The organism is Kocuria sp. KH4 (genome assembly GCF_053711175.1).
The window spans coordinates 1-53,473 of sequence record NZ_JBSJYX010000026.1; the positions used below are offsets into that span (position 1 = coordinate 1).

64 protein-coding genes, 2 pseudogenes and 1 riboswitch (1 of these 67 cut by a window edge) are annotated in these 53,473 nt (G+C 68.7%); of the genes and pseudogenes, 29 read left to right on the top strand and 37 right to left on the bottom strand.

All coding sequences use genetic code 11. From position 1 onward, the window contains the following. Window positions 1-82 precede the first annotated feature (82 nt). The 4 genes from ACWCOM_RS15720 to ACWCOM_RS15735 all read right to left on the bottom strand — a co-directional run bounded on the left by ACWCOM_RS15720 (window position 83) and on the right by ACWCOM_RS15735 (window position 4,826). Window positions 83-493 carry an excalibur calcium-binding domain-containing protein gene (locus ACWCOM_RS15720; protein WP_454549690.1) on the bottom strand — a complete coding sequence of 137 codons (411 nt, stop codon included), beginning with the start codon at window positions 491-493 and terminating at the stop codon, window positions 83-85. Between the two features lie 253 nt (window positions 494-746). Beyond that, the gene (gene chrA, locus ACWCOM_RS15725; RefSeq protein ID WP_454549691.1) at window positions 747-2,162 is read right to left on the bottom strand and encodes a chromate efflux transporter; all 1,416 of its coding nucleotides are present in this window, start codon (window positions 2,160-2,162) and stop codon (window positions 747-749) included. A 91-nt stretch (window positions 2,163-2,253) separates the two neighbouring features. Then, window positions 2,254-3,171 (bottom strand): sulfite exporter TauE/SafE family protein, encoded by a 918-nt coding sequence (locus ACWCOM_RS15730; RefSeq protein WP_454549692.1) that lies wholly within the window; start codon window positions 3,169-3,171, stop codon window positions 2,254-2,256. A 347-nt stretch (window positions 3,172-3,518) separates the two neighbouring features. Beyond that, a complete protein-coding gene (locus tag ACWCOM_RS15735; RefSeq protein ID WP_454549693.1) occupies window positions 3,519-4,826 on the bottom strand; it encodes a glycoside hydrolase family 26 protein in 1,308 nt (435 codons plus the stop codon). 325 nt (window positions 4,827-5,151) lie between these two features. Between ACWCOM_RS15735 and ACWCOM_RS15740 the strand changes: the two genes are divergently transcribed. The 4 genes from ACWCOM_RS15740 (at window position 5,152) to ACWCOM_RS15755 (ending at window position 10,692) form a co-directional block, all read left to right on the top strand. Continuing rightward, window positions 5,152-6,744 carry a Mur ligase family protein gene (locus ACWCOM_RS15740; RefSeq protein ID WP_454549694.1) on the top strand — a complete coding sequence of 531 codons (1,593 nt, stop codon included), beginning with the start codon at window positions 5,152-5,154 and terminating at the stop codon, window positions 6,742-6,744. A gap of 1,046 nt (window positions 6,745-7,790) precedes the next feature. Next, the gene (locus tag ACWCOM_RS15745) at window positions 7,791-9,095 is read left to right on the top strand and encodes a cation:proton antiporter (RefSeq protein ID WP_454549695.1); all 1,305 of its coding nucleotides are present in this window, start codon (window positions 7,791-7,793) and stop codon (window positions 9,093-9,095) included. 313 nt (window positions 9,096-9,408) lie between these two features. Next, window positions 9,409-10,203, top strand: coding sequence for an ANTAR domain-containing protein (locus ACWCOM_RS15750; RefSeq protein ID WP_454549696.1), 795 nt, complete (start codon window positions 9,409-9,411; stop codon window positions 10,201-10,203). Window positions 10,204-10,476: 273 nt separating this feature from the next. Further along, window positions 10,477-10,692: a hypothetical protein gene (locus ACWCOM_RS15755; protein WP_454549697.1), complete on the top strand. Its 216-nt coding sequence runs from the start codon at window positions 10,477-10,479 to the stop codon at window positions 10,690-10,692. A 273-nt stretch (window positions 10,693-10,965) separates the two neighbouring features. Here the strand turns inward: ACWCOM_RS15755 and ACWCOM_RS15760 are convergent, their stop codons facing one another. After that, window positions 10,966-11,370 carry a hypothetical protein gene (locus ACWCOM_RS15760; protein ID WP_454549698.1) on the bottom strand — a complete coding sequence of 135 codons (405 nt, stop codon included), beginning with the start codon at window positions 11,368-11,370 and terminating at the stop codon, window positions 10,966-10,968. A gap of 300 nt (window positions 11,371-11,670) precedes the next feature. On the opposite strand from ACWCOM_RS15760, the gene ACWCOM_RS15765 reads away from it, so the two are divergent. Both ACWCOM_RS15765 and ACWCOM_RS15770 read left to right on the top strand, forming a co-directional pair. After that, on the top strand, window positions 11,671-11,814 hold the full coding sequence (locus tag ACWCOM_RS15765; RefSeq protein WP_454549699.1) for a hypothetical protein: 144 nt from the start codon (window positions 11,671-11,673) through the stop codon (window positions 11,812-11,814). 115 nt (window positions 11,815-11,929) lie between these two features. Then, window positions 11,930-12,295 (top strand): antibiotic biosynthesis monooxygenase family protein, encoded by a 366-nt coding sequence (locus ACWCOM_RS15770; protein ID WP_454549700.1) that lies wholly within the window; start codon window positions 11,930-11,932, stop codon window positions 12,293-12,295. A gap of 218 nt (window positions 12,296-12,513) precedes the next feature. Here the strand turns inward: ACWCOM_RS15770 and ACWCOM_RS15775 are convergent, their stop codons facing one another. The 4 genes from ACWCOM_RS15775 to ACWCOM_RS15790 all read right to left on the bottom strand — a co-directional run bounded on the left by ACWCOM_RS15775 (window position 12,514) and on the right by ACWCOM_RS15790 (window position 15,832). Then, window positions 12,514-13,557, bottom strand: coding sequence for a methionine synthase (locus tag ACWCOM_RS15775; RefSeq protein WP_454549701.1), 1,044 nt, complete (start codon window positions 13,555-13,557; stop codon window positions 12,514-12,516). After that, window positions 13,554-14,573, bottom strand: a complete 1,020-nt coding sequence (locus ACWCOM_RS15780; RefSeq protein WP_454549702.1) for a DUF1852 domain-containing protein — start codon at window positions 14,571-14,573, stop codon at window positions 13,554-13,556. The genes ACWCOM_RS15775 and ACWCOM_RS15780 overlap by 4 nt, the downstream gene beginning before the upstream one ends. Before the next feature lie 101 nt (window positions 14,574-14,674). Then, window positions 14,675-14,938, bottom strand: a complete 264-nt coding sequence (locus tag ACWCOM_RS15785; RefSeq protein WP_454549703.1) for a hypothetical protein — start codon at window positions 14,936-14,938, stop codon at window positions 14,675-14,677. A 5-nt stretch (window positions 14,939-14,943) separates the two neighbouring features. After that, window positions 14,944-15,056, bottom strand: a riboswitch (SAM riboswitch). A gap of 482 nt (window positions 15,057-15,538) precedes the next feature. Next, window positions 15,539-15,832 carry a hypothetical protein gene (locus ACWCOM_RS15790; RefSeq protein ID WP_454549704.1) on the bottom strand — a complete coding sequence of 98 codons (294 nt, stop codon included), beginning with the start codon at window positions 15,830-15,832 and terminating at the stop codon, window positions 15,539-15,541. A 190-nt stretch (window positions 15,833-16,022) separates the two neighbouring features. On the opposite strand from ACWCOM_RS15790, the gene ACWCOM_RS15795 reads away from it, so the two are divergent. Continuing rightward, on the top strand, window positions 16,023-16,145 hold the full coding sequence (locus ACWCOM_RS15795) for a DUF4193 family protein (RefSeq protein WP_454549705.1): 123 nt from the start codon (window positions 16,023-16,025) through the stop codon (window positions 16,143-16,145). Window positions 16,146-16,484: 339 nt separating this feature from the next. Here the strand turns inward: ACWCOM_RS15795 and ACWCOM_RS15800 are convergent, their stop codons facing one another. The 5 genes from ACWCOM_RS15800 to ACWCOM_RS15820 all read right to left on the bottom strand — a co-directional run bounded on the left by ACWCOM_RS15800 (window position 16,485) and on the right by ACWCOM_RS15820 (window position 19,656). Continuing rightward, window positions 16,485-17,048 carry a hypothetical protein gene (locus tag ACWCOM_RS15800; protein ID WP_454549706.1) on the bottom strand — a complete coding sequence of 188 codons (564 nt, stop codon included), beginning with the start codon at window positions 17,046-17,048 and terminating at the stop codon, window positions 16,485-16,487. After that, window positions 17,045-17,428 (bottom strand): hypothetical protein, encoded by a 384-nt coding sequence (locus tag ACWCOM_RS15805; protein ID WP_454549707.1) that lies wholly within the window; start codon window positions 17,426-17,428, stop codon window positions 17,045-17,047. The genes ACWCOM_RS15800 and ACWCOM_RS15805 overlap by 4 nt, the downstream gene beginning before the upstream one ends. A 133-nt stretch (window positions 17,429-17,561) precedes the next feature. Beyond that, window positions 17,562-18,290, bottom strand: coding sequence for a GAF and ANTAR domain-containing protein (locus tag ACWCOM_RS15810; RefSeq protein WP_454549708.1), 729 nt, complete (start codon window positions 18,288-18,290; stop codon window positions 17,562-17,564). A gap of 467 nt (window positions 18,291-18,757) precedes the next feature. Then, a complete protein-coding gene (locus tag ACWCOM_RS15815; RefSeq protein WP_454549709.1) occupies window positions 18,758-19,192 on the bottom strand; it encodes a hypothetical protein in 435 nt (144 codons plus the stop codon). Between the two features lie 275 nt (window positions 19,193-19,467). After that, window positions 19,468-19,656 carry a CsbD family protein gene (locus ACWCOM_RS15820; protein WP_454549710.1) on the bottom strand — a complete coding sequence of 63 codons (189 nt, stop codon included), beginning with the start codon at window positions 19,654-19,656 and terminating at the stop codon, window positions 19,468-19,470. 626 nt (window positions 19,657-20,282) lie between these two features. On the opposite strand from ACWCOM_RS15820, the gene ACWCOM_RS15825 reads away from it, so the two are divergent. The 4 genes from ACWCOM_RS15825 (at window position 20,283) to ACWCOM_RS15840 (ending at window position 23,682) form a co-directional block, all read left to right on the top strand. Continuing rightward, complete coding sequence (locus ACWCOM_RS15825; RefSeq protein WP_454549711.1) at window positions 20,283-21,518, top strand: GAF domain-containing SpoIIE family protein phosphatase; 1,236 nt, start codon at window positions 20,283-20,285, stop codon at window positions 21,516-21,518. 134 nt (window positions 21,519-21,652) lie between these two features. Further along, a complete protein-coding gene (locus ACWCOM_RS15830; RefSeq protein WP_075872997.1) occupies window positions 21,653-22,150 on the top strand; it encodes a DUF1990 family protein in 498 nt (165 codons plus the stop codon). A 164-nt stretch (window positions 22,151-22,314) separates the two neighbouring features. Further along, window positions 22,315-22,569, top strand: coding sequence for a hypothetical protein (locus ACWCOM_RS15835; RefSeq protein WP_176337443.1), 255 nt, complete (start codon window positions 22,315-22,317; stop codon window positions 22,567-22,569). 621 nt (window positions 22,570-23,190) lie between these two features. Next, on the top strand, window positions 23,191-23,682 hold the full coding sequence (locus tag ACWCOM_RS15840) for an excalibur calcium-binding domain-containing protein (protein ID WP_454549712.1): 492 nt from the start codon (window positions 23,191-23,193) through the stop codon (window positions 23,680-23,682). Between the two features lie 357 nt (window positions 23,683-24,039). Here the strand turns inward: ACWCOM_RS15840 and ACWCOM_RS15845 are convergent, their stop codons facing one another. The 6 genes and pseudogenes from ACWCOM_RS15845 to ACWCOM_RS15870 all read right to left on the bottom strand — a co-directional run bounded on the left by ACWCOM_RS15845 (window position 24,040) and on the right by ACWCOM_RS15870 (window position 26,541). Continuing rightward, on the bottom strand, window positions 24,040-24,786 hold the full coding sequence (locus tag ACWCOM_RS15845; RefSeq protein ID WP_454549713.1) for a hypothetical protein: 747 nt from the start codon (window positions 24,784-24,786) through the stop codon (window positions 24,040-24,042). 19 nt (window positions 24,787-24,805) lie between these two features. Further along, on the bottom strand, window positions 24,806-24,931 hold the full coding sequence (locus tag ACWCOM_RS15850) for a hypothetical protein (RefSeq protein ID WP_454549714.1): 126 nt from the start codon (window positions 24,929-24,931) through the stop codon (window positions 24,806-24,808). Between the two features lie 33 nt (window positions 24,932-24,964). After that, window positions 24,965-25,138, bottom strand: coding sequence for a hypothetical protein (locus ACWCOM_RS15855; protein ID WP_290468143.1), 174 nt, complete (start codon window positions 25,136-25,138; stop codon window positions 24,965-24,967). 130 nt (window positions 25,139-25,268) lie between these two features. After that, window positions 25,269-25,505, bottom strand: a pseudogene (locus ACWCOM_RS15860) (IS5/IS1182 family transposase); the annotation flags it as partial. Between the two features lie 359 nt (window positions 25,506-25,864). Beyond that, window positions 25,865-26,020 carry a hypothetical protein gene (locus ACWCOM_RS15865; RefSeq protein ID WP_154676747.1) on the bottom strand — a complete coding sequence of 52 codons (156 nt, stop codon included), beginning with the start codon at window positions 26,018-26,020 and terminating at the stop codon, window positions 25,865-25,867. Window positions 26,021-26,316: 296 nt separating this feature from the next. Then, the gene (locus tag ACWCOM_RS15870; RefSeq protein ID WP_136341466.1) at window positions 26,317-26,541 is read right to left on the bottom strand and encodes a hypothetical protein; all 225 of its coding nucleotides are present in this window, start codon (window positions 26,539-26,541) and stop codon (window positions 26,317-26,319) included. A gap of 833 nt (window positions 26,542-27,374) precedes the next feature. Here ACWCOM_RS15870 and ACWCOM_RS15875 point away from each other — a divergent pair. After that, window positions 27,375-28,229 (top strand): DUF2382 domain-containing protein, encoded by an 855-nt coding sequence (locus ACWCOM_RS15875; protein WP_454549715.1) that lies wholly within the window; start codon window positions 27,375-27,377, stop codon window positions 28,227-28,229. Between the two features lie 155 nt (window positions 28,230-28,384). Here the strand turns inward: ACWCOM_RS15875 and ACWCOM_RS15880 are convergent, their stop codons facing one another. Next, on the bottom strand, window positions 28,385-29,059 hold the full coding sequence (locus ACWCOM_RS15880; RefSeq protein WP_217905554.1) for a hypothetical protein: 675 nt from the start codon (window positions 29,057-29,059) through the stop codon (window positions 28,385-28,387). Between the two features lie 241 nt (window positions 29,060-29,300). Between ACWCOM_RS15880 and ACWCOM_RS15885 the strand changes: the two are divergent. From ACWCOM_RS15885 to ACWCOM_RS15910, 6 genes and pseudogenes are all read left to right on the top strand, one after another. After that, window positions 29,301-29,851, top strand: a pseudogene (locus ACWCOM_RS15885) (transposase); the annotation flags it as partial. A gap of 366 nt (window positions 29,852-30,217) precedes the next feature. Beyond that, window positions 30,218-30,574 (top strand): hypothetical protein, encoded by a 357-nt coding sequence (locus tag ACWCOM_RS15890; protein ID WP_047801998.1) that lies wholly within the window; start codon window positions 30,218-30,220, stop codon window positions 30,572-30,574. Further along, the gene (locus tag ACWCOM_RS15895; RefSeq protein WP_454549716.1) at window positions 30,571-30,873 is read left to right on the top strand and encodes a hypothetical protein; all 303 of its coding nucleotides are present in this window, start codon (window positions 30,571-30,573) and stop codon (window positions 30,871-30,873) included. Before ACWCOM_RS15890 ends, ACWCOM_RS15895 begins: the two co-directional genes overlap by 4 nt. A gap of 712 nt (window positions 30,874-31,585) precedes the next feature. Continuing rightward, window positions 31,586-32,017 (top strand): general stress protein, encoded by a 432-nt coding sequence (locus ACWCOM_RS15900; protein WP_062737277.1) that lies wholly within the window; start codon window positions 31,586-31,588, stop codon window positions 32,015-32,017. A 135-nt stretch (window positions 32,018-32,152) separates the two neighbouring features. Beyond that, window positions 32,153-33,166 (top strand): hypothetical protein, encoded by a 1,014-nt coding sequence (locus tag ACWCOM_RS15905; RefSeq protein ID WP_454549717.1) that lies wholly within the window; start codon window positions 32,153-32,155, stop codon window positions 33,164-33,166. A 326-nt stretch (window positions 33,167-33,492) separates the two neighbouring features. Next, window positions 33,493-34,275, top strand: a complete 783-nt coding sequence (locus tag ACWCOM_RS15910; RefSeq protein WP_176337463.1) for a hypothetical protein — start codon at window positions 33,493-33,495, stop codon at window positions 34,273-34,275. Between the two features lie 92 nt (window positions 34,276-34,367). Here ACWCOM_RS15910 and ACWCOM_RS15915 read toward each other — a convergent pair whose 3' ends face one another. The 10 genes from ACWCOM_RS15915 to ACWCOM_RS15960 all read right to left on the bottom strand — a co-directional run bounded on the left by ACWCOM_RS15915 (window position 34,368) and on the right by ACWCOM_RS15960 (window position 42,671). After that, a complete protein-coding gene (locus tag ACWCOM_RS15915; RefSeq protein WP_047801992.1) occupies window positions 34,368-34,613 on the bottom strand; it encodes a hypothetical protein in 246 nt (81 codons plus the stop codon). Between the two features lie 338 nt (window positions 34,614-34,951). Then, window positions 34,952-35,629 carry a PepSY domain-containing protein gene (locus ACWCOM_RS15920; RefSeq protein WP_454549718.1) on the bottom strand — a complete coding sequence of 226 codons (678 nt, stop codon included), beginning with the start codon at window positions 35,627-35,629 and terminating at the stop codon, window positions 34,952-34,954. Between the two features lie 42 nt (window positions 35,630-35,671). Beyond that, window positions 35,672-36,265 carry a recombinase family protein gene (locus ACWCOM_RS15925; RefSeq protein ID WP_454549719.1) on the bottom strand — a complete coding sequence of 198 codons (594 nt, stop codon included), beginning with the start codon at window positions 36,263-36,265 and terminating at the stop codon, window positions 35,672-35,674. Between the two features lie 516 nt (window positions 36,266-36,781). Further along, on the bottom strand, window positions 36,782-38,110 hold the full coding sequence (locus ACWCOM_RS15930) for a hypothetical protein (RefSeq protein ID WP_454549720.1): 1,329 nt from the start codon (window positions 38,108-38,110) through the stop codon (window positions 36,782-36,784). A 65-nt stretch (window positions 38,111-38,175) separates the two neighbouring features. Continuing rightward, window positions 38,176-39,168, bottom strand: coding sequence for a glycosyltransferase (locus ACWCOM_RS15935; protein WP_454549721.1), 993 nt, complete (start codon window positions 39,166-39,168; stop codon window positions 38,176-38,178). Window positions 39,169-39,280: 112 nt separating this feature from the next. Then, window positions 39,281-40,102, bottom strand: a complete 822-nt coding sequence (locus ACWCOM_RS15940; RefSeq protein WP_454549722.1) for a hypothetical protein — start codon at window positions 40,100-40,102, stop codon at window positions 39,281-39,283. A 423-nt stretch (window positions 40,103-40,525) separates the two neighbouring features. After that, a complete protein-coding gene (locus ACWCOM_RS15945; protein ID WP_454549723.1) occupies window positions 40,526-40,702 on the bottom strand; it encodes a hypothetical protein in 177 nt (58 codons plus the stop codon). Between the two features lie 347 nt (window positions 40,703-41,049). Then, window positions 41,050-41,205, bottom strand: a complete 156-nt coding sequence (locus ACWCOM_RS15950; RefSeq protein WP_154676747.1) for a hypothetical protein — start codon at window positions 41,203-41,205, stop codon at window positions 41,050-41,052. Window positions 41,206-41,457: 252 nt separating this feature from the next. Continuing rightward, on the bottom strand, window positions 41,458-42,345 hold the full coding sequence (locus ACWCOM_RS15955) for an SDR family oxidoreductase (RefSeq protein ID WP_454549724.1): 888 nt from the start codon (window positions 42,343-42,345) through the stop codon (window positions 41,458-41,460). Between the two features lie 74 nt (window positions 42,346-42,419). Further along, window positions 42,420-42,671: a hypothetical protein gene (locus ACWCOM_RS15960; protein WP_454549725.1), complete on the bottom strand. Its 252-nt coding sequence runs from the start codon at window positions 42,669-42,671 to the stop codon at window positions 42,420-42,422. An 88-nt stretch (window positions 42,672-42,759) separates the two neighbouring features. On the opposite strand from ACWCOM_RS15960, the gene ACWCOM_RS15965 reads away from it, so the two are divergent. The 4 genes from ACWCOM_RS15965 (at window position 42,760) to epsC (ending at window position 44,315) form a co-directional block, all read left to right on the top strand. Further along, the gene (locus ACWCOM_RS15965) at window positions 42,760-42,894 is read left to right on the top strand and encodes a hypothetical protein (protein WP_454549726.1); all 135 of its coding nucleotides are present in this window, start codon (window positions 42,760-42,762) and stop codon (window positions 42,892-42,894) included. A 102-nt stretch (window positions 42,895-42,996) separates the two neighbouring features. Continuing rightward, a complete protein-coding gene (locus ACWCOM_RS15970; RefSeq protein ID WP_454549727.1) occupies window positions 42,997-43,152 on the top strand; it encodes a tyrosine-type recombinase/integrase in 156 nt (51 codons plus the stop codon). A 204-nt stretch (window positions 43,153-43,356) separates the two neighbouring features. Then, window positions 43,357-43,608 carry a hypothetical protein gene (locus tag ACWCOM_RS15975; RefSeq protein WP_075870946.1) on the top strand — a complete coding sequence of 84 codons (252 nt, stop codon included), beginning with the start codon at window positions 43,357-43,359 and terminating at the stop codon, window positions 43,606-43,608. A gap of 194 nt (window positions 43,609-43,802) precedes the next feature. Continuing rightward, window positions 43,803-44,315, top strand: a complete 513-nt coding sequence (epsC, locus tag ACWCOM_RS15980) for a serine O-acetyltransferase EpsC (protein ID WP_454549728.1) — start codon at window positions 43,803-43,805, stop codon at window positions 44,313-44,315. Between the two features lie 35 nt (window positions 44,316-44,350). Here the strand turns inward: epsC and yczR are convergent, their stop codons facing one another. After that, on the bottom strand, window positions 44,351-45,754 hold the full coding sequence (gene yczR / locus ACWCOM_RS15985) for a MocR-like transcription factor YczR (protein WP_454549729.1): 1,404 nt from the start codon (window positions 45,752-45,754) through the stop codon (window positions 44,351-44,353). A gap of 108 nt (window positions 45,755-45,862) precedes the next feature. On the opposite strand from yczR, the gene yczE reads away from it, so the two are divergent. Next, window positions 45,863-46,558 carry a membrane protein YczE gene (gene yczE, locus ACWCOM_RS15990; RefSeq protein WP_454549730.1) on the top strand — a complete coding sequence of 232 codons (696 nt, stop codon included), beginning with the start codon at window positions 45,863-45,865 and terminating at the stop codon, window positions 46,556-46,558. Here the strand turns inward: yczE and ACWCOM_RS15995 are convergent. After that, window positions 46,544-47,125 carry a GNAT family N-acetyltransferase gene (locus tag ACWCOM_RS15995; RefSeq protein ID WP_454549731.1) on the bottom strand — a complete coding sequence of 194 codons (582 nt, stop codon included), beginning with the start codon at window positions 47,123-47,125 and terminating at the stop codon, window positions 46,544-46,546. The genes yczE and ACWCOM_RS15995 overlap by 15 nt on opposite strands. 141 nt (window positions 47,126-47,266) lie before the next feature. Here ACWCOM_RS15995 and ACWCOM_RS16000 point away from each other — a divergent pair, with 141 nt between their 5' ends. From ACWCOM_RS16000 to ACWCOM_RS16020, 5 genes are all read left to right on the top strand, one after another. Then, entirely contained in the window at window positions 47,267-47,752 is a 486-nt protein-coding gene (locus ACWCOM_RS16000) for a GNAT family N-acetyltransferase (protein ID WP_454549732.1), read from the top strand. 193 nt (window positions 47,753-47,945) lie between these two features. After that, window positions 47,946-48,353 carry a class I SAM-dependent methyltransferase gene (locus ACWCOM_RS16005; RefSeq protein ID WP_454549733.1) on the top strand — a complete coding sequence of 136 codons (408 nt, stop codon included), beginning with the start codon at window positions 47,946-47,948 and terminating at the stop codon, window positions 48,351-48,353. Window positions 48,354-48,371: 18 nt separating this feature from the next. After that, complete coding sequence (locus ACWCOM_RS16010) at window positions 48,372-48,584, top strand: hypothetical protein (RefSeq protein ID WP_454549734.1); 213 nt, start codon at window positions 48,372-48,374, stop codon at window positions 48,582-48,584. A 94-nt stretch (window positions 48,585-48,678) separates the two neighbouring features. Next, window positions 48,679-49,188 (top strand): serine O-acetyltransferase, encoded by a 510-nt coding sequence (locus tag ACWCOM_RS16015; RefSeq protein WP_454549735.1) that lies wholly within the window; start codon window positions 48,679-48,681, stop codon window positions 49,186-49,188. A 164-nt stretch (window positions 49,189-49,352) separates the two neighbouring features. Further along, the gene (locus ACWCOM_RS16020; protein WP_454549736.1) at window positions 49,353-49,520 is read left to right on the top strand and encodes a hypothetical protein; all 168 of its coding nucleotides are present in this window, start codon (window positions 49,353-49,355) and stop codon (window positions 49,518-49,520) included. A gap of 46 nt (window positions 49,521-49,566) precedes the next feature. Here the strand turns inward: ACWCOM_RS16020 and ACWCOM_RS16025 are convergent, their stop codons facing one another. Then, a complete protein-coding gene (locus ACWCOM_RS16025) occupies window positions 49,567-50,103 on the bottom strand; it encodes a GNAT family N-acetyltransferase (protein ID WP_454549737.1) in 537 nt (178 codons plus the stop codon). Window positions 50,104-50,636: 533 nt separating this feature from the next. Here ACWCOM_RS16025 and ACWCOM_RS16030 point away from each other — a divergent pair. Continuing rightward, window positions 50,637-51,059 (top strand): hypothetical protein, encoded by a 423-nt coding sequence (locus ACWCOM_RS16030; RefSeq protein WP_454549738.1) that lies wholly within the window; start codon window positions 50,637-50,639, stop codon window positions 51,057-51,059. A gap of 54 nt (window positions 51,060-51,113) precedes the next feature. Here the strand turns inward: ACWCOM_RS16030 and ACWCOM_RS16035 are convergent, their stop codons facing one another. The 3 genes from ACWCOM_RS16035 to ACWCOM_RS16045 all read right to left on the bottom strand — a co-directional run. Continuing rightward, a complete protein-coding gene (locus ACWCOM_RS16035) occupies window positions 51,114-51,509 on the bottom strand; it encodes a hypothetical protein (RefSeq protein WP_454549739.1) in 396 nt (131 codons plus the stop codon). Window positions 51,510-51,709: 200 nt separating this feature from the next. Continuing rightward, window positions 51,710-53,323 (bottom strand): hypothetical protein, encoded by a 1,614-nt coding sequence (locus tag ACWCOM_RS16040; protein ID WP_454549740.1) that lies wholly within the window; start codon window positions 53,321-53,323, stop codon window positions 51,710-51,712. Further along, window positions 53,320-53,473, bottom strand: partial view of an ABC transporter ATP-binding protein gene (locus tag ACWCOM_RS16045; RefSeq protein WP_454549741.1) — the 3' portion only. 470 nt of this gene lie beyond the right edge of the window; only the last 154 of its 624 coding nucleotides appear in the window; its start codon lies beyond the right edge, outside the window — the gene reads right to left on this strand; the stop codon is at window positions 53,320-53,322. Before ACWCOM_RS16045 ends, ACWCOM_RS16040 begins: the two co-directional genes overlap by 4 nt.

The window sequence follows — 53,473 nt, forward strand, 5'->3', positions numbered from 1 at the left end:
GGGGCCGGGGCCCCGCGCCGTGGTCGTTCCCCTCCGGCTCCCTGCTCGGGGCCAGGACGGGGGCCGTGCCGCCGGGGGTGGGTCAGGGGCGCACGCTGCGGCGGCGAGCGCACAGCACGCCACCGGCGGCGGCACCGAGTCCGGCCAGGCCGAGGGCGGCGACGCCGGTGCCGGACTCCTCCGGGGCGGTGGACACCCCGGTGTCCGCGCCGCCGACGGGCATCTGCTCGATCTGCGGGTCGGTGGGGACGTCACCGACCGGCGGCAGCGGGACGTAGGCGTAGTCGGGGTTCTCGCAGGCGGTCCCGTCGGCGTCGGAGTCCAGCTGCGGCGTGTAGCGGGGGTCCCCGGCCGGGATGTTGTAGACGCCCGCGGCCGCGGCGGCGTCACAGCTCTCGAACAGCGGGAACGACAGGGCGGAGGCCGGGGCTGTGGTCAGCGCGGAAAATCCGACCGCAGCGATCAGGGCGGCGCCGGCAGCACTTCTTCTCATGGGTCTCTCGACTTTCGTGAGCAGCGATGGGGTTCGCACCGTACCCATGAATTGGCTCACAGTCGCGAAGGCAAGGGCAAAAATGCCTTTGTGACGAGGCGGTATGCCGCGGGAGCGCCCGCAGCGGTGCCGGATCGTCCTCGGCGCGGACTGCCTTGCGGCCGCGCCGTGGGATGCCGACAGGGCGGCTCGTCCCCCGGACCGGTGACAGCACCGTACGGCGCGGAGGTCCGTCGCAAGAGCGCGTCGGCTGTCAGAGGAGGATCCCGGCCAGTCCGATGACCAGACCGGTGGCGGCGCACACCCCGAGGGTGCGCAGCACCGACCACTTGAGCCGGAAGACCGTCACCATCGCCGCGAGGGTGATGACCACGGCCACCGGCTGCAGACTGCCCGCGTCGGGGACCTCGAGGTGGATCGGCCCCCAGGTCAGGGGTGTGGTGGTGGCGAAGAGGGTGTGGACGGCGAAGTAGACGGCCAGGTCGGCGATCACCCCCACCACCGCGGCGGTGATCCCGGTCAGGGCGGCCGAGAGGGACCGGTTGCCGCGCAGGCGTTCCACGTAGGGCGCGCCGAGGAAGATGAACAGGAAGCAGGGCACGAACGTGACCCAGGTCGTCAGCAGCGACGCCAGCACGGCCGCGACCCAGGGGTCCAGGGTGCCGGGGTCGCGGAAGGCGCCGAGGAAGGCCACGAACTGCACGACCATGATCAGCGGCCCGGGGGTGGTCTCGGCCAGGGCCAGGCCGCGCACCATCTCCCCGGGCCCCAGCCACCCGTAGGTCGCCACGGCCTGCTGGGCCACGTAGGCCAGCACCGCGTAGGCCCCGCCGAAGGTGACCAGGGCGGTGCCGGAGAAGAACAGGCCCTGCTGGGTGAACACGCTCTCCGGGCCCGTCAGCAGGGCGGCGAGGCCGACCGGGGCGAGCCACAGCGGGATCCCCGCCCCCAGCACGAGGGCGGCCCGGCGGGCGGAGGGGCGGGTCCGGTGCAGGGCGTCGTCGGAGATCACCGGTGCCGGGCCGTCGGCGGTGTCCTCCTTCGCCGGAGCGGCCATGACGGCCGGGCGCACCCGGCCGATCCCCCAGCCGACGGCCGCGGCGGCGGCCACGACCACGGGGAAGGGAACGTCGAGGACGGCAAGGGCCAGGAACGACGCCACGGCCAGGGCCACCAGGGCGGGGTGGTGCAGGGCGCGCCGGGCGACCTTGCGCACGGCCTGGGCGACGATGGCCAGCACTGCCGGGGCCAGCCCCGCGAACAGCGCGATGACGACGGCGGTCTCCCCGAAGGCCGCATAGATCGCCGAGAGGAGCAGCAGGGCCACGACCCCGGGCAGGACGAACAGGGTCCCGGCGATGAGTCCGCCGCGGGTGCCGTTGAGCAGCCAGCCGATGTAGATTGCCAGTTGCTGCGCCTCGGGCCCGGGCAGCAGGGTGCAGTAGGACAGGGCGTGCAGGAAGCGGCGTTCCCCGATCCAGCGGTGCTCGTCCACCAGGGATCGTTGCATGACCGCGATCTGCCCGGCCGGGCCGCCAAAGGTCTGCAGCGAGATCGTGAACCACACCCGGGTGGCCTCCCGCAGCGGGACCAGGTCGTGGACCCGCCCCGCGGCGACTGACCTGTGCTCGGCGGCGGGTCGACGGCTGGGTGGCGGCGTCGCGGTCATGGGGCGGTCCTTCCACTGCGCAGGAACGACGGAGGTGGTCGGGGACCGCCTCGATGTTCGAGGCGGTCCCCGGGACGGCATCCGGCCGGGCTCAGCCTCGCACGGAGCTGATCGCGCGCTCCTCGATGCGCTCCTGGACGCGGGTGCGGATCTCCCGCCGCACGGCCCAGACGATGAGCGCGACCCAGGCCGCGAGCAGTGCCCAGAGGAGGACGGCGCCCGTGGTGGACCCGAGCAGGGCCTGTACGGTGTCGGTGTTGACGAGGGTGCGGGTGTTGGTGAGGATGATCAGCCCGCCGGCGGCCACGGCGAGCACACGCGGGGCGAGATGGCGCACCAGCCAGGCGGCGATCGGGGCGGCCACCACGCCGCCGGCCAGCAGCGCGAGCACCCAGGCGAAGTCGATGCCGGCGGCCCCCAGCCCGGTGAGGAAACCGAGGGAGGCGCCCAGGGCCACGACGAACTCGGAGGTGTCGATGGAGCCGACGACCTTGCGGGGGGCGATCTTGCCCGAGGCCAGCAGGGTCGGGGTCCCCACCGGCCCCCATCCGCCGCCGCCGATGGCGTCCAGGACCCCCGCCACGACGGCCAGCGGAACGAGCAGGCGCTTGCGGAGGGTGCCCGTGAACACCGGCCGGGAGGTGGGCAGGCGCAGGAACCGGTAGAGGACGTAGATGCCCAGTCCCAGCAGGAGGGTCGAGACGATCGGCTTGGCCGCGTCCCCGTCGAGGCTCACCAGGACGTGGGCGCCGACGAACGCGGCGATCCCGCCGGGCACGGCCATGATCCCGACCACCCGCCAGTCGACGTTGCCGAACTTCCAGTGCGCGGCCCCCGAGACCAGCGTGGTGCCGACCTCGGACAGGTGCACGACGGCCGAGGCGGAGGCCGGGGCGATGCCGGCCAGCAGCAGCAGGGACGTGGAGGTCACCCCGTAGGCCATGCCCAGGGAGCCGTCGACCAGTTGGGCGAAGAAGCCGATCACGGCCAGGACGATGAGAGCACGCATGCGCAACCTTCCAGAGGAACAGAGTGGACGTCCGACCCCGCGGTCAGCCACCAGAGGAAACGCCCGGAGTCACGGCACCGAGCTGAGGGCGACGCTAGACGTTTCCTGCGGCCAGAGGTAGGCCCGGAGTAACCGGATGTCACTTGTCAAACTGTTACGCCTCCCGCCCGTAGAGTGCCCACACCGTGCGCGCACCCGCCGTCGGAGCCCTGGACGCCGGGCCGCAGCACGGCAAGCGGTGCAGAAGACGGAATCCCACGGAGACGTCCGGTCACGGAGAAGGCCGCCGCCCCGGCAGGGGCGACGGCCTTCAGCGCAGAACCGGCACGGAACAAGCCGGGTCAGGGTCAGGGGCAGGGACGCTTGGCCAGCTCGTTGGCCAGGGCGGTGGCGGAGGTGGTGGTGGAGTTGATCCGCCAGTCGGTCTCCTTGTTGTAGTGGAACCACACCAGACCGGTCACACCGGGTTCACGGGCCAGGTAGTACACCAGGTCGGCGTTCCACTTCGCCTTGGAGCCGCCGGCCTCAGCACTGGCGGTCTCGGCGACGATGATCTCCTTGCCCGGCGCGATTCGCCGCATCTCGGACAGACCCCAGCCGAAGAGCTCCCACGGGTGCTGCCAGGAGGACCAGGACTGGGAGGTGCCCCAGTTGTAGCCGTCCAGGGCGACGGTGTCGACGTAGGCGTCGCCCGGGTAGAGCCCGTCCAGGGGCGTGGAGCCCCAGTAGGGCACGTTGGGGTTCCACACCCACTCCACGTTGGACGCCCCGGCCTTGGTGAAGATGTCGTGAACGTGGCGCCAGGCCGCGACGTAGTCCCCGGTCCCGTTGCCGTTGACCCCTTCGGACCACGGGTACCAGTTGCCGTTCATCTCGTGCCCGAAGCGCAGCATCACCGGGTTGCCCCAGCTGGCCAGCCGCTTCGCCCAGTCGGTGATGTAGGCGTCGTGGTCCCCGGCGGCGATCCGGTCCAGGGAGTAGGCCGGCTGGTTCAGCCCCCCACCCCAGACCCACGGCTCCCAGGTCAGCAGGGTGGTGGCCCCGGCCGAACGGGCCTGCTCGAGCTCCCAGTACGGCACCGGCTGCTTGAAGTCCTTGTAGGCCAGGATCATCGCCGGCTTCTCCCCGGTCAGCGACGCCACCTCGGCCAGCTCGGACGAGGCTCCTGAGCCGCCGGGGGTCCCGACGCCGAAGCGCATCGGGCAGGTGCGCACCGCCGGGGAGGTGGTGGTCGACGCCGTGGTGGCCGTCGCGGTGGCCGTGGTGGTCAGAGCGGCCGTCGAGACGGTGAAGGCCGAGGCCGGCGCGGTGGGGCGGGAGGCGGTGGTGAGACCCACCGATGCGGTTCCCTCGGTGGGGGTGAGGGAGTCCTCGGAGTGCAGGTGCGCGGAGGGTGGCACGGGCGAGTCCGCCGAGGCCTGGGGAACCGGCAGGAAGGCGCTCTTCCTGGCCTGACCGCCGGCCTTGGCCGACACGGACTGCGCCGTCGGTCCGGTGGCAGACAAGACCGTGGCGGAAGAGTCCGTGGCCGAGGACGCCGTGGTGGAGGGCGCCGGGGTCGGCGCGGCCTGCGGGGCGGCGTCGGTGGCCGGGGCCAGGGTCAGCGCCGCCACCGCGGCGAGGGCCGCCAGGGACAGCAGAGGGGTACGAGACATGGATGTTCTCCTTGCCCGGGGGCATGCAGGCACGCACGACCGCCGGAGCGTCAAAAGGGGGGAGGGGGAGGGAACGCTCAGCCGTTCCGTTCCCTATTGTGAACTATCTCGGGGGTGCAGGGAAGTCTCGCCGCTGCGCGGGACGCCACACATCGTCGGAGCGATTGACCGCGCTACCGAGGGACACCGGGAACGACTCCCCGAGATTCCCCACGGGCAGGCCTGAGCAGATTCATACGTGTGCTGATGTTTTCTGCGGCGAGGATATGCTGACCGGGTGAGTCTTCCTGCGCGTGCACCGAGTGAGCGGCCCTCGCCCCGGCCGGTGCCCCTCGCCGGCCTGGCACACGCTGTCGGTGGGGTGCTCCTGGACGGCGCCGATGCGGAGGACGTCCTGGTGCACCGGATCGTGGAGGATCACCGCGAGGTGGGCCCGGGTGACCTCTTCGTCGCCCGACAGGGTGGACGCGGACACGGCGTGCAGCACGCCGCGGCCGCCGTGGAGGCCGGTGCGGTGGCGGTGCTCACCGACCGCGGTGGAGCGCAGATGCTGGGGCATTCGCTCGGGGTTCCGGTCATGGTTCTCCCGAACCCGCAGGCCGCGCTGGGCCCGGTGGCCGCCCGGCTCCAGGGCGACCCGGCCGCGGACCTGACGATGCTGGGGGTCACCGGCACCAACGGGAAGACCACCACCGCCTACCTCCTCGAGGCCGCCCTGGCCCGGCTGGGCCGGCGCCCCGGACTGTTGAGCACCCCGGAGACGGTGGTGGGCCAGCAGCGTCGGCGCAGCGGGGTCACCACCCCCACCGCCCCGCGGCTGCAGGAACTGCTGTCGCGAATGCGCCGAGCGGGCAACGACGCCTGTGTCATGGAGGTCAGCAGCCACGGCCTGGACCAGTACCGGGTGGACGGCATCCGCTACGACGTCGTCGCCTTCACCAACCTCTCCCACGAGCACCTGGACTACCACGCGGACATGGCCTCCTACTTCACGGCCAAGGCCCGCCTGTTCACCCCCGAGCTCGCCGCCCGGGCGGTGGTCGTGGTCGACGACGAGCACGGCCGCGCCCTCCACGCCCTGGCCGGCGCCCGCGGGATGCCCGTGGTGAGCGTGGCCAATGATCTCGGGGTGGACGCGCAGTGGCACATCCTCGGCCGACCGGGTGAGGACGCGTTCCTCCTCCGCGGCCCGACCGAGAGCTTCCGGCTGCGGACGCCGCTGCCCGGGGAGCACAACCGGACCAACACCGCGGTGGCCGCACTGATGCTGCTCGAGCTCGGCATGGCCTCCGCGGAGGTGGCGTCCGCGCTGGACGGGCCGGTGAGCGTACCGGGGCGCATGGAGCACGTCGACCTCGGACCGGGGTGGCCGACCGTCGTCGTCGACTTCGCCCACACCCCGGACGCGATGCTCACCTCCGCGGCCGCCCTGCGCATCCGCACGCCGGGTCGTCTCGTGGTGACGGCCAGCTCCGGCGGGGACCGCGACCCCACGAAACGGGAGCCCACGGGAACGGCCGCGGTGGAGTCCGGCGCCGACGTGATCCTGGTGACCGACGACAACCCCCGATCGGAGGATCCGGCTGGCATCCGGGCCGCGGTGCTGCGCGGCGTCCGGCAGGCCGTGGCGGCACGACGGTCGGCCGGACTGCCCGTCCCGGAGATCCACGAACTGCCCTCGCGGCGGGACGCCATCCGGTTCGCCCTCGGGGCGGCGGGTCCGGACGGCACGGTGGCGCTCTACGGCAAAGGACACGAACAGTGGATGGAGATCGGCCCGCGGGGAAGCCGCGTGCCCTTCAGCGACCACGACGTGGTCCTCGACGCCGCCACCGCAATGACACAGCAAGAACAACGGCCGGGAGCTCCTCCACCCGCTCTCGACCATCCGTGGTCCGGCTGCCGGCAGCGAGGGTGACAAGCCGGCCGGCACCGGCCAGGCGGCGTCGACACCGGGGCGACCGTGCCGCTCGGCGCGGTCGCCGCCCCTGGACGCACTCGTAGCCCGGACAGCAACCGGCCCGAAGGCCTCAGCGCAGACGCCGACGCCAGCACTGACCCCAGCATCGACCCGCTGCCTCGTTGGCCGAGGTTCGGGACCCGGCCCGCACCAACCGGAGGCCACCCCCTCACCGGGTCATATGCAAAGCGGGCGGGACCGAGTTCTCTGACCCCGGAGGATGCCACCGTGCCGGCGCGATGACGGTGCAGCGGCGTGACCCTGCACCACACCGCCTCCCCTGTCCACGGCCAGGAAGTCCGCCATCATCAGGATGAAGTCGTCGAGGAAGTCCTCCAGGTGCGGGCTGCCCAGCAGCAAGTCCTGCATCCGGTCCACCCTGGACGCCGACGGAGGGGATTGGGTCATCGCGAAGCACCCCGGATCACGGGCAGGATCCAGCGCGCGGCTGCACCCCACCTGGAGGACGCCACCCCGGCGCCGAGGCAGAAGAACATCCACCCACCTCACGACCGCTAGCCCTCCAACAGGAGCACCCCGTTCCGCACGGGACCCACCATCCATCCCTGACCGGCTGCCGTGATGCCGCCCGCCTCGGGCGCCGCCTGCCGGGCGGCCGGCTACTTGACCACCCGACAGACAGCCCGCTGATCATTTCATCGGAAGCCTCAGCCTCGGGGCAATCCCCTGTGCGGGTCCGTACACCAGCCCTGCGTAAACCGGATGGCATGCCGCTGCCTCAGGGGGCACCTCGACCGTGACTGACAGTTGACTGATCGAATCATCAGCCTGCCTAATAGGTTCTCGTACTTCCGGGGTGTCCGTCAGGAGAAGGTCCCGTCCGAAGTGGATTCACTGCGTTTCCCCGACAGGGTCTCCTTCATCGGAGAGTGGCCCCTGCGGGTGCGCGTGCGAACGATGAGTTCCTCGATCCGGGGAGCACGGTTGCGGCCACAGGAGTCGCCCCAGGTGCAGCGCTGCCTCGCTGCGGGAACGAGGTTGAGGTGTTCGAAGCACCGAGTTTGATTTTCGCTGCCGCGGGTCTGGCGGTGTTCGCCGCCGCGCTGCTTCCCCGGTTGTTGATGCGCGCTCCGGTGTCGATGCCCATGGTGTTCCTCGGAGCCGGGGTGGTGATCTTCTCCATGGCCGAGGGCCTGCCGAGTCCGGACCCGGTGGCCCACGGCGAGATCACCCTGCATCTGAGCGAGATCTGCGTGATCGTCTCTCTGATGGGTGCGGGCCTGGCCCTGGACCGTCCTCTGGGGTTCCGCCGCTGGGCCACCACCTGGCGACTGCTGGGCATCGCGATGCCGCTGTGCCTGCTCGCGGTGACCCTGTTGGGGTTGTCGGTGCTGGGGCTGAGTCTGGCCGCCGCCCTGCTCGTGGCCGCCGCCCTGGCCCCCACCGACCCGGTCCTGGCCTCCGAGGTCCAGGTCGCCGCCCCCTCGGAGGCCCAGGAGGATCTCGACGGGGAGGACGAGGTCCGCTTCGGCCTCACCTCCGAGGCCGGGCTCAACGACGGGCTGGCCTTCCCGTTCGTCTACCTCGCTATCGCCCTCAGCGTGGTGGGGACCGCCCCGGCGGCATGGTTGCCGCACTTCACCGCCGTGGACGTGGCCTGGCGGATCGTGATCGGCTGCCTCGCCGGGTTCGCGGTGGGCAAGCTGCTGGGCCAGATCTTCTTCCGGTCCCCGATCCACAGCATCCGCATGGCCTCCCACTCGGAGGGTTTCGTCGCCCTGGCCGCGACCTTCCTCACCTACGGGATCACCGAGATGATCGAAGGCTATGGGTTCATCGCCGTGTTCGTGTGCGCGGTGACCATCCGGGCCGGTGAGCGGACCCACGGCTTCCACGGGGTGCTGCACAGCTACATCGAGCAGCTCGAGCGCCTGCTCACGGTGGTGGTGCTCGTACTGCTGGGCGGGGCCGTCGCCCGGGGCCTGCTCGCCGGCCTGACCTGGACCGAGGTCCTGGTGGCTGCGGCGTTCCTGCTCCTCATCCGCCCACTGGCCGGTTGGGTCGGTCTGGCCGGGGGCCGCACCGGCCCGTGGGATCGCGCCGTGATAGCCTTCTTCGGCGTGCGCGGGATCGGCTCCGTCTACTACCTGGCCTACGCCTTGTCCAAGGGCGAGTTCGCCGCAGAGGACCAGGCACTGTGGCGGATCGTGGGACTGGTCATCGTCGCCTCCATCGTGATCCACGGGATCACCGCTGGGCCCGTCATCACGTTCATCGACCACGCCCGGCAGCGCAAGGCCGTGCGTGAGACCGGAAGCAAGGCAGCCGCACCGCACACGCCCCTCTGACGCGCCCAGGGGGCGCCTCAGGTGAAGCGCAGTCCGCCGCCCACCAGCCATGCACGGATCCGTTGGCGGTCACGGTGCACCGTGCCGCCCCGAGGAGCGTTCGTGCCTATCGTGCGCCGGGGTGCGTTCGGGGCATCTGGCCTGAGCGTGTGGTCCGGTGGTGGCGGTGACCGTGCCCGATACCGCGGGCAGCAGGACGGATGGTGAGCCGTCTGGCCGTTCTGCTTCAGCGGGCGGCTCGCTCCTCTACTCTGATGTTCTTCCGTTCTGCCTCCACGGCGTCGATGCCGGCGCCTGTCGAAAGGTGTTCCGCGTGACCGATCCCTCCTCGGTGGCCCACCGCCCGATTCCCTCTTTCCCGTCGGTGTCCACCCGGCTGCGCCTGCACGAGGTGCTGGCCGAGAGCGAGGACCTGCGGGAGTTCTTGGAGGAGTTCACCCAGGTGATGGCCGCGCACCTGACCGGAGAGCGCACGCCGGTGTGGTGCGCGGTGACCCTGCTGCGCGACGGGCGGGTGGGCACCGTGGCCAGCTCCAACGCCCGGGCCGAGGTGCTCGACGAGATCCAGTACGACTACGGCGACGGGCCGTGTCTGACCGCGGCCCGCCAGCAGCTGCTCGTCCACGCCCCGGACCTGGCACAGGGCCCCTGGCCGGACTACGGGCAGGCCGCCGCCGCCCAAGGAGTGCACTCGGCGGTGGCGGTTCCCTTCGATCTGCCCGGTCCGGACAAAGCGGCGTTGAACGTCTACGCCGGCACCGTGCATGCTTTCGACGAGGACGCGATCGCGGCGATCACCCAGGAGGTCGTCGCCGCCTCCACCGCCCTGCGCCTGGCGCTGCGGTTGGCCAAGCACCGGGACACCGAGTCCGACCTGAGCGCGGCGATGGGCTCGCGCACCACCATCGACGTGGCGGTGGGCATCCTCATCGCCCAGCAGCACTGCACCCAGTCCGAGGCGTTCGAGCTGCTGGCCGCATCCGCGGCCCGGCGCGGGATCAAGGTCCGGGAGCTGGCGGTCGAGCTCGTGGCCTCCAGCACCGGCCAACCCGCCACCACCCACTTCAACGCCCCCGAGGCGCCGTGGGCGCACCAGCGCCCCGACTGACAGCGCAGGTGCGCGGTGTTGGTGCGCCCGGGGCCGGAGGCTATGCTTTGACCTGGTCAAGTAGCCGACCGATCCCTTGGTCATGCTCAGCGAAAGACTTCTCCCTATGCCTTCGCGCTTTCCCCCGTTGCCTGCCGGCACCCTGCCTGCCGGGTTCCTCGGCCGCCACCGCCGTGCCGGATCCGTCCACCAGCCTGTCTCTCACACGGCGCCGGCGGTGACCGGATGAGCGGGCCCGCCGGAACCGGGCCCACCCCCGCTGCCGCGCCGGAAATGACCACCCTCGAGCGAGCCATCCGGCTGGGCCCGGACGATGCGTTCCCCGAGGAGCTGCTGGACCTGTCCCTGGAGCACCTGCAGATCCTGCACAGCCGCATCTGCCGGCAGCTGGAACTGGAGTACCTCACCGACCCTGCCGGAGGGCACCCGGTCACGCTGGACCGGGCGCACGAGCTGCAGATCGAGTTCACCTCCCGCCTGCTGCGCTGAACCCCGCCCCAACCCCGGTCCCGGCGGACAAGACCGACACGCACCGGAGTTCTACCGGCCGTGGTCGGGTTCGGGTGAGCGGGACGACCCCGGTCATGACACAGGCCGGCAGACTCCCGCGGAGATCTGCCGGCTTCGGCCAAAGACTGTGCCCCTTGTCGGCACACGCCTCAGAAGGAGACCGGGGTGGCCCCGCTGCAAGACATGGCCCATCGCGCCCAGTGCGCGAAAGCTGGGCGCATCTCGTCCCGAGAGGTGATCAGAGCGCACATGCTAGGCGGCCACCACGGGCCCGGGACCCAATGGCTGGGGAGTGGGGGTGGCCAGCAGGTCGGCGCCGCCCAGGTGCACCGGACGGTATTGGTTCACCCAGGTGCGCAGCGCGTGGGGGTCGCCACCGATGGCCACCACCACCCGGGCCTCAGCCAGGGCCTCGGCGCGTTCGATCGTGGCGGCATCGGGGGTGTAGGCAATCAGCACCCGGTCGAAGTGCCGGGCCTGTTCGGCCTGGGCGATGGTGCCCATCCGCACCCCCCGGGTCTTGAGCCGTCCCAGCTGTTCGATGATCGGCACCTGAGAGGGGTCCGGGACCACGATGGCCAAGGAAGCCCAGGTGAGCTCAGCGCTGTGACTGAAGACCCAGGTGGCGGCGTGGAACACCGCCACTCCCGCGGCCATGGGGGCGGCCGTGTAGGCCCGTGGATTGACAAACGAGTCCTAGAGATCCGCCGACACCGCTCCCCTTTTCACCAGCTATTGCGCTCACGCCACCCGGAACGCATTACTAAGCATACTGTCTAATACTGGAACTAGCGACACAGCCAAGCGCCGGGGCGGTGGCGATCCGCGACGTCACCGCCGGCGCCGCGGGGTTTCGATATCGACGCCGACGGGCGCCCCAGCCCGGCCATCCGCCTGGCCCTCAAGGTCGACGACGCTCCAAAGACCACCGGACGCCTGCAGGATGCCGGCGGAGAGGTGCTCGCCACCCCGGTGCGCGCCCCGTGGCAGTCGCTGAACTCCCGGCTGGCCGCCCCGGCCGGGCTGCAGATCACCCTCTTCCAGGAACTGCTCCCCGCCCAGGAACGCACCACCCGACCCGGGTTCGACACCGGACACTGACCTCGGAAGGCGAGCAGCCACCTCACCGGCCCCACCGCAACCCGTCGAGGCGGCAAGAACCACAGGCCTGGTACACGCTCCACCGTCACCGGCCGGCGGCCCTGATACTGGGAGCATGACCCCTGAGCGGCCCCCCTACACCGCGGTGATCTTCACCAGCCAACGATCCACGCCCGCCCCCGGGGACGGGTACGACGCCACCGCTGAGCACATGGAGGAGCTGGCCCGCCGACAACCCGGGTTCCTGTCGATGGAGAGCGCCCGCAACGCCGAGGGGTTCGGCATCACCGTGTCCTACTGGCAGACCGCCCAGCACGCCCGAGCCTGGAAACAGGTCACCGAACACCTGCAGGCCCAGCACCGAGGAGCCCGCGACTGGTACACGGACTACACCGTGCGCGTCGCCACGGTCGAACGACACTACGGCAACGCAGCTCACGAGCTCACGAGCTCACGGGCCAGCAACCCACCATCGGCCTAACCCAGAGCCGCGGCGGTGACCGCACCCAGCAGCAGCACATCGGCCCCGGGCAGCTGCCCAAGCCATCCGAGGACATCGAGGCGAGGACGATCGCCGCCCCGCCCCGATCCCGGTGATCACCCCAAACGCGCGGGCGGGGCGCTCACGGGTGCGCAGCACGGCCACCACCGCCGTGGCGGCCGGCAGCAGGGCGATCACCACCGCACCATGGCGGGTCGTCAGGTCGAGGGGGTCGCTCCGGAGAGTTCCGCTCGGACGATCTGGGCACCCGCAGCGAGAGCGGTCATTTTGTCCCGCGCAACCTGTCGAGCCAGTGGCGCCATGCCGCAGTTGGTGCTCGGATACAGCTTGCCCGCATCGACGAACCGGAGCACCTGCCGGAGGGTGCCGGCCACTTCCTCCGGGGTTTCGATCGCGTCGCTGGCGACGTCGATGGCCCCGACCATCACCTTCTTACCTCGGAGCAGCTCGATGAGCTCGACCGGGACGCGGGAGTTGTGGCGTTCCAGGGAGACCATGTCGATCGTCGACTGCTGGAGCAGCGGGAATGACATCTCGTACTGGCGCCACTCCGACCCGAGCGTCGCCTTCCACTCGGTATTGGCCTTGATGCCGTAGCCGTAGCAGATATGCACGGCCGTTGTGCTGCGCAGTCCCTCAGCCGCTCGCTCCAGTGCGGCCACGCCCCACTCTTTGAGGTCGTCGAAGAACACGTTGAAGGCAGGCTCGTCGAACTGGATGATGTCGACGCCCGCCGCCTCCAGCTCTTTGGCCTCCTGGTTGAGGATCTTCGCGAACTCCCAGGCGAGCTTTTCGCGGCTCCTGTAGTGCTTGTCGTAGAGGGTGTCGATCATGGTCATCGGACCGGGAAGCGTCCACTTGATGGGCCGGCTGGTCCGCGCGCGGAGGGCCTTCGCGTCGTCGAGGAAAACCGACCGCTCACGGCCCACCGCGCCGACGACCGTCGGGACGCTCGCGTCGTAGCGGTCACGGATCCGCACCGTTTCCCGGTGTTCGAAGTCGACGCCGCTGAGGTGTTCGATGAACGTGGTGACAAAGTGCTGACGGGTCTGTTCGCCGTCGCTGACGATGTCGATACCCGCCTGGCGCTGCTCGTCCACGGCCAGGCTCAGCGCATCCCGCTTGCCCTCGCGCAGTTCCTCGCCGTCCAGCTTCCAGGGGGACCACAGCGTCTCACCTTCAGCGAGCCAGGAGGGCTTGGGCAGGCTGCCGACGATGGTGGTGGGCAACAGAGTGTTCATCCGTGATCTTCCGTCTCTCGTCCGGAGTGGGCCGCGGCCCACTGCTCCAGGAGGGTCTGGTGTGGCTTCACGAAGTGCTCCTCCGTGAACTTCCCCTGCATGAGGGCCAGCTGACTGCGCTCCTCGCGGTCGTAGGCGATCTGCGTCACCGAGTGGTCTCGGCTCTCCAGGCTCGGCCGGTAGATCCGACCAGCCGCCGCATTGGCGTTGTAGATCTCCGGGCGATAGATCTTCTGGAACGTCTCCATCGTGCTGATGAGACCGATGAGTGCCAGGCTGGAATAGTCGTTGAGGAGATCGCCCCGGAAATAGAACGCCAGGGGCGCGACCGCGCCGCGGGGCATGAAGTAGCGGACCCGCAGTCCCATCTGCTCGAAGTATCGATCCGTCAAGGAGGATTCGTCCTGCCGATACTCGACCCCGAGGATCGGATGGTGGTTCTCGAGCCGACGGTACGTCTTGGTGCTCGAGACGCTGATGCAGATCACGGGCGGCTGAGGGAACCGCTCGCGGTAGGCATCGGAGTCCAGGAAGTGCGTGAAGAGCTTCCCGTGCAATTCGCCGAAGTCATCGGGGATGCTGGACCGGGACACCTTCGCGTGGTGTTCCGGCAGCACCACGCTGAAGTCGTAGTCCCGCAGGTAGGACGAGAAGTTGTTCCCCACGATCCCGTCGATGTGCACATTGGCCAGCGTGTCGAGGATCTGCACGTCGAGGACCTCGATCAGGGGGAATACCGCGTCGTCGCCGTCGGCGGCGACGTGCAGGTCCACGGAGACGATCTCAATCTCCACGGCATAGCGATCCCGGCTGGGATTGTCCCAGTGGGCCAGGTCGTTGAAGCGATTATTGATCATGGTCAGGGTGTTCCGGAGGTTCTGCCGACGGTTCTCGCCGCGGGCCAGGTTCGCGAAGTTCGTGGTGCCCCGGGAACTGGACGACGGGCAGTAGTCCTCATCGAAGCGGGTCGTGCTGATACCGAACGTGAAGTCGTTCGTCCTGGTGGTCTGATGCATCGATTCCTCACTGTGGACCGGGGGCCTGCCTGCCAGGTGCGTACTCATCTCGAACGTCCTTCCCTGCTGCTCGTGCACTGCCCTCCCGAAGGTCGCCTCAGTCATGCTCCTGGCACCCCCGGCGCTGCCCGGACGACGTCGGTCCGGGTCTCCGGGCTGCCGGTTACCCGGGCCGCAGCGGTGACGCGGCGCTGACCGGTCCGCGGCGGGGTGGTGGACCTCCGGCTGTACTCGTGGCCGCCGCGCAGCACGGTGATGCCGTCCTGCACGAAGGTGCTGGTCCGGTCGATCGGCGGCACGACCGCCCCGGTCAGTGGGTCCGGTGCCCGGCCGGCGTGGACCTGTTGGGTGGCGTGGTGATGCATTCGATCCTCCATCGGTCCTGGCGGTAGCACCGTGCCCGCCGGTCCCGATGTCCCGGGGTCGGCTGACTGGTTGCTGCGGCGTCGTCGAGCCAGATCTCTCGGCCGCTCTGGATGGTGTGGTGCGCTCATCCCACTCGATGGACGGCTCTGCAGTCCAACGGACGGTGGGGTCGGTCGTCACAAAAACACACGTGGGGACACATTCGGGCCGGGCGGCCGCGCTCGGCCGCTTCGGCCGACGTCGGGCCGGGTTTGTGACAGGTTGTGACGGCCGGCCGCCCGGCCCTCATCGTGGGCCCAGTGATGTCCTGGCGGAAGACCAGGGTGTCGTCGAGGGCGTTGTGCGCGGAGAAGATGACGCCCGCCTGGGGGTGGCGTCGTCAACGGCGTGGTGAACGGCGTCAACCGGATCCTGGGAGCCGTGCACGGAGCCATCGGCTTCGTCCTCCGGCACCACAGGAGCGCTCTCCCCTGCCCCGCTCGTCGATCGTGGCAACCCGGGGCGTATGACCAGCTTCCACCGCGGCACGGTCCGCCGCTAACGGGCCCTATGTAAGGTGGCTTGCTCGTGGCCGCCGTGGGCTAACCGACTGCGTGCTCTTACCGTGCGCTGGAATACATCCGAGGCGAAGGGGTCGAGGTGATTCCCAGCGATTGCAGCTCGCGCCGGCGTGCCAGCATTTGCGCTTCCGCTTGGCGGGCCCAGAGGCGCGAGCTGCGCTCGAACTTCGACACGACCCCGAGGGTCAGCATGAGCACCCCGGCCATCAGCAGTGCCATCCAGACCGGGTCCAGTGCTTGGTCAGCCCTGATGGACAGCCACAGCCCCGCGAGGACCACCGCGGTCAGGAACGCACCGGCGCGAGTGGTCACCGTGATCAGTGCGCCTGTCATCAATAGCCCCTGCCGCCCCTATGCCGTCCCCGCTCTTTCTGTACCCCATAGTAACTTGATGCATCACTAAACGCTGAAGGACACCACTGCGTCCCTGCACCTTTTGGCAGAGCATGGTTCCTGGCGCGGTGGTGATCCACATCGAGGGCATCGACCTGCCTGGGGCGGCCTCTCGCATGAAGAGCTCAGCGTGGCGGTCATCCTCGAGCGCAGCGACGAGTTCACCTGCCGCATCTGTTTCCTGATCCGTCACCGCCCCCAGCCCGTCCGCACCAGTGCGGGCACCAGCTACTGCAGGGATTGCGCGGGCTGAGTCCCCGCCCGCCGGCGCACGACGCCCGGGTCCCGGCGCACCACGCGCCGGGGCCCGGGCCGTCGGCCGTGTACCCACCGGACGGGGCCAGGGGGAGGTGGGGTTATCGCGGCGGGCCCTCCGGTGCCGGTTCCGTGCGCCCGGGGTGGCGGCACTGGTCGGTGAGGACGAGTCGGCGGTGTCCTAGGCCGACTTCGCGCACCCAGGCCACTGCGAGGCGGGGGACGTGTTCTTCGACCTGGGCGTGGTAGCAGAACGTGTCCTGGTCCCAGATCTCCACGATCCGTCCCGGCGTCAACGCGTGGGCCGGCAGCACGGCGACCGAGGACCCGGGCGCACTCACCATCCCTCGCCCTCACGAGCGTGGCGGTGGGCGTCGAGGGCGTCCAGGAGTTCCTGGTGGCGATCCAGGGTCACCGGGTGCGGGCCTGCCGGGGCTTCCAGGTATTCGTCCTCCAACTGCAGGGACACCCGGGAGTGGAGGACCTGCAGCTCCACCAGCGTCAGCGACCCCAGATCCGCCGGGAACGCCTCGCCCGGACCCAGCCGTGTGCTGCCTTCCAGCACGTCGAGCCCGGGTGCACGCCACGACGCACCCGCCGGATCACTGAGGGCGTCGGTGCGGTGGTGGGCGTCAAGGGCGTCCAGGAGTTCCTGGTGGCGATCCAGGGTCACCGGGTGCGGGCCTGCCGGGGCTTCCAGGTATTCGTCCTCCAGCTGCAGGGACACCCGGGAGTGGAGGACCTGCAGCTCCACCAGCGTCAGCGACCCCAGATCCGCCGGGAACGCCTCGCCCGGACCCAGCCGTGTGCTGCCTTCCAGCACGTCGAGCCCGGGTGCACGCCACGACGCGCCCGCCGGATCACTGAGGGTGTCGGTGTGGGTCTGCCGGTGACCGATCATGCCGCCACCTCCTGGCCGGCACCCACGCCGCGCAGCGACCCCTCGGGAAGCCGGCCACCGTGGTCGCCGACACCATCGACGCTACCCCCGGTTAGAGGCGCCGGCGCAGGCAGCACCAGCCGCACCGCACCCCCTCGACCGGTGCGCCCGGGCTCCTCCAGCGCCTGGCGGAGCAGCCCCACGGCGGAGGCCTCGACCCGGGACAGGGCAGAGAGGTCCACGGTGACCGTGGTGGCTGGGGTGAGGGTGCGTGCGCGGCGGATCACCGCGTGCAGCCCCTGCTGGGACAGTACGGTCAGCGCACCGGCGGTGACCCTGATGGTCACGTGGCGGCCGTCCAGATCGACCTGGACGGCGACAGAGAGCTTGGAGGGTTTCAACGACCTTCTCGCATCCTGAGTACGGGAACAGAAGGGCCGCTACTTGACCAGGGCAATAGCGTAGAGCACCACTGGCGGCGGGGTAAGCGCCGTCAGTGGTGGTCTACGTCACAATGACACAGGTCCCTGGGGGTCAGTAGTTGAAGTGAGGGGTGACCGGTCCGGCGGCGGTGACCATCTGCTCGGCCAGATCGCGCAGCTTCACGTTGCGGTGGTTGGACAATGCGCGCAGGAGCTCCGCGGCCTCCTGCTGGCTGCACTGCTGCTGGTTCATGATCATTCCCACCGCCAGGTCGATGTGCGTGCGCGAGGCCATCGCCGCCTCGAGATCGCTCTGGGTGGTGCGGTGCCGATCCATGCGCACGGCCAGGCGCAGTGCCTTGGAGGTCACCTGCACCTGCCGCTGGATCTCAGTGATCGTGGCCTCGTCGAACCGGTCGGCCCGGTCGGAGTACACGTCCAGGGCCGCGGTGGCCTCCTCCCCCAGCTCGAAGGGCACTCCCACCGCCGAGAGGATGCCCTCAGCGATCGCGGCCTTGGTGTAGTCCCCCCAGCGCGGTTCGGTGCGCATGTCCGCCACGTGCACCAGTCGCTGTTCCCGGGAAGCGGTCAGGCACGGGCCGTCACCGAAGCCGTACTGCAGCTCGTCCACCGCACGGGCACGGGCCCCGGAGGAGGCCACCGTGCCGGCGCGGTTGCGGCGCAGCAGCGTGACCCCGCACCACACCTCTTCCCCGTCCACGGCCAGGAACTGCGCCATCATTTGGGTGAAGTCGTCGAGGAAGTCCTTCAGGTGCGGGCTGCCCAGCAGTAGGTCCTGCATCCGGTCCACCCGGGACGCCGACAGAGGAAGTTGAGTCATCGCGAGGCACTCCGGATCACTGGCAGAATCCAGTGCGCGGCTTCACCCCACCTGGAGGACGCCACCCCGGCGCCGAGGCAGAAGAGTACCAAACCACCCCACCCCGCCCGTCTCGCAGCAGGAGCACCCCGGACCGCCCCGGGCTTATCGTCTGCCCCCTGACCGACTACCTCGACGCGGCACCTTCGGGATGCCGCCTGCCGGGCGGCCGGCTACTTGACCACCCGACAGACAGCCCGCTGATCATCCCATCGAATGGCTCGCCTCGGAGCAACCCACTTCACGGTCTCGCGCACCAGCCGTGCGCAAACCGGATGGCATGTTGTTGCCCCCTCCACCCCGGGAGGGGCGGCCTCGACGCGCAAAACGCCCGTAGAGGAACCCCAACTGCCAGGGGGTGATGCACCTCAGCTGTCACTTGCAGATGCATCAGTGCTCGAGCGGGGCCGTTCCGAGGCGAGAGGTGCTCAGCGCGTGAACTCGCCACAGGCCTGCAGCAGTGCCAGGGCTGAGGCGGTAGTGGTGTCCATGATCCGCCCTGAACACAGGTGGCGGAGCAACTGCTGCTCATCGGCCCACTCCACCCCCGGGAGACCGGCCGGCTCCAGCGCTCCCCCGTGCTCGGCATCGGTCCGGCGCGCCACCGCCAGCAGCACGTCGATCCGTTCATCCTTGCGCTGATCGGCGTAGAGGGCCCCCAGCGGAGCGATCACCGCCGCGGACATGCCCTGCCCGAACTCCTCCGTCAACAACAGCGCAGCCTCGGCGCGCAGCTCGTCGGGGTCGACCACCGGTCCCTGCGGAAAGACCAGCATCTGCCCACCCGGGTCCAGGTCGGCCTGGGCCAGTCCGTACCGGGTCTGAGCCCCGGAGCCGTCGTGGACCCGCGGGATCACCACCATCGATCGCTGGGCAGGTACGGGGTGCACAGGAGCGGGTCGGCCCGGAGCCACGTCGGTCATCGAAGCTGTCCTCAGATCGGGGAACGCACCAGCACCTGCGGCCTTACAACGGGCAGGTAGTGCGCACCGACAGACTACGATTCATAGCTCAACACCACCCGAGAGAACCACCAGCGGGACCTCGACGAGTCCGGCCTCAGCCAGAGCGCACACCGACTGCACCGCGGCCACCGGGAAGGACACGGCCCGCCCGTGGTGGGGCGAATCGGGCCGAGCTACTCGTCGTCCACGATGTCCCGGGCGGTGTCCTCGACGTCCTGGCCAGCCTGCTTGGCCTGGCCCACCGCGTTCTGCGCCTGACCTTCGGCCTGCAGAGCAGGACGGTTGGTGGCGGCGCCGATTTTGTCCTTGGCCGCACCCACGGCCTTGTCCGTGGCAGCACCGAACTTCTTCGCGAATCCCATGAGCACTCCCCTCCTCAGGTCCACATATTTCATCAGACTCAGCATCGCGGCCCAAGCAGAAATGGGTGGCGAATGCCCTCGACCGGAGCGCCGGGTGAGCGCGGGCCTGACCGCTGACCACGCCCGCTGTCCCGGACACCGGCTGGGCAACGTTCAGGCCCTCACCCCAGAACTGACCCAGACGCGAGGCAACACAGACCGCATCGGGCACCACGGTCACGGATTCAGCCGGCGCAGCACGACACCGGGATGGGGGCCGTCCCCCCGAACATGATGAAAAAGTCCACAGAACATGGCCGCCACCCGGCATATGCAGAGCGGAGGCATCGGAAGCGGTGTTGGCTACACTGCGTGCCGGCCGACCAGCAGCTGTTTAGCTACCCGGTGGATCGACTGCAACAACCATGGTTTCAAAAGGGCAGGGAGCCTTCACGCAGCAGCCCTGGCTTGACCCGTCAGGTGTCCGGGGCAGCCCCCGGACCTCCGGTGCAACGGGGTGGATCGAGGCGGTAGCCGGGGCCTGGCCATTCGCGCCACAGGCGGTGGCGCCACCGGGTGGAGCCGACGGCGGCAAGGGATTGCCGCTCCAGCTACGTGTGGGGGCGCGAGTCAGTACAGTCGTCGAGATGGATTCTGTTGCCCAGCCACCGGAGCCCGACAAGCCGTTGGAGGGCCCACCGCTCCCGGACGCCGCCGAAGCCGCACGTCTGGGGGCCCTGCATGCTCTGGGTCTGCTCGACACGGCCCCCGAGGAACGCTTCGACCGCATCGTGGCCCTGGTCCGGGTGATCTTTGAGGTGCCCGTCGCGGCGATCACGCTCATCGACGCGGACCGGCAGTGGATCAAGGCCGCGACCGGCATGGAAGCCGGGGCTTCCGTCCCCCGGGACTACTCCCCCTGTCACTACACCGTCCAGCATCCGGGCCCGTTGGTCATCACCGACACCGCCCTGGAGGCCAGGGTGATCGACATGACCGTGGTGCGCCAGGGAATCCGCTTCTACGCGGGGCAGCCGCTGAAGGCCCCCACCGGGGAACGGGTCGGGTCGCTGTGCATCATGGACACCGCAACCCGCCGGTTCACCCCCGGCGAGCAGGAGATCCTGGCTCAGATGGGGCAGCTGGTCGAGGGGGAACTGGCCGCCTCCGACGAGCTGGCCGCCGCGGCCGCCGCCCAGCGCGCCCTGATCCCGGCCGGAGCTATCCAGGTACCCGGCTACGAGCTCGCCGGCCGGTCGACTCCGGCCAGGCGCGCGAGCGGAAGCTACTTCGACTGGCACCTGGCCGAGGGTTTGGTGCAGCTCCAGGTCGCCGACGTGGTCGGCGGTGGGGGCTCCTCTCCTGTGATCGCCGCCTGCGTGCGGATCCTGTTGCGGTCCCTGGCCCAGGGCACCGGCCATCATCGGGCCACTGACCGGGCCGCGGAGGGCGTCTGGGCCCTGCTGGGCGGGATGGGGACGTTCGTCACCGCCTTCGCCGCCACCCTGGACCCGGCCACCGGAACACTGACCTACGTGCTGGCCGGGCCCGGGGTGGCTGTGATGCTCGATCCCGACGGTGGACACCACCGGCTGCCGGGATCCGGCCCCGCCTTGGGACTGTCCCCCAGCTACGGCACCGGATGGCGGGTGCGCACCACCGTGGTGGCTCCCGGCCAGACACTGCTGGTGCTCAGCGACGGGTTCCTGAATCTGGACCCGAACACACAGAAACAGTTGGACCACACCCTGCAGCAAGTGGCGCAGCGCCACCAGGGTGACATCGGGGTCCACCAGGCAGTGGAGCTGACCACCGCCTGGGCAGTGGCTCAAGGACACCCCATCGACATCACTACTCTGGCCCTGCATCGAGCTTCACGTTGATGGGCCGGAGCTACCACTACAACACCACGGGTTCACTCCGATCGGGCCTGCTGCACGACCAGAAAACATCTGAGCTGGCTTGATGGCCGCTATCCGGGCCATATGTAAAGCGCCTCCTTGGCATAGTGAGCGCTATGACTCTGCTCGACCGCCTGCTGACCTACCCGGAGATCGGCGCCACCGCTGGGCAGCTGCCCGACGGATACAACCATCTGAGGGTCCACCGGGTCATCGGCCACGGGGAGTCGACGTTCCACCGCGCCGCCGATCGATTGATGAGCTGGCAGATGCACCGAGCGGCCGGACTGACTGTCGTGGCCACCACACCGCGCGTCGAGCAGGACAGCCGTGTCCGTCTGCGCCTGGGCTGGCACCTGTTGCGGATCTCCTTCGGATGCCGGGTGGTCTACGTCGTGGAGGAAGAGCGCCGGCGGGGCTTCGCCTACGGGACCCTGCAGGGCCACCCCGAGCAGGGCGAGGAGAGGTTCTGCGTCGAATGGCGGGAGGACGACACCATCGTGTTCACCATCACTGCCTTCTCCCGTCCAGGCACCTGGTGGTCCCGCGCCCTGGCGCCGGTCAGCCATCGCCTGCAGCAGCGATACACCCGCCGGTACCTGCACGCCCTGTAGCGCCTCTTCGAAGGCCAGCGAGGGTGCGCCACAGCAACCATGGGCGTGGCCTCGACGTGCATTAGCCTGCACGCCAGCACAAGTGCGCCTTCTCCGTGCGCGCTGGGCCTGATAGTTCTGGGCTTGAGCCGAGACAAAGCGGAAAGTTCTACAGGAGGTGTGCAGTGGAGGACATCTTCTGGCCGGCCCTGATCATGGGCCCCGTGATGATCGTCTTCGGCATTGTGGTCATCAGGTTCCGCAAAACGCTGATCTCAGTCATCATCGAGGCCCAAAGCGTGCTGTTCGGCCGGCGAGTCGGTCAGATCTTCGCAGATCGCACCGGCTCTTCGGCGCTGCTCTCTCCCGGGGTCGGCGCCGTCGTCCTGGGGGTCGTGATCATCTTGATGGGTCTGTTCCTGCCGCGGGAGATGTTCTAGTGGGGTGGCCGAGCCTTGTCTTGGGTGCTGCCATGGTGATCACCGGCGTGGTCCTCCTGCTCTGCCGGAAGTCACTTGCGGGTCTCTACGCCTCACGGCGCCAGGCTCCTCCGCCGGATCATCCGCAGTACCGAGCAGAACCTGCCTTCACCGCCGGTCCCATCGGCGTCCTGGGATGTGCTGGCATCTTGGCTGGCCTCATCGTGCTCGGGGCAGAGGTGCTCTGACCCTCCGCGCACGGGAGGGCCAACCTCAACGCACCTCCCAAGGTCACTACATCATGCCCGGGCGGAGACTCACCCCGGCGCGATGAGCAACTTCATGTGCAACGCCGCAGTCCCCGCAGTGCAACGGAGCATCAGCAGTTCCCTGCGGGAAGGCGGGGGCACCGAGGCGCGACCGGAGGCTCTGCTCCGGGGACGGGGTCCACGGCGTGGTCCCCGGTGCCATGGACGGGAACGGGGCGGCCGCCGCGCCGTGCATAGGTTTCGCCTCGGCCCAATGAACTCCTGAAATCAACAAGACTGGAACAGATCAGGTTTGTGTCGCTGACGGGATTGACTCAAGAATGTCGGCTGGATACGTTGCAAAGACAAATACCTCTCAGAAAGCGACAAACAGATGCGAAAAAGCGCAGCAAGTGCCGCACTGATCACCGCCGTCGGATTTTCAGCCCTCAGTGCTGCCCCGGCGTCGGCCGACGTTTACGGACCCATCTTCCCCGTCTGTGATGCAGCCTTCGCCGCAGGGGTGTACAACATCCCCCAGGGCAGCCCGGCGTACCACCCCGCTCTGGACACCGACGCCGACGGCGTGGCGTGTGAGAGCGAGGCTTACGCCTACGACGCCGCGACGGTGGCCGAGATCGTGGAGCAGCGTGAGCTGGCCCGGGACACTCTGCCCCCGAACACCGGCATCATCGCCGGCCCCGATGGCACTGGTCTGGAGGAGGCACCGCAGATCGAGCAGGTCCCCGTCGGCGGCGCCGACACCGGCGTGGCCGTGGAAACCGCCGACGGCGACAGCGCCGCCGCGGTGACCGGTGGCCTGGCCCTGACCGTGACCCTTGCTGGTAGCGCGTTCTGGCTGCGACGGCGCGCCCGCACCGCCTGAGCAGCACGCCTACGGCCCCGGTAACCCTCGCACCGGGTTGCCGGGGCCATTGGTGTACCTGTCGCAAGCACTGTCCCACCTCATGCATCACCGCGCCGGCAGAGCCGGGTCGACCACACGGACCCACCAGCAGAGGCCAAAAATTCCAGAGCTGAGTGTCCGACAATCCGCCTTATGTAAAAAGCGTTTGCAGAGCCCCTGCTGGTCATGAGCTTGGGCACCTGCCGTATCCCTCGGGGCCGCCCCCAGTGGCAAGCCAGGTCAACGACACCTATCCGTGCGGCAGTCCCAGTCGATGAAATGAGCCCAGCGATGCGGGCCACACGGTCGCCCCTCGACGACCTTGTCACTGGCAGTTCACCTGCGTGGTTGAGCCTGCACCTCCAGCTTGAGCATGCCTTCCGGGAACGCGCTCAGCGTTGTGGCCAGTTGCTGGTCGAGGTAGGTCAGCAGCAGGCGCCGGTAGACGATGCCTTCCGGGCTCACCCCGGCCCCACCGGCATGACGCCGTGTGGGCTCGACAGCACCGATAACGGCGTCCAGGCGTGCGAGGTCGTCGGCGGTCCACGGGCTCTGGTACACCCGCAGGCGCCCACCGTACACGGGCAGAAGGGCTCGCCGGGCCGCTGTGACATCGGTGGCCGAGACCACGATCTCCTCTACCCCATCCGGGGCCACCCGGCGGAATCGCCACAGCACGACACCGGTCTCGAACAGGGGGCTCTCGACGGTTCGGGTGGCTTCGTCCACCGGGTGCATCGGCGCATCCTGTGACTGCGCCGGCAACCGCAGGGGTGACGCCGCCGGGATGATGTCGGTCACGGTGTCCACATACAGCTTCCCGTCGGACCACATCCCGGTGGCCAGCACCCGGTGACCGATTCGGTCGATCAGCTCTTCGTCCCGACCAGGCCCCCGGGGGAACAAGACGACGACGGGCGCAGAGGCGGGCAGACGAGGATCGACGGGCCACGGCTCCTGGTGCCACCAGACCAACCCGTGTCCTTCCTGCTGCACGCGCACCAGACGCCCGGTAGCCACCGCCTTCTGCCCGTCGGCCAGGACCAGGTGATCGAACCGTGGGTCCTTCGATTGACTGTCCACCGCTGGTTCCTCCACGTTCCTAGGAGCGCTTGACCTCCAGCATCATCCCAAATCGTGTCGGACGGACAGTGACCGTGGACCGGTTGCGGCATTGGTAGTCCACGATGTCGGTGTAGACCCCGGCCAGGTAGGCCCCGCGCCGCATGCAGGCGCTGTAGCTGGAGTAGATGGTGTCGTCTCAAGGGATCCAGATCAGGTTGTGGTCCATGGGAGCGTACTCCCCGCCCTGGAGCGCGGCAGACCCGACGGTGGCCGCGGGCACGGTAGCCGATGCGGCCGGCGCGAGGGAGGAAAGACTCATGACGGCGGCGAAACCAGCCGCAGCCAGTCCTCGAACGATCTTGTGACGCATGACGTGCTCCTCAAGCTGGGAGGTCGCCCCGCCGACCCGGTGAAGCGTGCCGTAACCCTAAGACGTTCGCAAAGTCAAATCCCTGACTTCCGTTTAGAGCCACAACGATGTCTTCTTACCGGGTTCCGCGCTAACGGCTCGTTGGCACGAGAGCGGCAGCAACGATGTCCCCGATGCGTGAGGGTAAGAGGCTGACGTGGCGCAGGGCGGCCCAGCGTTGGCCCAGCAGCGCGTTGGCGCGTTCCCCGATGGCGCACATGCCGCTGACCAGCGCGTTGTAGGCCCGGCTGTCGATTTCGAGGTGGAAGCCCTTGATCGGGGTGTGCACCCCGATCCCGGCGCCCTGGTAGCCCTTGTCGGTCGGAAGCCTGCACAGGGCGCAGCAGACACCCGCCGGTGTGTCGAGGCCACGCTCCGGCGATCGGGTCAGGCGGAACGAACATGAAGCCCGGTCGACCACGCACCAGCAACATCGAGGAGCACAAGACCCGAGGTGTCACCCCGAACCGTCGCCGGTGTGAACCGACAGATCGCAGTGTTGTGGGAGCTCTCGTTCACAGATCGTCGTCACTTTTGCGAACGGACTGGCGGGTGGCGGATACTGGAGGTGGGAACTGGCGTGCTCACACCCACCGTTTCCCGGGAGGCCTGGTTGACCAGGCCGCGCCTCCCAGAAGAAAAAGCCGGGCGGCCGCCCGGCTTTTTCTATGCCCCCCCCAGCCCGGGCTAGTCCAGAAACCGCCGCCACCAGATCCCCACCACCACAGCACCCGGAACCAAGGCAACAACAGTGCCCACCACGAAGTCTTCGACCAGGACACCGATCACCGCAGCCAGCAGACCCACCTGCACCCCGGCCAGCAACACCAGGATCCAAGCCATGTCGCGACGCTGCCGGGTCTTCCACTCCGCGCGCCTTCTGTGCATTCGTAAAACGCTACGGGTCGGGTCCCCGCAACACCTTATCGCCGCGCTTCGTTACGCCACACCCCGATGTAGGGCGGCACACCTCATGCAGCACGTGGTCGCCATGACGGCAGCGCATGGCGACATGGCGGGAAACTCACCATGCCTGTCGAAGTGAAGAGAGCCGGCGCAGCAGAACAAGAGAGGAGGGGCCAGAGCTGACCCGCCCCGGCTCCTCCCGTGACACCTCAGGCAACCCGAAGCGCCTGTAGTCACGGGGTGGTCGTCGCATTCTCGTTCCGCATGCCGTGGCGGGCGATGAGAGCCAGACATACCCCCACGATGGAAAGCGCAAGACCCAACAAGAAAAGCAGGCCGAGACCGATGTCCGGGTCCGCGCTGTAGCGTCCCTGCAGGGACGATGTCACCTTGGTTGCCAAGGCCAGGATTGCCCCAACCGGGATGAGGACAAGCCCAATGCGGTACATGCTTTTCATTGCGCCATTCTAGTTATTCCGTCCGGCGCCCTTGTCGTAGCCATCACCCACAGCTCGCGTCACGAGAGCAGCTGGTGCGCGCGGTAGCCAGGCCCCCTCATGTGGCAGTCCAAGCACGGCCACGCCCTACGACACTTCATCTACCCGTATCGCTTAGGCATGCTGGCCATCCTGACCGGGAGACTCCACGTGACAAGCACTCCCCGGGCAGAGATCAACCCCATCTGCAACTCCGTCCCCACGTGCAATGGCCGGCATCCGGTCGCACATAAAGGGCGACAACGCGCCTGCGTCCGCGCCGTCGCCGGTCCGATCAGGAGTTGTCCGGACGACCCTGAGGCAGTGATCGCATCCCGGATACAGGACGCAGCCAGCCTGAAGGAATCCCGGGCACGGAACCGCCAACATAGTGACAAGCATGCTTTCTATCAGTAAGCTTCATACTTACGCTGGCCGCAGTGGTCGGCGTACGGGGTGATCGCACGGTCGGGTACGACGGTGCCGGCACCCCGGGAGCCTGCCGTTACTCCGCGGTGAGGTTGTCGCCTCCGCGCCGCCAGCCATGACGGCGCGGAGGCGTTCCCCGTGGGTATCGACCTTGTGAGACGACCTCAACGGCACCGCCCTGTCTCGGCCGCGGCGGCGAGGGACCGCATGGGTCATCCCGAGCCACACAGAGCCTCAACTCTTAGTGGGACCATTGATCAGCAGGCTGATTATCAGTAGGGTGAGAGGCAGCAGCCGAACGCACCACTCCGCCCACCGGCGGGCACCGTCTGCGCCGGGCTTCCGCCCGTGAGTTCGTGCCACGCGAATTACCCAAAGGAGATTTCATGGCCACCTACGACGTCAATGCCCTTCTCTCCGCCACCGCCTACGGGTCGGACGGCGACAAGATCGGCAAGGTCGAGCAGGTCTTCCTGGACGACACCACCGAAGAGGTCACCTTCGTGACCGTCAACACCGGCCTGTTCGGCACCAAGGAGAGCTTCGTCCCCGCCGACGGCGCCCGACAGGACGGCGACCGCCTGGTCCTTCCCTACACCAAGGACGTCGTCAAGGACGCCCCGAACGTGGACGCGGACCAGCACCTCTCCCCGGCCGAGGAGGAGGAGATCTACCGCTACTACAAGATGAACTACTCCGGCACCGGTGGCCGCGAGGACCGACACGCCACGGAGATCGATCGTAACGCCGCTCCGGCGGCCGGAACCGCCGGGTACACCCGCAATGACCGGTACACCGACGACACCGCGGACCGTCACGACACCGCCGCTCGCGCTGATCTCGACGACAACGAGGTCATTCGTCACGAGGAGCGCCTGCGCGTGGGCAAGGAGCGTCAGGAGACCGGCCGCGCCCGTCTGCGCAAGTACGTCGTGACCGAGCACGAGACTGTTGACGTCCCCGTCCAGCGCGAGGAGGTCCGGGTCGAGCGGACCCCCCTCGACGGCACCGAGGTCACCGGCGGCACCATCGGTGAGGACACCGTGGAGGTCACCCTCCACGAGGAGCGCGCCGTGGTGGCCAAGGAGACCGTGGGCGTCGAGAAGATCGAGCTCGAGAAGGAAACCGTCCGCGACACCGAGCGCGTCAACGCCGAGGTCCGCAAGGAGCAGGTCGAGATCGAGACCGACGCCGAGCGCGGCACCGGCCTGACCGACAAGGATCGCCGCGACCGCATCTGATCGCACCCGATCGACTCCGGGGCCCCCGTCACCGTTGCGGTGACGGGGGCCCCGTCGTCGTACCGGGTACACCGAGCAGCGGCACCTCGATCGGAGCCCTGTCCGGCAGAACCTGGTCGGCCGCACAGACGCCGTCTGACCTTGACCGCGGGTGCTCAGGACGTGCTCTGCGGACGGTCGTTCAGCAGCCCGGGAACGGCTGTGGAGGTCCGCAACCACCCGGCCAAGTCACGATCAATGATGCCGGCAAGCTTGAGACAGGCCTGATGGGCGTCCTGCGCCTCGAGCCTGATGCGCTGACCAGGCAGTGGGAAACCGTTGACGAACGGCTCGTGGTGAGCCGCCCGGTTACGGGCAGCATGGACCACGGTGACTGTCTCCAACGTCCACGAGCGGGTGAACTGGGCTCCCTCGGCCCGGGCCATGAGCCGGCCCCCGGGAAAGGCCCGGTGCAGGCAGTGCACCCACAACGCTTCGTGGTCGGCGCGGAACCGCTGCGGGGCCCGGCCCACATACCCGCCGGGCTCGAGGAGGCCCTTCCAGAAACCGAGCATCAGCCGGGCCACCAGATGGCCCGGTGTTTGACTCCCCGATGGCAGGGCCCCCCACGCCTGGGCAAGGCTCTGCCGCGTCGGCCCGTCAAAGCCCACGTCGACCTCGAACCATCGGGGGCCGTAGGCGGCCGTGAGCTGATCGTTGAGCGCGTTGCGCAAAGCGACTTCTACGATGGCGACATCAGCCAACAGGGCCGCAGCAACATCACGATCCCAGATATAGAGCTGCGTGGCGAGACCGACTTCATGGCCGGCGGCGTGCAGATAGCTGCCCATCCGCAACGGAGTGATCGCCCGTTGCAGAGCACGTTGATGCGCCCCGTTGCTCCACCCCGGTGCTGCCATAGATGTCCGGTCCTGCCTTCGCTACACTAGATCGCGTAGTCCCCGGATCCGCCTCTCTGGACATGAGCCATGATGCGGCCGGGGTATTTTTCTGCCCTCACCCTACTGGCCCCGTGACCGCACCGAGAGCGGGGTAGAGACAGGCCGGTGGCGATCGAGCCGGGCATCGTGAAGAAGCGGCAGCGTGGCAGACATGGTGCTCTCGCTGTCCACCCACGGGCTCGCACACGGTGACACCAGTGCGCGCCTGGCCGAGGTCTAGGGTACGGAGGTGTCGAAGACGACGATCTCCACGATCACGAACATGGTCCTCAGGTGCATGACCGAGTGACAGAACCGCGCCCTGGACCCGGCGCTCCTCGTGGATTGCATCCACCTCAAGGTGCGCGACAGACAAGTCGCGAACCGGCCGATCTTTATCGCCCTGGCCGCGACCGTGGACGGCAACCGCGACATCCTGGAGCTGTGGGGCGGCGCCGGCGGAAAGGGCGCAAAGTACTGGCTTGCAGGTCCTGACCGAAATCAAGAGCCGCGGGGTCGAGGACGTGCTCATGCTCGCCTGCGACGGCCTCAAGGGTCTGCCCGATTCCGTGGCCAGCGTGTGGCCGACCACGATCGTGCGAACATGCGCGATCCACCTGGTGGTGGCGAGTTTCCGCTACCCCCGCACGGCAGGACTGGGACGCGATCTCTCAGGCCGCGACCGTGGACGAGACCACAGAGGGGACTGCAAGAAGAACGGTGGGGCGGGCCGGATCCAAAGAAGACGTCTGTGTCAGTGTCTACGGCTGAGATGACAGGCACGATGATCCCTCCGGTCACAGGATCACGCACCAAAGATTTCGTCCTTCCGCGCAACACCGAAGCCCACCGCCACCTCAACTTGGGCGAGATGGCCCTCCAACAGGTGGCCAGGGTGCCAGGGCCGGACCAGCATCCACGTCGAGGCCTGGACCCCGGATATCTGAAGGCACCGGTGGGGTCGGTGCGATAGGAAGTGTGCTGGCGTTCTCGGTGGTGCCTGACATATCCTGGTCTCCGGTCAAGCAGCGGGCCACGACCCCTTTTCGCGTATCGAAAGCTGCTGCCATGGACCACAAGATTTCTGTGACCGTCCACGTCGATCTCGACGGACGCAACGTCCGGATCGTTGTCACCGGATGTCTCACCGAGTTCAGTCAGCGGGCCCTGCACCCGCTGATCCGCCGGGCCCGCACCCTGACCCCCACCGTTGAGGTCACGGTCGATCTCACCCGAGTACGCCATCTGGAGCCCCTCGGTCTGGACCTGCTGCGCCAGGCCGTGGATCAGGACGGGGCCGGGGGAACACGGTCACCGGTGCACTTGGTAGTGGCCCAGCCCAGCCGTTCCCGACCGGTGCCCCCGCTGGGCGCACGCCCCGCCGCGCGCCCGGGCACCGGTGCTGGTGGGAGGATCGCGGCATGAGCATGTCCACCCACGTGCTCATCGACGACCCGGCTGCCGCAGTTCCTCTGAGTCCGTCGACGCCTCCGGGTCGGCCCCGTACCTGTCTGGGACCGGATGAGCCTTTCCCCGGTGTACTGGCCGAGCTGCCGCTGACCCAGGTGCAGGTGTTGCACAACCGGATTTGCTGCCAACTCGATGAGGACTACCGCACCGATCCCTCCGGGCCGCACCCGGTGACCCTGGATCGACACCACGAGCTGGTCGAAGAGCTGGCGATCCGCACGCGTGTGGCAGCCAAGCACGGGGCGCACCGGTGAACCGGTGCGGTGTCCGAACCAGTCCCCTGCAACCAAGCCGGATCATCCGGGGTGCTCAGGGGGTCCTCGCCGGCCGCACCGGGGGGCACCTGGGGCAATCGAGACTGGCCCCGACCGTGTCCTGTGCGCCCACGGTCCCGGCGACCACCGTGCGGGCCCCGCAGCGTGGGTGTCCTGCCCGGCTCTCTCCCCCGCGAACTGGGCAGGAAGAACCACGGGCCGGGACGCTCTTGACACCCCCGGTTCCCGAGCCCGGCACGGTGGCGAGGGTGGTCGCCCAGTCGGTAGCCGCCACCCCGGGGGTGCTGCAGCTGATCCCCACCGTGCTCACCAGGGTCCTGGCCATGATGTGCGCCTGGACGGAAGCGGTCCACCGGATACGGCACCGCCGACCCGGGGGCATCGGGGCGTGCACCGGGGTGTGCGTGCACGTTCGAGGGGCACAAGTGCAGGTGGCGGTGGATCTGTCTTTGGATCCGGCTACTGTCCCGACAGATCAGAAGCTGCAGGCGGCGGTGGCCATCACGGCCGCGGTGGAGTGCTGCGTCCAGGAGACCCTCACCGGGCTGGGGTGCAGTTCCGCCGGTGTGGATATCACCGTCCACGCTCTGCACCAGTCCACCCGCCGGCAACGAAACCTTCGATCGAACCGGAAGTGAGGCCCGTGTCCCATCCCGCCGCCGTCCCACCGGCTACTGCCACCCACTTTCGGGTGCTGCGCACCGTGCCCAACTACACCGAAGCACAACAGGTCGTCGACGCTCTCTCCGACGCCCGGTTTCCCGTCGAGCATGTGCGGGTGGTCGGCACCGGCCTGCGCCTGGTCGAACAGATCACCGGGCGGATGACCTACGGCCGGGCCGCTGTGCTCGGAGCCGGAACCGGGGCGTGGCTGGGACTGTTCCTCGGACTGTTGCTGGGCATCCTCACTCTCATCGGCTGGTGGCCGGTGCTGATGTGGACCCTCGTGCTGGGGGTGATCTGGGGACTGGTCCTAGGACTGGTCGCTCACGCCGCCACCGGTGGGCGGCGTGACTTCTCCAGTGTGCAGGGCCTGGAGGCGGATGCTTATGACGTGCTTGTCGACGCCGACCACTTCGACGCGGCGACCACCACGCTCAACAGCAAGGGCCCGAACCCGTGAGCTGCACAACAAGGAAGGTACCCGCTGTCATCACCACCCGGTGCACCCGGCCAACCGCCTGTGCCTGCTGATCCGTCCTCGACCGCCGCAGACCCCGTCGATGACCCCACCCCTCCGGAGCTGGCCTTGGGAATCGTGATCTCTCCGCAGGTGGCGGGGCTGGTGGGCCCCGAGGTCGCTGCCACGGTCTCGAGCTTGTTGCGGGACCGCCACCCGAACGTGCTGTGGCAGGTGGTAGTGATCGAAGACCGGCTGGTGGTCCCGCCGGCGGATGCCCTCGATCTGTTGGAAAGCGCCCGCGACCGGATGCTGGAGGAGAACTGGGACCTCTCCGTGGTGCTCACCGATCTGCCGCTGCGGCACGGGCGTCGACCGGTACTCACCCAGGTGAGTCCGCTGCACGGTGTGGGGCTCGTCGACGTCCCCGCCCTGGGGGCGGTGCACGTACGACAACGGTCGCGGGAGGCCGTGGTGGCCGTGGCAGGACAGCTACTGGGTTACCACCCCACACACGCCGACGCCGCGCAGAGCTTCACCACCCGTGCCCGGCAGATGGCCAACGACCTCGACGACCGCGCCGAGGACCACCTCGTGCCCTTCACCGCCCGGGTGATTACCGGCAACCTGCGATTGTTGTTGGGCATGGTCCGCACCAACAGGCCCTGGACACTGGTGGTCCGGTTGTCCCGGACACTGGTCGGGGCCGCAGCCACAGGGGTGCTGACCCTGGTGGCCTCCGATGTGTGGCTGCTCGCCTCAGCCTACGGGCCGATACGACTGGCCCTACTGGCGGCGTTGGCGGTCGGAGCCGTCAGCGCCACCCTGATCCTGGGCGCCGGGCTGTGGGAACGGCCACGGCGACCCGGCGAACGGGAGCAGGTGGTCCTGTTCAACCTGGCCACCGCCACCACCGTGGCCATCGGCGTGGTCGTGTTCTATCTCGCCCTCTTCGCCGTGTCCTGGCTCGGTGCGCTGCTGCTGGTCGAGGCCGGGGCGCTGAGCGAGGTCCTGGCCCGGCCGGTCGGGGCGGGAGACTACGCCAAACTCAGCTGGCTCACGGCCACACTGGCCACCGTAGGCGGGGCCCTAGGCGCGGGACTGGAAGACGACGACGCGGTACGCTCCGCCGCTTACACCCACTCCGACTGAGTCACCTCCCGCAGAACGCCTCGTGGCCCGCCTGAGACGTCATCGCCCCCAGCCACCACCTTGTAACCCATTCCCGGGCCTTTGTCCATCATCGCGGTGCGGGTTGCACTCACGGTCCGAGTCAGGAAGACTAATCAGTGTACTTACTATTGGCTTGGTTCCGGCCCTGCACCCCGTCGCATCTCGCCAGAGCCGACCAGCGCTTCGTCGCGATGACACAAGGGTTGTCCTAACAGGGCCGCGACAGGCCCCGCAGAGCGCACACCATGTGCTCAGGCCACGAAAAACTCCAACCGGTAGCACCATCTGTCCAACGAGGAGCCATCATGTCCAGTACCCCCGCCAACTCCGCCTCCACGTCAGGTTCCTTCCCAACCGGCACCGGGGACACGGCCAGCCACACCTACCAGGCCCCCAAGCCGTCCTGGAAGGACACCGCCCTGGGCGATGACCGGGAGGGTAATCCCCGCAACATCTCCTGGGGGGCGGTGATCGCCGGGGTCGTCACCTTCTTGGCCTTGACCCTGTTGCTGTCGCTGATCACCGCCGCCCTGGGGTTGGGCATGGCGGATCTGACCTCGGCCAACCCTGGGGAGGGGGTGGGCATCGCCACCGGCCTGTGGTCCATCGTGACCCTGGTGTTGGCCCTGGCCGCCGGTGGTTACGTCGCCGGCGCCCTGGCCGGTCGGGCCGGGCTGATCCACGGGTTCCTCACCTGGGCCACCGCCCTGCTGGCCGCCGTGGTTCTCGCCGGCCTGCTCGTGGGCAACATCCTGGGCGCGGCCGGGAACCTGCTGGGCTCGGCCACCTCCACCGTCACCGACGCTGCAGCGCAGAACCCGGGCCAGGCCGCCTCGCTGGCCCCGGAGGTGGACCCCGCCGAGGCTGAGCAGGCCGCCGAGAACGCTCAGCAGGAGGCTGGTCAGGCCGTGGAAGAGGCCGCCCCGGAGGCCGAGCAGGCCGCTGACACCGCCGCCGCCGGTTCCCTGTGGACCTTCGCCGGGCTGCTGCTCGGGGCGATCATCGCCTCGATCACGGGCCTGCTCGGCTCCCGGTCCGTGACCCGGGACCACACCAAAGACCCCGAGGTGCGCGCCTCCCGCAGCTGATCGACTGCAGCAGGTGAGCGCTCCGGCGGTCACTTCATGAGCAAGCCCCGCCCGAGAAGTTCCTCGGGCGGGGCTTGCTCGCGGTGTGACGGTCAGGATCCGTAGTTCTCGAAGATCAAGTCATCGGTGTTCTTGTCCAGCTGCATGGCGCTGCTGTGCTGGATCAGTCGCGCCACCGTGGACGCCTCACTGTCGGGCACCACGAGCAGGTACTCCTCCACTCCCTCATCCAGGGTCAGCTCGAAGGTGTACGCACCAGGCTGGCCCTCCCCGGCGTTGCTGCGGATCACATCGACGCTGGTGACCCGACGGATGTTCTTGCCCTGTCCTGCCGGCATGTGCTTCTCCTTCTCATGACGCCACGATCGTGGCGAACTCGGATAGCTGTCGCTGCGGGGGCGACTCGCCCCGCCGGTTGACTTTGACAACCCCGCGCAGGGCAACAGGTCATCCACGACCGCTCCACTGCGCAGCACTGTGAACGCTACCCAATGGACAGCAAGCTGACTAGAGCCGCTGAAGGCTGCGTTTCCCACCTGCATCCGGGGGCCCCTGTCCCCGCCCACCTGTGGGCCGGAGTAAAAATGGGCCTCGGCCAGAGCCTGTCGAACCTGCACCGGGGCTCTCACCGAACCGCCCCCAAGAACCAGTTTCCCCCGGGGTCGGTCCGGTGGGCTCAGCGATCGACCTTGAGCACGGAGCCGTTGTCGACGTTGACGTACACATCCACCGAGGTGCCCTGATCATCGTCGATGTCGACCTCCCACACGGTGGTGCCGTCCTCGGTGTCCAGCTGGGCGCTGTCCAGGGTGCCCTCCACCTCCTCCAAAGCGGTGCGCACGGCATCCTCCAAGGGCACCTGGACCTGGGCGAGGTTCTCCCGGTCCTGCTGGTCCAGCTCGTCATCACTCTCCTGCGCAGTGACCTCCTGCCCGTCGGCGGAGACCTCCACCTCCTGCTCCCGGTCCTCCACGGCCAACTTCACCTCCCACCCGTCACCGGCGTCCTTACGATCGATCTCGAAGACCTGCCCACCAGCCACGGATTCCTCCGCGGCCACGATCGCCCCGGCCACCGCACCGGCCTCCGCCCCGACCCCGGCCGCCCCGGAAGCCGAGGGAGACGCCGAGGCGCTCTCGCCCGCGGTCGCCGCGCCGGAGGGAGACGCCGAGGCGCTCTCGCCCGCGGCGGCGCTCTCGCTGGCGGTGGACTCGGTAGTGGCCGCACTCGTAGCGGACCCGCCAGTGGTCTCCTCACCACCGCCCTGGCCTCCGCCGTCGGCACAACCGGCCAGCAAGAGAGCGGAGAGCGCCAGGGCGCTCAGGGACAGAATGTTTTTATCAGTGTGCTTCATAACTGCTTATTGTGGTGGGGTCGGCCTACCGGCGCAAGAAGATCACCGGCTCAGAACACCCGGCCGCACACATCCATCACGAAGGCCCGCATCACCGGACCTCCCGGGCACCGAAGACGGCATGGCCGGCGGCAGCAGCCGCCTCGGCGTTCCCGATCTCGACCTCGTCGGCGGGCAGCCCCCCGGCCCGGTGCAGCCGGTGGACGGCGCGGACCTGCTCGGGGCCGTCGAGGACTTGCGACCCAGCTGCACCACGCAGGCCCGGGCGGGCTTCGGCCCGTCCTGGACACGCCCCACGATCAGCGCCTGTTGGTACTCGACCATCACCGCGAATACATTGAGCTGAAAGCGTCCGGCCCCGAAGGGGTCGACGGTATCGCTGAGACTACGCAGGATGACTCCGAGACGAATCAGTTCGTCAATGGCGGTGACCATGTGCACCAAGGACCGGTCCAGCCGGCCCAAAAGGTAGTGCACGAAGGCGCCCTCCTCCCGGGCCTCGGCCATGAGCGCGGCCTGGCCCAGGCCCTCGGCTTGGGTGCCGCTGACCTTGTGGGCGAAGACCAGCTTTGCCGGCACTCCGGTCTCGGTGAGTGCGCGCAGTTGCACATCAAGGTTCCAGGAGGTGGGGGGCACCCGGGCGTGGCAGCCGCCCGACGAGGCGGGCCGGACCCGCTCACTGCTCAACCAGCCCCCGCAGCGGCGCGCCCGAAGCCCCGCAGCCGCGCCTGGGGGCATCGCACTTCCACGGTTACGCGGGTTCCGCCACCGGCGGCACACCGGATGACCCGTCACGAAGCGAAGCAAAGCTCCTACCCATAGCAAGTTTGCTGTCTAATGCCTACCCTGATAAGGCGCTGTTCCGATGCACAGCGCCGCGGAATGCCCTCAGGGGGATGCCACTGCTGTCGCCCCCGACGGGCCCCGCACGCCAAGTGATCACACCTTGGCACGGACGCGCCTTCCGCCACTCCGTCCCGCGGGCGGAAGGCGCGTCCCCCACACGATGGGTCCCCGACCACGTCCACCGCTGCCAGCACTGGCTCGACGAGATCGACCATCAACGCCTGAAAACCGCTTGACGCCAATAGGAGCATCCGTTAGAGCGACAGTCCCTGCCAGGATTCCCGAACCGGGACTGTTGACACCCGTTCAGGATCGGTCGGGGGCGGGGGTTGGGTCGTGTCCTGGTGCCGGTTCCGCGGCCTTGGTTTCGTCTCGTTGCGCACCCGTCGTGGGTCCAGGACCCGGGGTCGGGGCGGGGGTCGGTCGGGCGGCGGCGGTGAGGCAGGCGGCCGTGCCGATGGCCAGGGCGGTGGGGATACCACGGTAGGTGAACAGGGCGTGGATCTGGGAGTGGTTGCTGAGTGCTTCGTACCAGAAGGGCACGGCAAAGGCAGGTAAGGCCAGCACCACGGCTACTGCCCAGCGGGTGAGCCCGGCCCGCCGCAACGCCAGGAAGAGTCCGGCGGCCACCGTCACGAGGCAGCCGATCAGCACCAGTTCCGCCGTGGGCAGGACCCGCCACCAGTAGATGGCGTTGCTCAGGGTGCCTGCGCCCAGAGCCTCGGAAACCGCCTCGTGCTCGCCACCGGTCCGGAACCCGACGTTCTCCTGGACCGTGTCAAAGGTCTCGGAGAAGCCGAGGAAGACAGCGCCGAAGACCCATCGTGACACCCAGGTGATACCGAAGGCAGCCGGCCAGACCGCCCCGCCCACCAGCACCCCGACGAAGGCGTCCCGGAGCCGGTCGGTGCGGAACCACACCACGGCCCCGAGCACGAAGGCGGACATCGCCCAGGGCACCGCCGGGGTGGTGAGCAGATCCACGTAGCAGAACAGCGCCGCGCCCAGCAACGCACCGTAACCGCCGAGCCGGATCGAGCGCCCGGACCCGACCGCGGTGAGCAGCACCGAGAGGAAGACGAAGGCGATGGAGATCGACTGGCTGAAGGACGTCGACGGCGTGGACAGCAGGTTGGTCCCCACCAGGAATGGCAGGATCAACCCCAACGCCACCGCGGTGGTGGTCCGGGCGCGGAGCGCGAGGAAAGCACCGACGGCCGCGAGCAGCATGAGGGTGCCCGCCACGATGCGCAATCCCTCCAGGCCCATCAGTGCGAGCACGGGACGGGTGATCACGGTGTAGCCGGCCCAGTACTTGTAGTAGTTGCTGTCCTGGATCACCGCGCCTTCCGCGATGGCTTGGAGGTCACCGGCGCCGCCGGCGCAGTTGCCGATCCGCGGCATCCGCACGGCCCGGTCGAAGGCGGATTCCTCCGGAGAGGCACCCAGACCCGTGCCCACCACCACGCACTCCGTAAACGTGTCCGAGACCCCGCCCATCCGATCGATCATGGCGTTGGGCCCGTAGGTTCCGTCCTCGACCGCGGCCAGCAGATGGTTGACGATAGGCCGGTCCGGTACCGCCTGGCCCACCACGAGCAGACCGAACAGGGCGAACTGCAGCACCAGGAGCATCCCAAGGCCTTGAACCCAAGGAACCAGCGGCAGCCATCGCCGGCGCGAGGTCCTCGAGGCCGGGCTCATCTGGCCCACCGCCGCTGGTCTGCCGCCGGAGGCGGGCACGATCTGGTCTCGCCTTGGCCGCTCCAAGGAGGAGCGGGCTGACGCAGGTAGAACAGCCGGGAGGTCTCCCGGCGGATCTTGGCCTGGCCGTGCAGCAGGACGCCCATGAGCAGGAACACCCCGGAGAGGATCATCACAGCCGCAGCCAGGAACGCCGTCGGGAATCGGGGGACGAGCCCGGTGCCGGCGAATTCCACCACCACAGGCACACCGAGGACCAGGCCCAGGAGGAACAGTCCCAGCGAGACGATGCCTGTCGCCAGGAACGGGCGCTCGTGAAAGAGCAGCTGCCCAAAGATCCCCAGAATCCGAAAACCGTCGTGGTAGGTCCGCAGCTTGCTCTCACTGCCCTCGGCCCGATCACGGAAACCGACCTCCACTTCAGCCTGGGGCACACGGGCGTTGACGGCGTGGACGGTCAGTTCCGTCTCGATCTCGAACTCCTTGGAAAGCGCGGGAAAAGATTTCACGAAGCGCCGGGAGAAGACCCGGTAGCCGCTGAGCATGTCCGAGACCTTGCGCTGAAAAGCGAAACTTACGAGTGTGTTGAAGAACTTGTTGCCGGACTCGTGCCCCGACCGGTAAGCGGTGCCACTGAGCTGCCGGCGCACGCCCAGCACGTGATCGTAGGGACCGGAGAGCAACGTGTCGATCATCGCGGGCGCCTGCGCCACGTCATAGGTGTCGTCGCCATCGATGAGCAGATAGACGTCGGCGTCCAGATCCGCGAAAGCCCGCCGCACCACATTGCCCTTGCCCTTCTCCTCCTCACGCCGCACGTGCGCCCCGGCCCGCCGGGCTGCCCCTGCCGTGTCATCGGTGGAGCAGTTGTCGTAAACGTAGACCTCGATGCCCGGCACCGTGGCGCGCAGATCAGTGACGACCTTCGCGATCGCGGCTTCCTCGTTATGACACGGGACGACTCCCACCACACGGATCGGAGCGGGCATGAGCATCCGTTGTGGATCTCCAGGGATTTGAGCTTCCTTCACGATCGCGTCAAACCTCCGGAGAAAAGAAACGCGGGAAGAAAAGGGTTTTCGGTGACCATGGTGTGTTTCACTACGGCCTCCTCGGGGCGATAGAACTCGAAGAGGCCTCGGCCGGAGCGTCGTGGTGCTGCTCGGCCGCTGCGGGCAACCGAGCGGAAGACTCGTTGAGGTCTGCTGCACGGCGCTCGAACCGGGCGTCGGAGGCCTCCGACGCCCCAGCTTCCTCCATGATTCGCGGGGGGTGCAATCGCGCCAGAGCGGTGACGAGCAATAGTGCCGCACCGGTCATTTCCAGCCCCTCCTCCACATGCGCGAGGAAATGACGGACAAACCAGTGCCCATCCACCTGCAGCACCAGCTCCTGGGCGACCTCAGCCCCGATCGCCCCCGTGAAGTAAATCCCGAAAGCCCCCAGCACCGCCCACCGGGCCCGCCCGGGCAGTGCCCGGCTGAGAAGCACAATGAACAGCACCACGGCCGCGGCCAGCGGAACGCCCAGCGCCAACCACATGTAATTCAGACCCGCGTCCGGCCACCAGTGCAGACCCACCAGAGCGAGCCGTTCGTGGAGCATGCTGGCCTCGTCCAAAGACATCAGCAGCACGATCCCGCCCAACATCCGCCAAGCCGTTCGCTCCCTGCGCCCGGCGCTGCCACCGCTCACGAGGAGCATCAGGACGCCTGCCACCACCAACAGGGACGTGTTCCACCAGGTCGGCAGACTGACCTCGTTGCCGATGTCCAGATAAATCCGCACCTCATGGGGCGGCGACCACCACGGTATGAAGAGGTTACCGAGCACGATCACCGCTGACACACCGATCAAGACGACAAAAACCCTGGTCGCCCGGCCCGCCGGGACAGGATGCGTCGGCCTTGACGTCGACACCACGAATCTCCTGGAGGTAAGGGGTAGTTCGGAATTGCTGGTGACGACCCGCGCCGTCACACCGTCATCACCGGCCCGCAGACGGACACTGCCCCGGAGGGAGGGGCTGATGATCCGATCGTAGCGGGCGGTTTCCCACACCCCACAAACGCATCTACCAATTCCTGCTCTTCCCATCTGTGGGCACTGCCGCCCTACGCGACCATGTTCGACCCGAGCGGGATGATCAGTGCTTCCTGGCCAACCGGCGCCAGAGTGTCGATGAGGGTCGACAGGCTAACGGACCGGAGGAAAGCGCACCATCATTTCTCGACGGCCTATAGGCATCAGGATCGGTAGGCAAGACACGGGAGCCTGGGGCATGGGACATTTCCCACGAAAGAGGCCGGTCTCTCCCCTCCAACATCTCCGTACCCCTCCCGCGACTCAGTGCACGTAGCGCCGCCACAACACCGCCGTCGCCAGAGCACTTGGCGCTGCGGCCGAGGCGAAGCTGGCAGCAGGGTGCTCGAGCAGCACATTCAGCACCACCCCACCCACCAGGACCAGCACACCCCCGAACAACACGACGATCCAAGCGATTTCCAGCTGGGACTCGCTCATCGGTCGATAACGTTCCTTTTCCATCTGACCGACCATAGGGCCCCCTCCTCTGCCCGGCGAACCAACCTCGATTTATGACCAGACGTTGTTCCCCCTGCCCGGGACAGCACCATCCGGGAACAGCGCCGGAAGAGCTGTCTGTACCGGCAGATCAGGCTGATGTAGGAACTCCCGTTCACAGATCGTCGTCACTTTTGCGAACGGACTGGCGGGTGGCGGATACTGGAGGTGGGAACTGGCGTGCTCACACCCACCGTTTCCCGGGAGGCCTGGTTGACCAGGCCGCGCCTCCCAGAAGAAAAAGCCGGGCGGCCGCCCGGCTTTTTCTATGCCCCCCCCAGCCCGGGCTAGTCCAGAAACCGCCGCCACCAGATCCCCACCACCACAGCACCCGGAACCAAGGCAACAACAGTGCCCACCACGAAGTCTTCGACCAGGACACCGATCACCGCAGCCAGCAGACCCACCTGCACCCCGGCCAGCAACACCAGGATCCAAGCCATGTCGCGACGCTGCCGGGTCTTCCACTCCGCGCGCCTTCTGTGCATTCGTAAAACGCTACGGGTCGGGTCCCCGCAACACCTTATCGCCGCGCTTCGTTACGCCACACCCCGATGTAGGGCGGCACACCTCATGCAGCACGTGGTCGCCATGACGGCAGCGCATAGCGAGATGGCGGGAAGATCACCATGCCTGTCGAAGTGAAGAGAGGGTGCTTTCCCGTCCTAGTGGAGTAGTCGGGTCTCATGGCGCGGTCAGGTCAGACTCAGGCCCCCGTCGGTGGTGATGACCTGACCGGCGACCCACACCCCGTGGTCGGTGGCCAGCCACCCGATCAGCCGCGCCGGATCCGTGGGCCGTCCCCAGCGGCCGAACGGGGTGGCCCGCCGCCACGCCTCGAGCTCGGCCAGGGACCGGTCGGCGGTTTCCGGGTCCAGGTAGCCGGTGTTCACCGGTCCCAGGTTGATGGTGTTCAGCACGATGCCCACCTCGAGCAGTTCCGCGGCCACCGTCGGTGTCACCCCGGCCAGAGCCGCCTTGCTCGCCGCGTAGGCGACCTCACCGCGCATGGGCCCATCGCCCTGGCCCGAGGTCATCCAGAACACCCGGCCCGCCGCCCGTTCCTCGACGGGTCCGGTGCCCCCGAGGCGCTGCCCAGGCCGGGCCGGTGCCGACCGAGCAGCCGTGGCCGAGTGGCGCTGGGCGAAGTGACGGGTCAGCAGCAGTGTGGAACGGGTGTTGGTGTCCCAGAACGCGTCCAGAGTCTCGGCGGTCATATCGAAGATGGACCCGTCCCCACCGCTGCGGGCGTGGTTGCACACCAGGATGTCCAGGTGCCCAGTCAGGGCGTGAGCCTGGTCCACGAGGTCCTCGACGGCGTCGGCGCCGCGCAGGTCTGCGGAGAAGTCGCCGGTGACCGCCCCGTTCTGGAGGACCGCCCGGATGCCGGCGCGCACGGCGTCCAGGTCGTCGGCGCCCCACGGCTGATCCCTGTCGTGCGGGCTGTAGTGGTGGAAGAACACGCTGGCCCCCAGGGAGGCGAGTTCGACCGCCACTGCGTAGCCGATGCCGCGGCGGCGGGAGACCCCGGTGACCAGGGCGGTTCTGCCCTGCAGCGGGCGCGCGGAAGAAGGGTGAGACATGGTGGTGCTCCTGACGCAGTCGGGGATTCGTCGATCACAGGGCAGGCACTCACGCAGTCTTCATGCTGGGGAACCTAACAGCGATCACCGCTGCCGGCGACAGGCCGCCGGGGAAAAGCCCACCCCGTGGCCAGCACTCGGTCACGATCGAGGCGATGCATCGCGGCGTGCTCGAAAAAGTCCTCTCGGCCGCTCTCGACAGCTCGCCCGTCGGTGAACACCACGAGTTCCTCCAGCCGTGCCGCCACCGCCACCAGCAACTCCCTCAGCTCGTAGGGCTTCCCGTAGGCGTCAAACAGCAACCCCAACTGCAGCATCGCGAACATTTTCACCCTGCTCCCGGGATTCCTCGGGCAAAGTGGGGGGTAGGAGTGGTTTGATCGCGTCTGCCGTGGCGCAGAGAGGTTACACACCATGGTCAAAACCAAACAGGAGCCGCCGCAAAATCCCAGTTGGTGGTGGAGGATGGGCCACCTTCTGGATCGTGTGCTGGATGTGGTCAATGTCGTTCCTCTGCTGGGCTGGCTGATCAGAATCATCGGCAGGTGAGACCGGTGAGAGGACGACATGGTGGAGAGAGCGGCTGGTGAGCATGCCAGCGGGATAGGCGTGGCATTGGCAACCTCACCTGCATCATCATTCCCGCGGGCAATGTCCGGGAGCACCGCAGCCACCCTGATGCTCGCCGAAGGCTGGGACATGAAGGTCGTTGCCCAGCTGCTGGGTCACGCTTCGGTGACCACCACCTCCAGGTACCTCGATGAGCTGCCCGGAGAGCTGTCGGTGGCGGTCAACGCCCACCCCTGACTCCGGTGGATTTGTCAGAGTTCGCCGCACCGTTTCCGTGGGGGCTCGCGCTGCCCCGAGGAGCGCCAGAGTAGATACCACATGAGATAAAGCCTCGAATAGCCACTTGAGTGTGATGTTGCTTACTATGTCTCCACCATTTGCGGAGCTGCTCGTGGGAGCAACTCCGGCTCCCTGGGGCGATCGTTGATCTGAGGGAGTCTGATGTCTATCACCTTTGAGCCCGTGCCCCTGACGGATCGACGGCTCTTCGAGGCCCGGCTCAGTGAAGCCACCCTCGCCCTGCACCACGAGGGCCACGATCCGGAGAGAATCTGCCAGGAAGCGACGCGGATCGGTCAGCGCTACCCCTGGGTGGACGCCCGCACGGTGGCCAACGCCCTGGTGGACGCTTTGGGCCCGGGATGGGGCGCCATCTACCTGCATTGGCTGTGGAGCCAGGACGACGACGCCTGACCCATCGCTCCTCGGTAACAGCATCCCTGTGGGAAGCGTGCAAGTACGGCCAGCACGCCCATCAGGACAGGGCCTACCCCCGCACGGGCCAACCCCACAGGCAATGTCGTTCTCGTGGAGCGGCTGATAGCCGGGCCATAGGTAAATCCGGTAGGGGTCAGCTGTCCCGGTCGGATGTCTTCTAGGGTGTGGCCATGACCGAACCTGCCCGTCCCAGCGTCCTGGCCGATGCCCGCGCGATCGCCGCCGCCGACCCCGCCGGGCAGGGCATCGCGGCCACGCTGCTGAGCTACCCGGGGCTGCACGCGGTGGCCGCCCACCGCCTCGCCCACCGTCTGTGGTCCACCCGGTGGGGCAGACCGGCCGCTCAGGCGATCGCCACCGCCGCGGCGAAGGCCACCGGTATCACCATCCATCCCGGTGCGATGATCGGGCACCGGCTGTTCATCGACCACGGCAGCGAGGTCGTCATCGGGGAAACCAGTGTGATTGGCGACGACGTGACCATCTATCAAGGTGCAAGCTTCGTCGGCGACGGCTCCCCGGGCCGGCGCCACGCCGTCGTCGGGGACGGGGTGCTCATCGGGTCCGGGGCGAAGGTCGTCGGCCCGGTCACCATCGGGGAGGGTGCGAAGATCGGCGCCGGCGCGGTGGTGGCTCGCGACGTCGCGGCCGGCACTACGGTTGTGGGCACCGACGAGGGATGAGCCCGCACCAGACCTCTACAGCAGGGCTGTGGTGTTCAGACCAGGCCGGCTGGTGGGGTGTCGGTGGCGCGGTGGCCTGAGCGGGCGGCCTGCACGGTGGCGGCCAGGGCGTGCATGCCGGCCTCCCGGGCGGGGGCGTCCAGGGAGTAGGGCAGGCGCAGGTGGCGTTCGAAGGCCCCGCCCACCCCGAAGCGGGGCCCGGCGGCCAGGCGCAGACCGTGCTGCGGAGCCAGCGCGGCCAACCGGGAGCTGATCGGGGCCGGCATCGTGGCCCACTCCGACAACCCGCCTACCCCGGGCATGACGGTCCAGTCCGGGAAGTGCGCACCGAGCAGGCCCAGCAGGTGGGCGCGGCCGGCCCGCAGCTCGTCCAGGCGGGTGGGCAGGATCGTGTCGATCTTCTCCAGCAGCGCCACGCAGGCCAGTTGTTCCAGCACCGGGGTGCCCAGGTCGGTGTCGGCCCGTGCCTGGGCCAGGCGCTGGATCAGGGCCGGGTCGGCGCGGATCCAGCCGATCCGCAGCCCGCCCCAGACGGTCTTGGACACCGATCCCACACTGATCACCCCTGAGTGATAGGCGGCCAGCGGCACGGGCGGGTCTGTCTCCAGGGCGAGCTCGGCCATGGTCTCGTCCACCACGGTGGGGCACCCCAACCGGAGCCGTTCCCGGTCGGCGGGGGCCAGGCAGAGCCCGGTGGGATTGTGGAAGTCCGGCAGCAGATACGCCAGATCCGCCCCGTGCGTGGCGGTAGCGAGGGCGGGCAGGTCCCAGCCGGTGTCGGTGAGGGCCACCGGGGTGATCCGCGTCCGGGTGGTACGCAGCAGGTGCAGGGCGTGCGGATAGGTGGGGTGATCGACCACCACCCGGGCCCGGGGGCGCAGCAGGGCGCGCACCAGCAGGTGCACCCCGTGCTGGGCCCCGGTGGTGATCAGGATCTGCTCCGGGGTCGTGGCCAGCCCACGGGCCCGGTACCGGGTGGCCACCGCCTCCCGGAGTTCGGGCAACCCGATCTGGGCGTAGCCGTGGCGGGGCAGGTGCCGCGGCAGCTGCTCCAGTGCTGCGGTGTAGGCCCGGTGCAGGGCTTCTCCGGGGGCCGGTGGGGAGGCGTGGGAGAAGTCGATCAGCTGCCCGTCAACGAGCTCGGTGGCGTGGTGGCCGGTACTCGTGGCCCCGGGCGGGACGGTGGTGGTGCTGCGGGTTCGCTGCCGGGTGGTGAGGTAACCGGTCTCGCGCAGGGTCGTGTAGGCGGTGGCCACCGTGGTGCGGCTGATCCCCAGCCGGGTGGCCAGGTCCCGCTCCCCCGGCACCGTGGTCCCCAGCGGCAGGCGCCCGTCGAGGATCAGCAGCCGGATCCGGTCGGTGAGCTTTCGGTGCGCCGGGCCGGTGCCCGCCGCCCAGTCCCCCAGCAGCCGGTCCAGGGTCGGGGCAGTGGTGTGCACCAGGCCAGGATCCGGGCTCTGGCCCTTTTTCTCAACTCCAGATACCCCCGAGGATGAACACCGTGCCCCGGACCGCCCGGCACCGTCACCCCCCACCGAAGGACCCCTATGCCCGCATCCCCGTCCCCTCCACTCACCGACCAGCCACTGGTGGCGCGGCGGATGAGCGCCGGCGAGCAGCTGCGGGCCGAGCACAAGCCCCGCCGGCTGTTCCAGCTGCTGGCCGGGCTGATCGGGTACGGCACCGCCTTGGCCCTGCTGGTCGGCTCCGGGTTGGGGGCCTCGAGCTGGAACGTGCTGGCCGAAGGCCTCGCCCACCGCACCGGGCTGTCCTTCGGGATGGCCACGAACCTGATCGCGCTCACCGTGCTGGTGTTCTGGATCCCACTGCGTGAACTGCCCGGACTCGGCACCGTCGTGAACGTGGTGCTGGTGGGGGCCGCCGCCGATGCCGCCGCCCACCTCCTGCCCGCCCCGGGCACACTGGCCGAGCAGCTGGCCCACTACGGTCTCGGGCTGGTCCTGTTCGCCTTCTGCGACGCCCTCTACCTCGGGGCCCGCTTCGGCGCCGGACCCCGCGACGGGCTGATGACCGGAGCCGTGCGGGTCACCGGCCAGCCACTGTGGACGGTGCGCACCGGCATCGAAGTCCTCGTGCTGGCCGTCGGCTGGGGCCTCGATGGGACCGTGGGGGCGGGCACCGTGGTCCTGGCCGTGGCCGCCGGACCCCTGGTGCAGACCTTCCTGCGCCACACCACCGTGCCGCTGCGGGCCGACGGCTCGGCCGGGTTAACGGCCCGTTGAGCGTCCCTCGTGCCCATGGACGATGGGGCGCCCTGCTGGGGATGCCGGCGGTGGTCCGGGCGGCAAGGTCTTCTCCAGCAGGGTGGCGCTGTACCAGGGCCCGTCGAAGTCCCGCCGGCCTACCTCCTGGAATCCCTGCCGCCGGTAGAAGGTGCGCAGGACTGTGTTCGACTCCACGCAGTCCAGCCGGATGACCGCTGCTCCTTCAGCCCGGCCACGCTCCGCGGCCCAGTCCAGGAGAAACGCCCCCAGGCCACGGCCGGACGCACCGCGGTGGACCATCAGCCCGTGGACATAGGCCGCCGGGGTGTCATCGGCACCCCAGACCTCGGGATCGGCCCACAGCAGCCGCACGGCCGCGGCGACCCCTATGGCGGGGCCGCGGACCAGATACCACTGGCCGGCCCGGATCTGCTCGGTGATCTCCTGCCGGCTCACATGGCCGTGGCCCCACTGCTCGATGCCCTGCTCACCCAGCCAGTCCTCGATCTGGCACCGAAGCTCGTGCACGGCCCTCGCATCCTCAAGGACAGCTTGTTCGATCGGGGCGGGCCGGGAACTGATCATGCTCACCACGTTAGGGCAGCATCACTGCCCACCACGGTCATCGCACACGGACTGCCACCTTCACGCCACGGGGTGACCATGGATCACCCGGTGCCGGATACGGTGACAGGGGCCCCGCTCCTACTTCAAAGGTCTTGCCCCATGCCCACCCGCCCTTCGATCACTCTGCGCCCGTTCCACGAGGCGGACACTGCTTTCTTCACCGGCCTGGCCACCGACGAGCGAGTGACCCGCTTCGTCGGTGACGGTCGCCCCTGGGCGCCGCAGGCCATCCAGGACCGTCTTCGTGCCGCGCTGCAGCAGCAGCCGGTCGAGCAGGGTGGGGCGGTCCGGTGGTTCATCGCTGAAGCAGGTGGCGAGGCGGTCGGCCTGGTGGTCACCACCCGGTGCGATGCGGGCGTGGAGATTGGCTACTGGGTGTCCCCACAGCACTGGGGGCGCGGGGTGGCCGGAGCCATGGTCGACCTGGCCGTGGCCACGGTCCCGGACGTCTACGGTCGGGTCCGGTTGATCGCCTGGGCCGCTCCGGCCAACACCGCCTCGACCCGGCTGCTCACCCGCCGCGGCTTCGAGCTCGAGGCCAGCCAGGACGGCCTGGACCGTTACGTGCTGGCGCACACGCAGTAGCACGCATCGACCACCACGGAGCACCGTCTGCACCGGAGCGGCCTCGGGCCCGGGGGCTGCTGCGTTGCGCACGGGCGCTGCACGCTATCTGAACCCCGCTGGGGCCCTCCCGAACACGCCCGGAACCATCGATCCACCGCCCGAGAGCAGGCGAAGCGCCCGGTGAACACCGCGGTGTGGGAGGCTGTCCCGCGTGGGAACCCAACCCGGCTACGACGCACTGGCCGAACAGTACGAGCTCACCTTCCCGGACCCGTTCCAGACACCTCTGGAACGACATGCGGTCGCCACCTTCGCGGACATGGTCCTGGTCCACCACAGCGAGAGCACCGTGGTGGACATCGGATGCGGGACCGGGCACGTCACCGCCGACCTCGCCCACCACGGCCTTCACGTCATGGGCATCGATCCCTCAGAAGCCATGCTGGACATCGCCCGCAGGTCACACCCCGAGGTGGCGTTCCGGCGCGGCGAGGCCAACCTCAACGACTCCCCGGGGCCGACCGATCAGCTGGTTCCGCTCCGCGGTGTCCTGGCCCGGTTCAGCCTGATCCACGTCGATCCCCACCGGATCGGTGGCGTGCTCGCTTCCTGGGCATAGCGCATGCCGGCCGGCGGCGTGGTGCTGCTGGCCTTCCAGAGCACTGATGGCGAAGGGCAACCGGTGGTGCCGTTCGATCACGCGGTGGCACCGGCCTGGCGCTGGCATCCCGAGGAGATGAGTGCACGGCTTGCCCGAGCCGGGTTCGACGAGGCCTGGCGCACGATGAGCCTGCCTGACTCGTTGCACCGCTTTCCCGAGTGCCATCTGGCTGCCATACGTCGCCCCTGACAGCAACCCCTACCGCAGCACGGGCCGCCGCTAACCGCCCATATGTAAAGCGGGTGGTGCGTTACCCCGATTGGATGTCTTCTAAGGTGTGCCCATGGCCGCCTCCACCCGCCCCAGTGTCCTGACAGATGCCCGCGCGATCGCCGCTGCCGACCCCGCCGGGCAGGGCACCGCGGCCACCCTGCTCAGCTACCCGGGTCTGCACGCGGTGGCTGCCCACCGGATCGCCCACCGCCTGTGGTCCACCCGGTGGGGCAAACCTGCCGCTCAGGCCATCGCCACCGCCTCAGCAAAGGCCACCGGGATCACCATTCACCCGGGTGCGGTGATCGGGCACCGGCTGTTCATCGATCACGGCAGCGAGGTTGTGATCGGGGAAACCAGCGTGATCGGCGACGACGTGACCATCTACCAGGGCGCCAGCTTCGTCGGCGACGGCACCCCGGGCCGGCGCCACGCCTTAGTCGGGAACGGGGCGCTCATCGGATCTGAGGCGAAGGTCATCGGTCCGGTCACGATCGGGGCCGGGGCGAAGATCGGCGCCGGCGCGGTGGTGAGCTCCGATGTCGCGGCTGGCACCACGGTGGTGGGCCTCCACGAGTGAGGACTTCGTTTCGGGTCCTTGGTGAAACCACGGTGCCAGGATGTGAGGCAGGCACATGGCTGGTGGAACACGGGATGCCTGGCCGACACGCACGGTCCGGGCGGGAGGCAAAGGACTGAACCATTCCTCTATAGCGTGGAAGGACCCAACCCAGGAGGTCTTTCATGATGGACGTCGCCAGCTTCGGAGCATTCCTTGGATTGTTCATCTGGTTGCTCATGGTCGCTATCACCTTGTGGCTGCTCTATTGGGTGGTGCGCAAGGGCGTCACCGCCGGCATCAAGGACTACGTACAGAAGCACGGCGACCGTACCGAAAGCTTGCGGTCATAGGCCATCGCTTACCGGGCCATGGCTGCTTCACCACGTGCCCAAGGTTTCAACCCTGCCGAGCGAAGATTCGGCACAGCCGGCCCTCGGCCACGACCTCATCCACAAGTTCCAGCCCTGCCTTCTCGAGGACACGTTGCGAGGCGACGTTCTCTGCAAACGTCTCCGCCCAGACCGGTAGGCCCAACTCGTCACCGACGCCGACCAGGGCAGTGGCCACCTCGGTCGCCAGGCCACGCCCCCACACCTGGGGTCTCAACGCGTAGCCGATCCACAACTGCCAGGACTGCCTCCCTGGCCCCGGTTGAAGACGCAGCATCGCATCCCCAACCAACCGGCCATCGACGACGATCGCCACCCCGCGCACGAACCACCCCGGCACAGGATCCTGCCCGGACAAGCGGACCTGGATGCGCTCCTGCACCTCATCGCGCGACAACGGGGCGTGGCCCAGATGCTCGGTGACGTGCGGATCACCCCGGTAGACGAGCATCGCGTCGAGGTCGGCGGCCTGCACCGGACGCAGCAGGCATCGGCCGGTGTGCCGAGGCCACACCCCGGCAAGCGGGTCAGGCGGATCGAACATGAACCCCAGTCGACCACGAGCCGGCGGCATCACAGCGCACAGAACTCGTGGTGTCGCTTCAGAACCCCTACCGGGTCACAGCGGTGGTTCGGGAGGCTCGTCGACGGTGAGGATCTCGTTGGTGAGGCTGGTGCCCTCGGTGCCGGCACAGCCGCACAAGATGGGACAGCCGATGGCGTCTTGACCGTGCGACGATCCGAGCATGAGATCCGCCGTGAGGCTCCGATCCGCCACGGGGCGAGCCTAAGACCAGAGATCACCATGAAACCCACCATGTCCCTACATCGGTGGGCCCTTCTTGTCACTGGGCTCGGTGCCGTCATTGCCTTGCTCATGCTGGCCCTCTGGATCATTGCCGACGTGTACAACCTGGGCGTTCCCATTCTTCCCGTCCTGGTCCTTTGGGGAGCCTGCGCCCTGATGATTGGCGGGGTGCTGACGCTCATACTCGACGGCGTCTTTCGCCTCACTGGGCGACACTTCTAGGGAACCTCCACTGCAATCACAGGGTCTACGGAGCCTAGGCTCCGACCATGAGCACTCCCACTCCGGCCTACCGCGGAACAGATATCGACGTCGAGCCGAGGACCGGCATCGGAATCGGCGGCTGGATCGTCGTCAACCGGGTCATCGCAACGGTCGCGTTGCTGTTCTGGGTCGGCAACCAGCTGGCGCACGGGGTGGCCGTGCGCGAGGGCCCGCAGTACGTCTGCCTGTCCAAGGGGCCTTCGGAGAGCGCCCAGGCACTGGGTGCCAGCAGCCTGGGAACCGCCTCCGGGGAACGGACATTCTTCCCACCCACATTCGTCTGCGGCTACCCCAACCAGGATGGCCAACAACCCTGGGTCTACGTCGATATGTATCCGGCGGGACCGTGGATCTTCTGGATCTGCCTGTCAGTGCTGGCTCTGACGACGGTGCTCGCTGTCGTCCTCCGGCGAAGGGCGCACTGGTAAGCAACCCCATCGGCAGCGCTGACGGATCAGGAGCGCCCGCGGGCGCACGTCTCCTCAGCGGGCGTTCGCGTCGGCGGCGTCGTGGGCGCGCGGGACAGGGACAGCACCACGGTCCCGGACGGCCAGGACAGCCCCACCAAGCAACCCGGCCACCAGCCCGTAGGGGGTGAGGACCAGGGCGTAGAGGAACCACACCGGGTCGAGAACCACGTTCAGGATTAGGAAGGGCAGCATCAGCGACGCACCGGCGACAGCCATCAGGGTGACGCGGACCCCGGCGGTCAGGCCGTAGTCGGCCCCGGCTTCCCAGCACGGGCCCCACACCAGCTGGGTCCACACCAGCCCCACCCCCATCAGCACCGCCCAGCACAGCGCCCAGGCCGACCAGCTCCCCGGGGATCGGACGGCGGCGTAGCCCAGGGCCAGCACCAGGGTGAGCGTCTGGAACACCAGATAGGTGCTCAGCCGATGCACACGCAGGGCTCGCCTCACCAGATCACGCCTCTCCGTTCGACAGTCCCCACCGTATGCCGCGCACCCGCGCCACGACGCAAGGACCCCGCTGGAAGGCACCACCCAGGAACCCTTATCGCACTTCATGAACCTGGCAGGTGTGTTGGGGCTCGGTCGTAGCCCTCACAATTTGGGCCTCAGTGTTTCCGGTCGGTGCTGATCGCCAGGGCCACGGCGGTGGCCGTCAGGGCGAGGCCGGCAGCCAGGGCCGCCGGCCAGGAGGCCGGATGAAGCAGGGCGGCGGCGGGGGCCGCGAGCAGGGCGGGCACCAGGATGAGCCCCCGGCTGTAGCCGATCAACTGGGCTACGGGCACCGGCCCCAGGGGTGTATCGATTGGGGGCTGGGTGTGGTCCGGTTCCGGGCCCAGGGCGCGGTAGAGGCCGGCCGCACCGATTCCGGCCCCGGTCACGGCACCGAGAAGCATCAGCGCCGCCCAGCTGGTGCCGGCCGCGAGGCCTGCCAGCACGGCTGCGGCGGCCAGGACCGCGGCGTTGAGCGCGCACGGGACGACCAGGTGCACCAGGGCCGCTGCGGTGGCCCCGATCGGGAGGTTCCGTTCGGCGGCGGCCCCGGCGCGCAGATCACTCAGATAGGCCGTGCCGCGGCCCAGCCCGCGGTATCCCACCACCAGCAGCGCAGCCCAGCCGGCGAGCACCACGGTGTGGGCGAAAGCGGCCAACAGCACCACGGTCAACCCGAGGTCCACGGCCAGCCCGGCCCGCCACCGGCTGGTCCGCAGCGCGGTGAGCGAGGCGAACAGCACCACCGTGCGCGGCCCGGCCACCCAGCCCGGTGTGCGCCCGGGCAGTCCCCGCACCCCGGGCACCGTGGCGGGGGTCAGCGCCGCGGTCAGGTCCTGGGTCGACAGCAGGGACACGGCGTTGCTCAGGTGCCGGGTCCGCGCCCCGGCCGCCCGCAGCTGCACCCCGCCCAGGGTCTGAGCCCACCGCAGCGCCCGGGCCCAGAACAGCCCGGCCGCCACCGTCAGTGCTCCCGCGATCCCCCAGGCCCGCAGGGGTGGCACGAGGACATCCCACCGGCCGGTGGCCCCGTCCCGGGTCCCGGCCAGCACGACCAGCACAGCCCCCAGGGCCAGGAACCAGCCCGCCCAGGGGCGGGACCGCAGCGATGCGGGCACCCCGATTGAAGCCTGGACCCAGATCGAGACCCCGACGGCACTGACCCCCAGACCGGCCCAGCCCACTAGCTGCGCTACCGCCTGCCACCACGGCTGCCCCCACCCAGCAGTCAGCCCAGCGCCCCACATCAGCAGCAACCCTGAGCCACCAAACAAGGCCCCGGTCGCCGCCGCCGCGCACAGCATCCGGCGCACACTGCGGAGCGGTTCCTGAGCCCCGGCCCCGGGCAGCGGCCACACCCACACCGCCCGCTCCGGGGACACCCCCACCGGTCCCAGCCCCCGCAACAGATCCACCACACCGGCCCAGGCCACCCCGAGCAGCACGGCGACTCCGAGCACCGGTGCCCCGGCCCCCATCCAGTCTGCCGCCGGGCGGTGCAGCATCCCGCCGGGGGAACCGGCGGCCACCAGCTCCGCCAACGAGGCCCCGAGACCCAGGACCCCGGCGACCGCCCAGGCCCCCAGAACCACCGTGACGAAGAGCCCGGTGTACGCATCGACGAACCGATCCGCACCTCGAGCCCGGCCTCGAACATGGGCCCGGGCTGCTCGCAGGAACACCTCGATCTCGGCGGGCCCGGCCGGCGTCACGCCGGCACCGGCCGTCACGACCGGCCCTCCCGCTGCGTCTCAGTTACGGCCGGTGGCAGGGCACCGTTGGAGTCGATGGTCAGCACGGTGGTGCCCACTGCCTCCGCCAGCGAGGCGTCGTGCGTGGCGATGAGCAACCCCGCCCCCGCTTCGCGGGCGGCGACCAGA

Bases quoted from the DNA above. Each gene is read 5' to 3' on its own strand.
- ACWCOM_RS15720 (WP_454549690.1), bottom strand. From the start codon at position 493: ATGAGAAGAAGTGCTGCCGGCGCCGCCCTGATCGCTGCGGTCGGATTT.
- chrA (WP_454549691.1), bottom strand. From the start codon at position 2,162: ATGACCGCGACGCCGCCACCCAGCCGTCGACCCGCCGCCGAGCACAGG.
- ACWCOM_RS15730 (WP_454549692.1), bottom strand. From the start codon at position 3,171: ATGCGTGCTCTCATCGTCCTGGCCGTGATCGGCTTCTTCGCCCAACTG.
- ACWCOM_RS15735 (WP_454549693.1), bottom strand. From the start codon at position 4,826: ATGTCTCGTACCCCTCTGCTGTCCCTGGCGGCCCTCGCCGCGGTGGCG.
- ACWCOM_RS15755 (WP_454549697.1), top strand. From the start codon at position 10,477: ATGACCACCCTCGAGCGAGCCATCCGGCTGGGCCCGGACGATGCGTTC.
- ACWCOM_RS15760 (WP_454549698.1), bottom strand. From the start codon at position 11,370: ATGGCCGCGGGAGTGGCGGTGTTCCACGCCGCCACCTGGGTCTTCAGT.
- ACWCOM_RS15770 (WP_454549700.1), top strand. From the start codon at position 11,930: ATGACCCCTGAGCGGCCCCCCTACACCGCGGTGATCTTCACCAGCCAA.
- ACWCOM_RS15775 (WP_454549701.1), bottom strand. From the start codon at position 13,557: ATGAACACTCTGTTGCCCACCACCATCGTCGGCAGCCTGCCCAAGCCC.
- ACWCOM_RS15780 (WP_454549702.1), bottom strand. From the start codon at position 14,573: ATGCATCAGACCACCAGGACGAACGACTTCACGTTCGGTATCAGCACG.
- ACWCOM_RS15785 (WP_454549703.1), bottom strand. From the start codon at position 14,938: ATGCATCACCACGCCACCCAACAGGTCCACGCCGGCCGGGCACCGGAC.
- ACWCOM_RS15790 (WP_454549704.1), bottom strand. From the start codon at position 15,832: ATGACAGGCGCACTGATCACGGTGACCACTCGCGCCGGTGCGTTCCTG.
- ACWCOM_RS15800 (WP_454549706.1), bottom strand. From the start codon at position 17,048: ATGATCGGTCACCGGCAGACCCACACCGACACCCTCAGTGATCCGGCG.
- ACWCOM_RS15810 (WP_454549708.1), bottom strand. From the start codon at position 18,290: ATGACTCAACTTCCTCTGTCGGCGTCCCGGGTGGACCGGATGCAGGAC.
- ACWCOM_RS15815 (WP_454549709.1), bottom strand. From the start codon at position 19,192: ATGGTGGTGATCCCGCGGGTCCACGACGGCTCCGGGGCTCAGACCCGG.
- ACWCOM_RS15820 (WP_454549710.1), bottom strand. From the start codon at position 19,656: ATGGGATTCGCGAAGAAGTTCGGTGCTGCCACGGACAAGGCCGTGGGT.
- ACWCOM_RS15825 (WP_454549711.1), top strand. From the start codon at position 20,283: ATGGATTCTGTTGCCCAGCCACCGGAGCCCGACAAGCCGTTGGAGGGC.
- ACWCOM_RS15830 (WP_075872997.1), top strand. From the start codon at position 21,653: ATGACTCTGCTCGACCGCCTGCTGACCTACCCGGAGATCGGCGCCACC.
- ACWCOM_RS15840 (WP_454549712.1), top strand. From the start codon at position 23,191: ATGCGAAAAAGCGCAGCAAGTGCCGCACTGATCACCGCCGTCGGATTT.
- ACWCOM_RS15850 (WP_454549714.1), bottom strand. From the start codon at position 24,931: ATGCGGCGCGGGGCCTACCTGGCCGGGGTCTACACCGACATCGTGGAC.
- ACWCOM_RS15855 (WP_290468143.1), bottom strand. From the start codon at position 25,138: ATGCGTCACAAGATCGTTCGAGGACTGGCTGCGGCTGGTTTCGCCGCC.
- ACWCOM_RS15865 (WP_154676747.1), bottom strand. From the start codon at position 26,020: ATGGCTTGGATCCTGGTGTTGCTGGCCGGGGTGCAGGTGGGTCTGCTG.
- ACWCOM_RS15870 (WP_136341466.1), bottom strand. From the start codon at position 26,541: ATGAAAAGCATGTACCGCATTGGGCTTGTCCTCATCCCGGTTGGGGCA.
- ACWCOM_RS15875 (WP_454549715.1), top strand. From the start codon at position 27,375: ATGGCCACCTACGACGTCAATGCCCTTCTCTCCGCCACCGCCTACGGG.
- ACWCOM_RS15880 (WP_217905554.1), bottom strand. From the start codon at position 29,059: ATGGGCAGCTATCTGCACGCCGCCGGCCATGAAGTCGGTCTCGCCACG.
- ACWCOM_RS15890 (WP_047801998.1), top strand. From the start codon at position 30,218: ATGGACCACAAGATTTCTGTGACCGTCCACGTCGATCTCGACGGACGC.
- ACWCOM_RS15895 (WP_454549716.1), top strand. From the start codon at position 30,571: ATGAGCATGTCCACCCACGTGCTCATCGACGACCCGGCTGCCGCAGTT.
- ACWCOM_RS15910 (WP_176337463.1), top strand. From the start codon at position 33,493: ATGTCCAGTACCCCCGCCAACTCCGCCTCCACGTCAGGTTCCTTCCCA.
- ACWCOM_RS15915 (WP_047801992.1), bottom strand. From the start codon at position 34,613: ATGCCGGCAGGACAGGGCAAGAACATCCGTCGGGTCACCAGCGTCGAT.
- ACWCOM_RS15920 (WP_454549718.1), bottom strand. From the start codon at position 35,629: ATGAAGCACACTGATAAAAACATTCTGTCCCTGAGCGCCCTGGCGCTC.
- ACWCOM_RS15930 (WP_454549720.1), bottom strand. From the start codon at position 38,110: ATGCTCCTGGTGCTGCAGTTCGCCCTGTTCGGTCTGCTCGTGGTGGGC.
- ACWCOM_RS15935 (WP_454549721.1), bottom strand. From the start codon at position 39,168: ATGCCCGCTCCGATCCGTGTGGTGGGAGTCGTCCCGTGTCATAACGAG.
- ACWCOM_RS15945 (WP_454549723.1), bottom strand. From the start codon at position 40,702: ATGAGCGAGTCCCAGCTGGAAATCGCTTGGATCGTCGTGTTGTTCGGG.
- ACWCOM_RS15950 (WP_154676747.1), bottom strand. From the start codon at position 41,205: ATGGCTTGGATCCTGGTGTTGCTGGCCGGGGTGCAGGTGGGTCTGCTG.
- ACWCOM_RS15955 (WP_454549724.1), bottom strand. From the start codon at position 42,345: ATGTCTCACCCTTCTTCCGCGCGCCCGCTGCAGGGCAGAACCGCCCTG.
- ACWCOM_RS15960 (WP_454549725.1), bottom strand. From the start codon at position 42,671: ATGTTCGCGATGCTGCAGTTGGGGTTGCTGTTTGACGCCTACGGGAAG.
- ACWCOM_RS15965 (WP_454549726.1), top strand. From the start codon at position 42,760: ATGGTCAAAACCAAACAGGAGCCGCCGCAAAATCCCAGTTGGTGGTGG.
- ACWCOM_RS15970 (WP_454549727.1), top strand. From the start codon at position 42,997: ATGTCCGGGAGCACCGCAGCCACCCTGATGCTCGCCGAAGGCTGGGAC.
- ACWCOM_RS15975 (WP_075870946.1), top strand. From the start codon at position 43,357: ATGTCTATCACCTTTGAGCCCGTGCCCCTGACGGATCGACGGCTCTTC.
- epsC (WP_454549728.1), top strand. From the start codon at position 43,803: ATGACCGAACCTGCCCGTCCCAGCGTCCTGGCCGATGCCCGCGCGATC.
- yczE (WP_454549730.1), top strand. From the start codon at position 45,863: ATGCCCGCATCCCCGTCCCCTCCACTCACCGACCAGCCACTGGTGGCG.
- ACWCOM_RS15995 (WP_454549731.1), bottom strand. From the start codon at position 47,125: ATGATCAGTTCCCGGCCCGCCCCGATCGAACAAGCTGTCCTTGAGGAT.
- ACWCOM_RS16000 (WP_454549732.1), top strand. From the start codon at position 47,267: ATGCCCACCCGCCCTTCGATCACTCTGCGCCCGTTCCACGAGGCGGAC.
- ACWCOM_RS16015 (WP_454549735.1), top strand. From the start codon at position 48,679: ATGGCCGCCTCCACCCGCCCCAGTGTCCTGACAGATGCCCGCGCGATC.
- ACWCOM_RS16020 (WP_454549736.1), top strand. From the start codon at position 49,353: ATGATGGACGTCGCCAGCTTCGGAGCATTCCTTGGATTGTTCATCTGG.
- ACWCOM_RS16025 (WP_454549737.1), bottom strand. From the start codon at position 50,103: ATGTTCGATCCGCCTGACCCGCTTGCCGGGGTGTGGCCTCGGCACACC.
- ACWCOM_RS16030 (WP_454549738.1), top strand. From the start codon at position 50,637: ATGAGCACTCCCACTCCGGCCTACCGCGGAACAGATATCGACGTCGAG.